The sequence below is a fragment of the Serratia sp. root2 genome, from assembly GCF_031931805.1.
Taxonomy (GTDB): Bacteria; Pseudomonadota; Gammaproteobacteria; order Enterobacterales; family Enterobacteriaceae; genus Serratia; species Serratia inhibens.
Window position 1 is genome coordinate 1 of record NZ_JAUJXB010000005.1, and the last position, 57,296, is coordinate 57,296.

The window sequence follows — 57,296 nt, forward strand, 5'->3', positions numbered from 1 at the left end:
TTTTTTTCGGCAAAACGCTGTACAAGCCAGCGATTTCGTCACTTTTTCCGGCAAACAGCCACAAAAGCTGGCGATCCGTAGAGTAAAATAAGAGTAACAATGTCAGTAAGGACTCGCAGCCATGCAATTTAACGCTCAACAACAGGCCGCCCAACGCAACCTTTCTTATCTGCTTGCAGAGAAACTCGGCCAACAAATTCTGGCAGGCGATTATCAGGCGGGCAGTATCTTGCCCGGAGAGATGGAACTGGGAGAACAATTCGGCGTTAGCCGCACCGCGGTGCGTGAAGCAGTAAAGATGCTGGCAGCCAAAGGTATGCTGCTGCCTCGCCCACGCATCGGTACCCGGGTGATGCCGCAAAGCCAGTGGAATTTCCTCGATCAGGATTTATTGACCTGGTGGATGACTCGGGAAAACTTCGATCAGGTGATGCAACACTTCCTTATACTGCGCACTTCATTGGAACCGCAGGCCTGCTCGCTAGCTGCAGCCAACGCCAGCACTCAGCAAACTGCACACTTGGCCGAATTGATGGCGGAGATGCGCGCACTGCATACCCAATTTGACCGCGAGCGCTGGATCCAGGTTGATACCCAATTCCACCAGCTTATCTATGAAGCCAGCGGCAACCCGTTTCTGACCTCGTTCGCCAATCTGTTCAGTTCGGTGTATCAAAGCTACTTCAGAGCCATTACCGGTAATGAAGTAATTAAGCTCCAGCACCATCAGGCCATAGTGGATGCGATACTGGCCGGTGACGGCACCAAGGCATTAACCGCATGCCAGGTTTTACTCAAAGAGAAAGACTGACTCATCCCCTACTTATATAAGAAAGATGAGAGGGACGAATACGACAGTTAACCAGGACCGACAATGACCAAATCCGCGCGCAGTATGGCAGGGCTACCCTGGATCGCCGCAATGGCGTTCTTTATGCAGGCACTGGACGCCACCATCCTCAACACCGCATTACCGGCGATAGCCCACAGCCTGGATCGCTCGCCGTTGGCGATGCAGTCCGCCGTAATCAGCTATACGCTGACGGTCGCCATGCTCATCCCGGTCAGTGGTTGGCTGGCGGACCGCTTCGGCACCCGCCGAGTATTTATCCTCGCGGTGTCGCTGTTTACCCTGGGCTCATTGCTGTGCGCGCTTTCCCCTACGTTAAGCGTGCTGGTAACTTCACGCGTCATTCAGGGGATCGGCGGCGCGATGATGATGCCGGTGGCGCGTCTGGCGCTGCTGCGCGCCTACCCGCGCAGCGAACTATTGCCGGTACTGAACTTCGTGACCATGCCGGGGTTGGTTGGGCCAATCATGGGGCCGCTGCTGGGCGGCTGGCTGGTGACCTACGCCACCTGGCATTGGATTTTCCTGATTAATATCCCGATTGGCCTGCTCGGCATCTTCTATGCGCGTAAATACATGCCGGATTTCACCACCCCCAAGCGCCGTTTCGATTTCATTGGCTTTATGTTGTTTGGCCTGAGTCTGGTGCTGGTTTCCACCGGGCTTGAGTTGTTCGGCGAACGAGTGCTGGCCAGCTATATCTCGCTGGGTATCCTGCTGAGCGGCGTGGTGATGCTGTTCGGTTATATCGCTCATGCCCGCAGGCATCCCCAACCGCTGATTGGTCTGGATTTGTTCAAGACTCGAACCTTCTCGGTGGGCATTGCCGGCAACGTCGCTTCACGTCTGGGCACCGGCTGTGTGCCGTTTCTGATGCCGCTGATGCTGCAGGTGGGCTTCGGTTATTCTGCGATTATCGCCGGCTGCATGATGGCGCCGACTGCCGTCGGTTCGCTGATGGCAAAATCCACCGTCACACAGGTGCTGCGCTGGTTCGGTTACCGCAAGACGTTGGTTGGCATCACTGTAATTATCGGCGTCTTGATTGCCCAATTCGCGCTGCAAAGCCCGGGGATGCCGCTGTGGTTGATGATCTTGCCGTTGTTCGTTCTCGGCATGGCTATGTCTACGCAATTCACTGCCATGAATACCATCAGTCTGGCGGATTTAAACGATGCCAATGCCAGCTCCGGCAACAGCGTACTGGCGGTCACCCAGCAGCTTTCCATCAGTTTCGGCGTGGCGATCAGCGCAGCAGTTTTGCGTTTCTACGAATCGATGTCGCTCGGCACCATGATCGATCACTTCCACTACACCTTTATCACTATGGGGATTGTCACCGTCGCGTCGGCGTTCGTCTTCATGCTATTGAGAACGAAGGATGGCCGCAATCTGATCGGCGGCCGGGAAGCGAAGAAAGAAGCGAAAGCGGCAGGCTAGCGGTGGCCCACCGAAGCACGTTCCACCAGTTCGGGGGTCAGCACCAGAATCTGGGCTTCGCGTTCCGGATTCTGCAGGCGGTTGATCAGCGCATCAATCGCCAGTTCTCCCAGCGAATCTTTCGGCTGGTGAATAGTACTTAACGGCGGCGCCAGATATTTGGCCAGTTCGATATCATCGTAGCCCATCACCGCCATGTCCTGCGGTACCGACAGTCCGGCCTGGTATAACGCCTGATAGGCGCCAACCGCTACTGCATCGTTACCGGCGAATACCGCATGCGGCGGTTCGGCCAACGCCAGCAGCTGTTTCATCGCGGTAACGCCACCTTCAAATTCAAAGTCGCAGTGCACTTCGTATCCGGGCAAGATCGCCAGCCCGGCGCGTTGCATGGCGCGGCGGTAGCCTTCCAAACGATGGCGTGCGGTGGTTTTATCCTGCGGGCCGGCGATACAGGCAATATTGCGATAACCGCGGGCGATCAGGTGATCGGTCGCCATCTCCCCGCCCAGCAGCGAGTTGTCTTGAATAATGTCGTTGGCCCCTTCGAACGGTGCCCAGTCCATCATCACGATAGGCAGTGACGGATAGCGGCTCAGCGCGTCCTGTGACGGTCGATGGTTTTCGGTGCACATCAACAGCAGGCCATCGACGCGTTTTTGCAACAGCGTCTCCATGCTGCGGTTCATGCGCGCGGCATCCTCTTCGGTATTGCACAGGATCAGGCTGTAGCCGCGCTCGTAGCAACTGCGCTCAACGCCACGCACCACTTCGGCATAGAACGGGTTGTTGCTGGACGTCACCAGCATGCCAATAGTCCGCGTCTGGTTTAGCTTCAGGCTGCGTGCCAGCGCGGAGGGCGCGTAGTTCAATTGTTCTACGGCCGCCATGACCTTGTCGCGCACGCTGTCGCTGACGAAGCGATTGTTATTGATAACGTGTGAAACCGTCGAAGTTGAAACGCCTGCCAGGCGGGCGACATCTTTCATGGTGGCCAAAGGAGTTACTCCTGCTGCTGCAAGAAGGCGTCGATCTCTTCACGCCAGGGCACGGAAGGTTGAGCACCAGGACGGGTTACCGCGATCGCCGCCGCCGCATGGGCGAAGCGCACCGCATCCGCCATGGTTTTACCTTCCAGTAGCGCCGTCACCAACGCCCCGTTGAAGGTATCACCGGCAGCGATGGTGTCTACCGCTTTAACCTTGAAGCCGGGCACCAACTTGCCGTTGCCGTTCTCACTCAGCCAAACGCCACGGCTGCCAAGGGTAATGATCACCGTGCCTATGCCTTTATCGTGCAAGGCTTGCGCCGCACGAGCCGCGTCACCATCATTAGCGATAGCTATGCCGGTGAGGCGCTGGGCTTCCGTTTCATTTGGCGTAATCATATCGACCATCACCAGCAGCTCATCCGGCAGCTCACGCGCCGGTGCCGGATTGAGGATCACCTGCGTTTGATGGCGCTTCGCCAGACGAGCGGCGGCCATCACCGTTTCCAGCGGCGACTCGAGCTGCATCAGCAAAGCATCGGCCTGGATCACTTTCTGCTGATAGCGCGCCAGATAGTCGGGCGTTACAGCGGCATTGGCACCGGCATCGATGCCGATCACGTTCTCGCCTTCAGCATTGACAAAAATCAGCGCCACACCCGTGGTGGTGTCGGCAATAGCCTCAATCGGTTGGGTATCAATGCGATCGGTCGCCAGTTGCAAGCGGATGCGTTCACCGATGTCATCTGCGCCGACGCAGGCTATAAAGGCAATCTCCGCACCGCTGCGCCCTGCCGCCACCGCCTGATTCGCGCCTTTACCGCCAAATGCCACCTTATACTGTTTCCCGATCACCGTTTCACCCGGCCGGGGAAACTGCTCAATATTGAGGATATGGTCGGCATTGATACTGCCAAGCACCACCAGCTTACCTGTTTCCATCGCATTGATTCCTGAATTGCGCGCCATCATAAACGCCCCGTTTCGATGGCGCTGGTATGACTTATTTAGTGACCAGTTTCAAATCAACCGGGATGGTTGCCGGCACTTTCTCGCCTTTCAAGACTTTATCCGCCGTTTCCACGCCAATCACGCCAATTTGATCCGGACGCTGCGCCACGGTCGCCGCCAACTTGCCGCCTTCAACCGCTTTCACACCGTCGGCGGTGCCGTCGAAGCCTACCACGACCACATCGGTTTTACCGGCGGTTTGCAGCGCGCGCAGTGCGCCCAGCGCCATTTCGTCGTTCTGCGCAAACACCGCCTGCACGTCCGGATGTGCAGTCAGCAGGTTCTGCATTACATTCAGGCCCTTGGTGCGGTCGAAATCTGCCGGCTGGCTGGCCAGCAGTTTGAATTTGTTCTGATCCAGCGACTGTTTGAACCCTTCGCCACGCTCGCGGGCGGCGGAGGTGCCGGCGATCCCTTCCAACTGGATCACTTTAGCGTCTGCGCCCACTTTTTTAGCGATAAAGTCGCCGGCCATTTTGCCGCCAACGCGGTTATCCGAGGCGATATGGCTGACCACTTCGCCCTTGCTTGCCACGCGGTCCAGCGTAATGACCGGGATTTTAGCCTGATTGGCCATCTTGATGGCGTTACCCACCGCATCGGAATCCGTCGGGTTAATCAGCAGCAGTTTAGGCGCCTGCACCATCAGATCCTGCACGTTAGCCAGCTCTTTCGCCGGGTTGTTCTGCGAGTCCAGCACCACCAGGTTATAGCCCAATTTATTGGCTTCCTGCTGTGCGCCTTCTTTCATGGAAACGAAGAACGGATTATTCAGGGTGGATACCACCAGCGCGATGGTGTCTTTCGCCAACGCATTAGCGCTCAGGGTAGCGGTCAGAGCGAAGGCCGAAGCCAGGATTGCCAGTTTTTTCATTTTCATCATCGTGATTCCTGTAGGGGAGGTTACTTGTTGCTTTTGTTATCTACCAGAACCGCCAGCAGTATCACCACTGCCTTCACGATCATTTGGTAGTAGGAAGAAACACCCAGTAAATTCAGGCCGTTGTTCAGGAAGCCGAGGATCAGCGCCCCGATCAGCGTACCGACGATGCGGCCCTTGCCGCCCGCCAGGCTGGTGCCACCCAGCACGACGGCCGCGATGGCATCCAACTCATAGCCGGTACCGGCAGTCGGCTGCGCAGAAGACAGGCGAGCCACTTCGATAACGCCAGCCAGCGCCGCCAGCAGCCCGCACAGTGAATAAACGATAATCTTCACTTTATCGACGCTGATACCGGAAAGGCGAGTCGCCGCTTCGTTACCGCCCAGGGCATAAATATAGCGGCCCAGGCGAGTGTGATGCAGCATGTACCAGGCGGCGATAAACACTATCGCCATAATCCAGATCGGGGTTGGCACCCCCAACGGGCGGCCGATACCGAACCAGCCGAAGGTATCGGCCACGTCGGTAAAGCCGGTATTCACCGGGCTGCCGTTGGTGTACACCATGGTGACGCCGCGCAGCAGCAACATCATCACCAGGGTGGCAATAAATGCCTGTACCTTGCCTTTGGCGACAATCACGCCGGTGCAGGCACCCACCGCAGCACCCAACGCCAGCGCCGCCGCAACGGCCACCACCGCGTTAATTTCAAAACCGACGATCGACGCCGCCACCGCACCGGTCAGCGCCAGCAGCGATCCCACCGACAGATCGATACCGGAAGTCAGGATCACCAGCGTCATCCCGACCGCCATAATGGCGTTCACCGACGTTTGCTGGAGAATATTGAACAGGTTGTTCAGGGTGAAGAAATTCGGGCTCATTGAAGAGACCACGGCAATCAGCACCAGCAGAGCAATCAGGGATTTTTGCTCTAACAGCCACTCTTTACTGAACCAGCGCTTTGCGACACTCTGGGAACTCATATCTGATTACTCCTGCTTTACGCCGTATTGCTTGCCGACGGCCGCTGCCATCAACACTTCCTGGGTGGCCTGTTCAATCGGGAATTCACCGCTTAGGTGCCCTTCGTGCATCACCAGGATGCGGTCACTCATGCCCAGCACCTCCGGCATTTCCGAAGACACCAGAATGATGCTCAGCCCTTCCTGCTTGAACTGGTTGATTAACTGATAGATTTCTTTTTTTGCACCGACGTCGACACCGCGCGTCGGCTCGTCGAGGATCAGTACCTTTGGCCGCGTCATCAGGCCGCGGGCAATCGCCACCTTCTGCTGATTACCGCCGGAAAGCAGGCCAATCGGCTGTTCCATCGAGGGCGTCTTGATATTGAACAGGCGAATGAAATCCCCTACCGCCTGCTGCTCATCAGCCTGTTTCAGGCTACCGCCGGCGCGGCTGAAATAACGCAGCGCAGTCAGCGACATGTTTTCCTTCACCGACATCCCCAGTACCAGGCCATCGCGTTTGCGGTCTTCGGAGATATACACGATGCCGTTCGCCAGGCCGTCCTGCGGAGAACGAGTCACCACCTCATGGCCATCGAGGCTGACCGTGCCTGCTTTGCGCGGCGCGGCACCGTAGAGAATCTTCATCAACTCGGTGCGCCCGGCCCCCATCAGCCCTGCCACACCCAGTATTTCGCCGCGGTAGAGAGTAAAGCTGACGTCATGCACGCCGGGGCCGGAAACCTGGCTGACCTGCAACCGCTTTTCACCGCGCGGCAGGTTAAGCCGCGGGTACTGCTCCTCCAGTTTGCGGCCGACCATCATTTCGATAAGCAGGTCTTCCTGCAGCTCGCTGACTGGCCGCTCTGCGATAAACTGCCCATCTCGGAACACCGTGACGTCATCGCAGATTTCGAAGATCTCCTTCAGCCGGTGCGAGATATAAACAATGCCACGCCCCTCGGCCTTCAGCTCATTGATCACTTTAAATAAAGACGCGGTTTCCGTGTCGGTCAGCGCATCGGTCGGCTCATCCATAATGATGACTTTCGACTCGAAGCTCAGCACCTTGGCGATTTCCACCATCTGCTGGTCGCCGATCGACAGTTCGCCCACCAGCCGGTGGCTGCTGTAACTCAGGTTCAGCCGCGCCAGCAGTTTGTCGGCTTCGGCGTACATTCGCTTCCAGTCGATGCAGCCAAAGCGGTTAACAAACTCACGCCCCAGGAAAATGTTTTCCGCAATCGTCAGTTGAGGGATCAGGTTCAGTTCCTGATGGATAATGCCGATGCCCGCTTCCTGCGAATCCTTTGGCCCGTTGAACGCCACCTCTTTGCCGAGAAAATACTGACTGCCGGCATCTTTGTTATAGATACCGGTCAGCACTTTCATCATGGTGGACTTCCCGGCGCCGTTTTCGCCCACCAGCGCCATCACCTTACCGGGGTAGACGCTGAGTGCGGCGCCGGAAAGCGCCTTCACGCCGGGAAAGGCTTTATCGATCCCTTTCAGTTGCAGTAAAGGTTGCATAAATGCCTCAGAAAGTTACGCCGGCGCAGAGGATAACGTTCGCGTACGGCGAACATTCACCACTGCGGATCACCGCCCGGCTGTGTTCAGTTTGCGCTTTAAAAGCCTGGTGGCTGATATAACTCACGCCAATGGTGTTTCCCTGGTGTTGGCCAAGCTGCGTCAGTTGAGCCAACAAGGCTTGATGGAGCTGCGGATTTTGATGCACCATCTCTTCCGCCAGAATGGCGCTTTCAACCTGCATCTCCTGCGTCACTACCCCGACCACCTGCAAAAACGTCGGCACTCCCTGGGTCAATGCCAGATCGATACGCTGCGTTACCGCCGGGATCGGCAGCCCCGCATCACAGATGACAATCTGATCGGTATGGCCGAGCCGGGAAACCACGGCAGAAACCTCAGCATTCAGCAGTACGCCTTTTTTCATCTTCTCACTCCAGCAGCGAAACGTTTCGCTATTGGATGAGTTTAAAAAAACGGCAGGGGAAGGCAACCGGGATAATGCAGAAATGTGATCGCTATCGAAACGTTTCGCTCGTGCAACTGAAAAGCGGAAACAAAAGGGGCCCAGCATTGCTGAGCCCCTGAGAGGGAGTTAAATCTCGACCTGGGTTCCCAGTTCTATCACCCTATTCGGCGGGATCTCAAACTGGTCCGGCGCGCGCAGCGCGTTGCGACTCAGCGCGATAAACAGCTTGCCGCGCAGGAACAGATACCAAGGCCGTTTGGTCAGGATCAACGACTCGTGCGACATAAAGAACGAGGTTTCCGTCATGCGGCACGGCAGCCCCTCCAACCCACAGCGGTGGAACACTTCTTCAACGTTCGGCGTTTCGCGCCAGCCGTAGCTGGCCACTACCCGCCAGAAGGTCGGTGAAAGCTGTTCGATGGTCACCCGACGCACATTATGTACGTAAGGCGCATCCTCGGTACGCAGCGTCAGCAGCACCACCCGCTCATGCAGCACCTTGTTGTGTTTCAGGTTATGCAGCAGCGCAAAAGGGATCACGTTAATGGCGCGCGACATAAATACTGCCGTACCCGGCACCCGTACCGGCGGCGATTTCTCCAGTGAGGCAATCATCGCCTCCAGAGAGTTACCGTGTTCATGCATGCGGCGCAACAGACGGAAACGTTCGCTTTTCCAGGTGGTCATGATGATGAACATCACCAGCGCCAGCATCAACGGCAGCCAACCGCCAGAGAACAGTTTCAGGGCGTTGGCGGAGAACATCGGCACGTCGATAATCAGCAGGATAATCAGAATGCCAACGGTGATGAAACGGTTCCAGTGCCAGTTTTTGATCGCCACCGAGGTCACCAGAATACTGGTCAGCACCATGGTGCCGGTAACGGCTATGCCGTACGCCGCCGCCAGGTTGCTGGAGTGTTCGAAGCCCACAATCACCAGCACGACCGCGATATACAACGTCCAGTTAATCACCGGAATATAGATTTGGCCGGATTCCATTTCCGAGGTATGGATAATACGCATCGGCGACAGATACCCCAGGCGCACCGCCTGGCGGGTCAGGGAGAATACGCCGGAAATCACCGCTTGCGAGGCAATGACTGTAGCCAGCGTCGCCAAGATCAGTAGCGGGATCAACGCCCAGTCCGGCGCCAACAGGAAGAACGGGTTCTTGATCGCCTCGGGATTTTTCAGCAGCAACGCACCCTGGCCGAAATAGTTCAGTACCAGCGAAGGCAACACCACGGTGAACCAGGCCAGGCGGATAGGGAATTTGCCGAAGTGCCCCATATCGGCATACAGCGCCTCAACGCCGGTAATCGACAGCACCACCGCGCCCAACGCAAAGAACGAGACCTTCTTATATTCCATAAAGAAGTTCAGCGCCCATTTCGGGTTCATCGCCTGCAGCACTTCCGGGTTAGCGATGATGCTGCGCGCGCCCAGCACCGCCAACACGATAAACCACAGCAGCATCACCGGAGCAAACAGTTTTCCGACGCTGCCGGTACCGTGTTTTTGGATAGCGAACAGCAGCGTCAGCACCAGAATGGATAAGGGGACGATATAGCCATCGAGCGAGGGCGCAGCGATCTCCAGCCCCTCTATCGCCGACATCACCGATATCGCCGGGGTGATCACCACCTCACCATAGAAGAAACTGCCGCCAATCAGGCCGAGAATCACCAACACCGCGGTGGTACGCGCGGAAGTATTGCGCCCGGCCAGCGACATCAGCGTCAGGATACCGCCTTCGCCGGCATTATCCGCACGCATGACATAGCTGAGGTATTTAAGCGAAACGATGATAATCAGCATCCAGAAAATCAGGGACAGGAAGCCAAATACCACGTCAGGACGAACATCGAAGCCATAATGGCCGGAGAAACATTCTCTCAGGGTATAAAGAGGGCTGGTGCCAATATCACCGTAAACCACCCCAATTGCCGCCAGAGTTACCGCTGATAAGGACTGTTTATGTTCTGTGCTCATAATTCGTTTCTTTATTAGAACATCCGTTAGCGATGCATCCGCATCAGCCAGAGATACGGGCTCTAAGATCCGTTACGCCCACTAAAAGGCGCACAGTATGCACGATTTATACTGCTTGCCTACTCTTATATCAGCCCCAAAAAATAAACAAAATGTGAACCAGCCACCCTTTTGATAATAGAAAGATTTTACTAATCAACAAGCTATACCATTAAAAATAATGGTGGTTTATCATCGGATTATCCACCAAGATTGGCTAACTCTCGGACAACACGACAATAATATGGCGCCATCATCACTTCTGGCAGAACGGATTTCCCGCCTCAGCAGCGCGCTGGAGAGCGGTCTTTATGAACGGCAGGAAGCAATTCGCCTGTGTTTGCTGGCGGCGCTGAGCGGTGAAAGCGTGTTTCTTCTCGGCCCGCCCGGCATCGCCAAGAGCCTGATTGCCCGCCGGTTAAAATTCGCCTTTCGCCGCGCGCGTTCGTTCGAATACCTGATGACGCGTTTTTCGACGCCGGAAGAAGTGTTCGGCCCGCTGTCTATCCAGGCATTAAAAGATGAAGGCCGTTATCAGCGTCTGACCGCCGGCTATCTGCCCGAGGCGGAGATCGTGTTCCTGGATGAAATCTGGAAAGCCGGCCCGGCGATCCTAAATACCCTGTTAACGGCGATCAACGAACGCCGCTTCCGCAACGGTAATAGCGAAGAACCGATCCCGCTGCGATTACTGGTTACCGCCTCTAACGAACTGCCTGAGGCCGACAACAGCCTGGAAGCGCTGTACGACCGCATGCTGATCCGCCTGTGGCTGGACAAAGTTCAGGATAAACAGAATTTCCGCTCGCTGCTGGTCAGCCGCCAGAATGAGAATGACAACCCGGTCCCCGAAGCCCTGAGCATCAGCGACGAAGAATTTCACCAATGGCAGCCGCAGATCGACAAGGTCAAACTGCCCGAAGACTGCTTTGAGCTGATATTCCAGTTGCGCCAGCGGTTGGATGCGCTGGAAAGCGCTCCCTACGTCTCCGACCGTCGTTGGAAAAAGGCATTGCGGCTGTTGCAGGCCTGCGCCTTCTTCAGCGGCCGCGACGCCGTCGCCCCGCTCGACCTGATGTTGTTGAAGGATTGCCTGTGGCATGACCTCACTTCGCTAAAGCTGCTGCAACAGCAAATCGACCAGTTACTGACCGAGTCGGCCTATCAGCAACAGACGCTGTTGATCCAGCTACAGCAGATCCACACCCGCTGGCTGCAACATCAACAGCAGCAGAGCGATCGTCAGGCGATAGCGCTGGTGAAAAAAGGCGCCATGTTCAGCAGAAAACCCCAGTTCATGCCGGCGGTGCCATTAGGCACCGGCACCCTGACCCTGCTGCTGCAAAAACCGCTGCAGCTGCATGATATTCAGGTCAACCATCTGAGCATTGAAAGCAGCGCGCTGGAAAACTGGCTGCAAAAGGGCGGCGACGTGCGCGCCAAACTGAACGGTATCGGCTTTGCCCAGCAGATCGATCTGGAAGTGAACGAGCAACTGCACCTGACGATACTGGACGTCAGCCGCCAGCCTTCTCTGCTGGCCTTGCCCGGCAAACAGACCGGTGGTACGCCGCAGGCGATGTTGGACGAAATGGACGCGCTGGCACAACGCCTGGCAGAACAGCGCCGTTTGTTCAGCCAACACCAACCCTGCCTGTTTACTCCTGCCGGCGGCCTGGCAAAAATTGAAGCCAGCCTGTTGCAGGTGGCGGAACAGATCAAGCAGCAGCACCAGCAGATGCGCGGCCAATAACTATGCTCAGCCTGGAAACGCTCGATCTGCTGCTGGCGATCACCGAAGGTGAGCTGATCGAGGAGATGATCGTCGGCATGTTGGCAGCACCGCAATTGACGGTTTTTTTCAAGAAGTTTCCAGCCATCCGCCGGGCGCTGGATCGCGACCTGCCGCGCTGGAAACTGCAACTGAAAGAGCGTATCCATGAAGCCATGGTTCCCCCGGCACTGGCGCAGGAGTTTTATCGCTATCAACAGTGTCAGTTGGAGAACAATACCCAGTTCTATCACCACCTGAACGATACCCTCGATCTGCTGCGTCAGTTGGTTTCCCCGTTTTATGAGCAGGCCCGTTCGCTGGTGGATGCCGCCGATCTGCCCAATCATCCGCTGGACGACAGCTTCCAGACCCTGTTTTTGCAGCGCTGGCGCATCAGCCTGACGCTGCAGGCCACCATGCTGCACCACCAGCTACTGGAACAGGAGCGGGAGCAACTGATGGCGGAGCTGCAGGAACGTCTGGCGCTGAGCGGCGCGCTGGAGCCGCTGTTATCGGAAAATGACACCGCCGCCGGGCGGTTGTGGGATATGAGCAAAGGCCATCTGCAGCGCGGCGACTACCAGCGGCTGGTGGAATACGGCAATTTCCTGCAACAGCAACCGGAGCTGAAAAAACTGGCGCAGCAATTGGGTCGCAGTTATCAAGCCAAGGCGGTGCAACAACAAGACGCGCTGCCGGAACCGTTCCGCGTAATGGTCCAGGTGCCGGCCACGCTGCCGGAAGAGGTCAGCGGTATTCACCAAAGCGACGATATTCTGCGCCTGCTGCCGCCGGAACTGGCTACGCTGGGCATCGAAGAACTGGAGTTTGAATTTTACCGTCGCCTGCTGGAAAAGCGGCTGTTGACGTATCGCCTGCAGGGCGACGTCTGGCAGGAGCAAATCTTGATCCGACAGGTCACCCACCAGCAGCAAGATCAGCAACCGCGAGGGCCGTTTATCGTCTGCGTGGATACGTCAGGCTCGATGGGCGGTTTCAATGAGCAGTGCGCCAAGGCTTTTTGCCTGGCGCTGCTGCGCATAGCGTTGGCGGATAACCGCCGTTGTTACATCATGCTGTTCGCCAACCAAATCGTGCATTACGAGCTTACCGCCGCCAGCGGCATCGAGCAGGCGGTGCGTTTTCTCGGCCAGCATTTTCGCGGCGGCACCGATCTGGCCGCTTGCCTGAACGCCACTGTCACCAAAATGGCAGACAGCGGCTGGTTTGACGCCGACGCGGTGATCATTTCTGACTTTATTGCCCAGCGATTGCCGGAGGAGGTCATAAAGAAGGTGAAACAGCAGCAACAAAGCCACCAGCAGCGCTTCCATGCCGTGGCGATGTCCGCCTATGGCAAACCCGGCATCATGCGCATCTTCGATCATATCTGGCGCTTTGACACCGGGTTAAAAAGCCGTTTAATGCGCCGCTGGCGGCGCTGAAGATTACAACAGCCCTTCGACCGCTTCACGCACTTGCGGCGACCACACGCCGCATTGCACCTGCCCGATATGCGACAGTTGCAGTAACAGCATCACCAGACGCGACTGTCCGATGCCACCCCCGATGGTCTGCGGCATATCGCCGCGCAGCAGCGACTGATGCCACTCCAGCTTGAGGCGATCTTCATCGCCAGTCAGCGACAATTGACGTTTCAGCGCGTCGGCGTCAACGCGGATCCCCATAGAAGAGAGTTCAAAGGCATCCTGCAAGACCGGGTTCCACACCACAATATCGCCATTCAGGCCAGCCAGCCCTTCTGCTGCCGGCGTAGTCCAGTCATCATAATCCGGCGCACGCACATCATGAGATTTGCCATGCGACAGTTTACCGCCGATACCGATCAGGAATACCGCACCCAATTCTTTGGCAATAGCCCGCTCACGACCTTTGGCATCCAGCTCAGGGTAACGTTGCAACAGGGTTTCGCTGTGAACAAAATGGATTTGATCCGGCAGGAACGGGGTTAAGCCGTATTCGCGGCTCACTTCGGCTTCCGTAGCCTTAATAGCCGCATAAATGCTGCGCACGGTGCTTTGCAAGTAATCCAGGCTACGTTCGCCATCGCCCATCACCCGTTCCCAATCCCATTGATCAACGTAAACCGAGTGGATCGCGCTAAGGCGATCTTCATCCGGGCGCAGCGCTTTCATATGGGTATACAGGCCTTCACCTGCGCCGAAATCATGGCTGCCCAACGTTTTGCGTTTCCACTTGGCCAGTGAGTGCACCACTTCGAAGGTGGCATCCGGTAAGGTTTTCACCTTCACCTGCACCGCTTTCTCGCTGCCGGACAGGTTGTCCTGAGTTCCGTCGCCCAGGCGGCTGAGGATAGGCGCTTGCACTTCGATCAGACCAAGTTGCTGTTCCAGTTGGCGAGAGAAGAAGGATTTGACCAGGCTGATTTGTTGTTGTTTTTGGATAAACTGTTTTTTCATTGCCGTTTCTCTTATAAATCTGTCTCTGTTGCCATCGATTAAGCAACATAACGGCAATGAAATTCAATATACGTCAATCAATATTGCCTTTTCACTTTTAATCGTTCATTTTTAGGGGGTGATAAATCAACAATCAGCAATTAATGGGGGTTTAAATGGCGGAAAATTACCAGATCGATAATCTCGATCGCGGCATTCTCAACGTCCTTATGGAGAACGCACGCACGCCCTATGCCGAACTGGCGAAGAACTTTGCCGTCAGTCCCGGTACCATTCATGTGAGGGTGGAGAAAATGAAGCAGGCCGGGATCATTACCGGCGCGCGGGTAGACGTAAACCCCAAACGGCTGGGTTACGACGTCTGCTGTTTTATCGGCATTATATTAAAGAGTGCCAAAGACTATCCTTCCGCGCTAAAAAAACTCGAAAGCCTGGAGGAAGTGGTCGAGGCCTACTACACCACTGGCCACTACAGCGTATTTATCAAAGTGATGTGCCGCTCCATAGATGCGTTGCAACAGGTACTTATCAACAAGATCCAGACGATTGACGAGATCCAGTCCACCGAAACCCTGATCTCGCTGCAGAACCCCATCATGCGTACCATCACGCCTTAGTCAGTTAATTAGTATACCCATATTATCCACAGGTAGATCCCAGCCGATTCACAGCGTACAATGCTGCGACTTTAAGAAGGCTGGGATCATGCATTCATGGCAGACATAACTCTGATCAGTGGCAGTACGCTTGGCAGCGCCGAGTATGTAGCCGAACATTTGGCTGAAAAACTGGAAGAAGCGGGTTTCACTACCGAGATGCTGCACGGCCCTGAATTGGATGAACTGACCCTCTCCGGACGCTGGCTGGTGGTGTCTTCAACCCACGGCGCCGGCGACTTGCCGGATAATCTGCAGCCGCTTCTGGAACAAATAGAAGAACAGCGGCCTGACTTATCGCAGGTAGAGTTCGGTGCCGTCGGTTTAGGCAGCTCTGAATACGATACCTTCTGTGGCGCGATCCAACGGATCAACGATCTTTTGATCGCCTGCGGAGCGAAAAGGATCGGCGATCGGCTGGAGATCGACGTGACTAAACACGAAATTCCTGAGGATCCGGCAGAGGAATGGGTAAAAAACTGGGTTAATTTACTCTAATTTGCACAAAGATCACGCGAACGATTGTGGATAACTATGCTTAAAAGCAGGGTAAAAGCAGTAGTTATCCCAATAACAACCGTAGGTCGCTTTTTGTCCTGTGCATAACATGCCATTTAGATCCCAGCTTATAAGCAACAGGATCACCGATCATTCACAGCTAACGATCCTCCTTAATCCGCTGATCTCAATCGCGAATAATCACTTATCCACAGAGGATCGCGATCCTAATAAGAGATCTAATAAAGAGATCTTTAAATAAAAAAGATCTTCTTTTAATTACCTAAGATCCTGACCACTTGGTCGATCGACTAAACTTGAGTAGAATCCCCCACCCCAGGGCAAACAACGATCGTTCGCAATACGGCGAGGTGCAGTTCCATGTTTTATCCAGAGCAATTTGACGTCATCATCATCGGTGGTGGCCATGCCGGTACCGAAGCCGCTATGGCTGCGGCACGCATGGGGCGTCAGACTTTATTATTGACACACAATATCGATACGCTGGGGCAGATGTCTTGTAACCCGGCGATTGGCGGTATTGGTAAAGGGCATCTGGTTAAGGAAATTGATGCACTTGGCGGCCTGATGGCAACGGCGATCGACCATGCCGGCATCCAGTTTAGGATACTAAACGCGAGTAAAGGCCCTGCGGTACGGGCTACCCGAGCTCAGGCAGACCGCGTGCTATATCGGCAAGCGGTGCGCACTGCGCTGGAGAACCAGCCTAATCTAATGATCTTCCAACAACCCGTTGAAGATCTCATCGTGGAAAACGATCGTGTCGTCGGCGCCGTTACCCAGATGGGCCTTAAATTCCGCGCCAAAGCGGTGGTACTGACCGTAGGCACCTTCCTGGATGGCAAGATCCACATTGGTCTGGAAAATTACAGCGGTGGCCGCGCCGGGGATCCTCCATCGATCTCGCTATCACAGCGTCTGCGTGAGTTGCCACTGCGCGTAAACCGTTTAAAAACCGGCACGCCGCCGCGCATTGACGCACGTACCATCGATTTCAGCGTACTGGCTCCGCAGCATGGCGATACACCGATTCCGGTTTTCTCGTTCATGGGAAATGCCGATCAGCATCCGGAACAAATGGCGTGCTACATCACTCATACCAACGAAAAAACCCATGACGTGATCCGTAATAACCTCGATCGTAGCCCGATGTATGCCGGGATCATCGAAGGGATCGGTCCACGCTATTGCCCGTCGATCGAAGACAAGGTGATGCGCTTTGCCGATCGTAACGCGCATCAGATCTTCCTCGAACCGGAAGGACTGACCAGCAATGAAATTTATCCAAACGGCATTTCTACCAGCTTGCCGTTTGACGTACAGATGCAGATCGTTCGTTCGATGGAAGGGATGCAGAATGCCCGTATCGTTCGCCCGGGTTACGCCATCGAATATGATTTCTTCGATCCCCGCGATCTGAAACCCACGCTGGAAAGCAAATTCATCCAGGGCCTGTTCTTCGCCGGCCAGATCAACGGTACCACCGGCTATGAAGAAGCCGCGGCCCAGGGTCTGCTGGCCGGTCTGAACGCCGGGCGTTACGCCAATGAAGACGAAGGCTGGTCGCCACGCCGCGATCAAGCTTATCTGGGTGTGCTGGTGGACGATCTCAGTACTCTAGGGACTAAAGAACCGTACCGCATGTTCACTTCACGCGCCGAATACCGCCTGATGCTGCGCGAAGACAATGCCGACCTGCGCCTGACAGAAAAAGGCCGCGAGCTGGGCCTGGTTGACGATGCACGCTGGGCGCGCTTTAGCGAGAAGCTGGAACACATCGAACAAGAGCGTCAGCGCTTGCGTGACATTTGGATGCATCCTCACGCCGAAAACGTCGAGCAGGTTAACGCGTTGCTGAAAGCACCGCTATCACGCGAGGCTAACGGCGAGGAACTGCTGCGCCGTCCTGAAATGGATTACGCGCAGCTGACCACCGTTGCCGCTTTCGCACCACCGCTGGCGGATACCCAGGCCGCCGAACAGGTTGAGATCCAGGTAAAATACGAAGGTTATATCGCCCGTCAGCAGGAAGAGATCGAAAAACAACAGCGCAACGAGAATACCGTGCTGCCACTGGATCTTGATTACCGGCAGGTTTCCGGTTTGTCGAATGAAGTTATCGCCAAACTGAACGATCATAAACCGAACTCTATCGGCCAGGCTTCACGTATCTCCGGCATCACTCCGGCGGCGATCTCGATCCTGCTGATTTGGCTGAAAAAGCAGGGACTGCTGCGCCGCAGCGCATAAATCCTGTTTTTGGGCGGCCGTTTGTTTACTCAGTGAGCAAATGGCCGCTGACATCATCTCAGGCCTGAATTATCATGGCCGCCTCATTGGCCAGCCCTGATTTGGCTTGCCGTTCCGCGCCTGTCAGAGGACACGTTGTGCAGAAAAAATTAGATTCGCTGCTCTCGGCGGCAGGTATTGCGCTTCCCGATCAGCAAAAACAGCAGCTGCTGGGTTATGTCGGCATGCTGGATAAGTGGAACAAGGCTTATAACCTCACCTCCGTGCGCGATCCGCAGCAAATGCTGGTGCGCCATATTCTCGACAGCATCGTGGTGAATCCGCATCTGCAAGGCTCGCGTTTCATCGACGTAGGCACAGGGCCCGGCCTGCCCGGCATCCCGTTGGCCATCGTCCGCCCAGATTCACATTTCACCCTGCTGGACAGCCTGGGCAAGCGAGTGCGCTTCCTGCGTCAGGTACAGCATGAACTGGGATTGACCAATATCGAGCCGGTGCAGAGCCGTGTTGAGGCGTTCCCGGCCGAACCGCCGTTTGACGGCGTCATCAGCCGCGCTTTCGCTTCTCTGCAGGATATGCTGTCCTGGTGCCACCATCTGCCGGCAAAAGGGCAGGGCAGGTTCTACGCGCTGAAAGGGGTACGCCCGGATGAAGAGCTGGCACAACTGCCTGAAGGCATAGTGCTGGAGTCGGTGGTGCGTCTGCAGGTGCCGGAACTCGAAGGTGAACGCCATTTGGTGGTACTTAAGGCAAACTGAGTTTGCTTTCGATCAAATAAGCGTGAATTAAAAGATAGTGCCTAAAGTAAAAGTAAGCAGACTAATCAAATGGCGGTTTTTTTAGTTAATTTACTTTTTATTAACACAAAAAGCGCCGTTAATTAGCGACAATAAGGTAATTGCAGTTTGAAATAGTCACGTTAGCAACGATAAGCGAACGCTTCTGCTTTGCTGCTAATGTTAATTGGCTGTTGTAATATTAGCCCGGAAGCTGTCAATAAAAGGTTTTTCTCGGGTGTATGGATTGTTTTTGAACAGTTAACTTGTAATGTTTTGATTTATAATGTCTTTTGATCACTCAATTAGCTAAAGACAGTTTGCGCTACGATGAGCTATAAATCAGGAAGAGGCATTATTGTGAGCGGCTTCGCGTTTCTTGGTGCAATGCTGGAATAATCAGACAATTAAATTAGCCCTATTATTCCGACCGTTTTCTTGTGAAAATGGCCCCAAATAGGGGAATTTAAATAATTGTTCACCTTTTCGCTACTTATCGATTGAATTCGTTGGTATGCCCCGTATAATTTGCTCGTTTTTTGCTGCTTGACTCAGGACAGCAAAGACAGTTTTATACGTCACTCAGCATACCCCCTCTGGGGTACGGAGAGAACAAACGTCATGTCTGTGTCCTTTTACAGCGGAAAAGTAGCACGCAAACTGCTGTTCCTGCAGTTAATGACTTTTGTTCTGATCAGCGCTGTTTTCTTGCTGAAAAGCCTGGAATGGAGCGCTTCGGCATTGGCTGGTGGTCTCGCCGCCTGGTTGCCGAGTGCAATGTTTATGCTGTTTGCCTTGCGCCATCAGGCGCAGACGCCGGCGCCCGGTCGGGTTGCCTGGTCGTTCGCCATAGGCGAGGGGCTAAAGGTCGTGATCACCATCGTTTTGCTGATCGTGGCGCTTGGGGTGTTCAAGGCGGAATTTATACCGCTTGGCCTGACCTATTTAGCGGTGTTAGTGGTGCAAATTTTGGCACCCGCCGTGATTAACAGTTACCGAAATTAACTAAATAAGGGTAGAGGCATCATGTCTGCAGAGGGATACAACAGTCCACAGGAGTATATCGGTCACCACCTGACGCAGCTTCAGGTCGGGACTGGTTTTTGGTCGATTAACCTCGACTCGATGTTTTTCTCCGTTGTCCTCGGGGTTCTGTTCCTGGTGGTTTTCCGCAGGGTTGCCAAAAACGCCACCAGCGGCGTGCCGGGCAAACTGCAAACCGCAGTGGAACTGGTCGTCGGGTTTGTCGACAGCAGCGTGCGCGATATGTACCACGGCAAGAGCAAGGTAATTGCTCCACTGGCGTTGACCGTATTCGTCTGGGTATTCCTGATGAACATGATGGACCTGATTCCGGTAGACTTCCTGCCGTTCATCGGGGCTCATCTTGGTCTGCCTGCGCTGCGCGTAGTACCGACTGCGGACGTGAACGTGACCTTGTCGATGGCGTTGGGCGTATTTATCCTGATTCTGTTCTACAGCATCAAAATGAAAGGCGTTGGTGGGTTCGTTAAAGAGTTAACCATGCAGCCGTTCAACCACCCTGTATTCATTCCTATCAACCTGATTCTTGAAGGTGTCAGCCTGCTGTCCAAGCCTGTTTCACTGGGCCTGCGACTGTTCGGCAACATGTATGCGGGTGAGTTGATCTTCATCCTGATTGCCGGCCTGTTGCCGTGGTGGTCACAGTGGGTCCTGAGCTTGCCTTGGGCTATTTTCCACATCCTGATCATTACGCTTCAAGCCTTTATTTTCATGGTTCTGACGATTGTCTATCTGTCGATGGCATCTGAAGAGCACTGATTTTCTTAAAACACTTGCACTTTTAAACTGAAACAAACTGGAGACTGTCATGGAAAACCTGAGTATGGATCTGCTGTACATGGCTGCCGCTGTGATGATGGGTTTAGCGGCAATCGGTGCTGCGATCGGTATCGGCATCCTGGGTGGTAAATTCTTGGAAGGCGCTGCACGTCAGCCTGACCTGATTCCTCTGCTGCGTACACAGTTCTTTATCGTTATGGGTCTGGTTGACGCCATCCCGATGATCGCTGTTGGTCTGGGTCTGTACGTGATGTTTGCTGTCGCGTAAGTAGAGAATTTCTCTACACTGAAACCACTATTAACTTTTAAAGAGGCATTGTGCTGTGAATCTTAACGCAACAATCCTCGGCCAGGCCATCGCGTTCGTTCTGTTTGTCTGGTTCTGCATGAAGTATGTATGGCCGCCGATTATGGCTGCCATCGAGAAGCGTCAGGGAGAAATTGCTGACGGTCTCGCTTCTGCAGAGCGTGCCAAAAAAGATTTGGACTTAGCGCAAGCCAATGCGACCGACCAGCTGAAAACTGCTAAAGCAGAAGCTCAGGTGATCATCGAGCAAGCAAACAAACGCAAAGCTCAGATCATGGATGAAGCGAAAGCCGAAGCCGAGCAGGAACGTAACAAAATCGTGGCGCAGGCTCAGGCTGAGATCGAAGCCGAACGTAAGCGCGCTCGTGAAGAGTTGCGTAAGCAAGTCGCGATGCTGGCAATTGCCGGCGCCGAGAAGATCATCGAACGTTCCGTGGATGAAGCTGCTAACAGCGACATCGTTGATAAACTGGTCGCTGAACTGTAAGGAGGGAGGGGCTGATGTCTGAATTTGTAACTGTAGCTCGCCCCTACGCCAAAGCAGCTTTTGACTTTGCCGTTGAGCACCAAAGCGTAGAGCGCTGGCAGGATATGCTGGCGTTTGCGGCTGTTGCCACTCGCAATGAACAAATTTCTGAACTGCTGTCTGGTGCTGTCGCGCCGGAGACGCTGTCCAAAACGTTCATCGCTGTTTGTGGCGAGCAGCTCGACGAACATGGCCAGAACTTTATCCGTGTAATGGCCGAAAATGGACGTTTACTGGTTCTTCCTGCGGTGCTGCAGCAGTTCATCGAACTGCGCGCTTTGCTGGAATCCACCGTCGAAGTCGAAGTGCTCTCTGCGAGCGTACTTAACGACGAACAGCAGGCTAAAATTGCCGCTGCGATGGAAAAACGTCTGTCACGCAAAGTTAAGCTGAATTGCAAAATTGACAAGTCTGTTCTGGCTGGCGTGATTATCCGCGCTGGCGATATGGTGATTGATGGCAGCGTTCGCGGTCGTCTTGAACGCCTGACAGACGTCTTGCAGTCTTAAGGGGACTGGAGCATGCAACTGAATTCCACCGAAATCAGCGAACTGATCAAGCAGCGCATTGCTCAGTTCAATGTGGTGAGCGAAGCTCACAATGAAGGTACTATTGTTTCCGTCAGTGACGGGATCATCCGCGTACACGGTCTGGCCGAAGTTATGCAGGGCGAAATGATCGCGCTGCCAGGCAACCGTTACGCAATCGCATTGAACCTGGAGCGCGACTCCGTAGGTGCCGTGGTTATGGGTCCGTACGCGGATCTGGCCGAAGGCATGAAGGTAAAATGTACCGGCCGTATTCTGGAAGTTCCGGTTGGCCGTGGCCTGCTGGGCCGTGTAGTTAACACCCTGGGCGCACCTATCGACGGTAAAGGCCCGGTTGATAACGACGGTTTCTCCCCGGTTGAAGCTATCGCCCCTGGTGTTATCGAGCGTCAATCCGTTGATCAGCCGGTTCAGACTGGCTACAAATCTGTTGATGCGATGATTCCAATCGGCCGTGGCCAGCGTGAGCTGGTGATCGGTGACCGTCAGACCGGTAAAACCGCGCTGGCCATCGATGCGATCATCAACCAACGCGACTCCGGTATCAAATGTGTTTACGTGGCTATCGGCCAGAAAGCGTCCACCATCGCTAACGTGGTTCGCAAACTGGAAGAGCACGGCGCATTGGCAAACACCATCGTTGTGGTTGCTACCGCGTCTGAGTCCGCTGCACTGCAATATCTGGCGCCATATGCCGGTTGCGCAATGGGTGAATACTTCCGTGACCGCGGCGAAGATGCACTGATTGTTTACGATGACCTGTCCAAACAGGCCGTTGCTTATCGTCAGATTTCCCTGCTGCTTCGTCGTCCACCAGGTCGTGAAGCTTACCCAGGCGACGTATTCTACCTCCACTCCCGTTTGCTGGAGCGTGCTGCGCGTGTAAACGCCGACTACGTTGAAGCCTTCACCAAAGGTGAAGTCAAAGGTCAAACCGGTTCACTGACCGCTCTGCCGATCATTGAAACCCAGGCGGGTGACGTTTCCGCGTTCGTTCCGACCAACGTAATCTCGATTACCGACGGTCAGATCTTCCTGGAATCCAACCTGTTTAACTCCGGTATTCGTCCGGCAGTTAACCCGGGTATCTCTGTATCCCGTGTGGGCGGTGCAGCGCAAACCAAGATCATGAAAAAACTGTCCGGTGGTATTCGTACCGCGCTGGCACAGTACCGTGAACTGGCTGCGTTCTCTCAGTTCGCTTCCGATCTGGATGATGCGACCCGTAAACAGCTGAGCCACGGTCAGAAAGTGACCGAGCTGCTGAAACAGAAACAGTATGCGCCGATGTCCGTCGCACAACAGTCTCTGGTGCTGTTTGCCGCTGAACGTGGCTACCTGAACGACGTTGAAGTCGCGAAAGTCGTGAGCTTCGAAGCCGCGCTGGTTGCTTACGCAGACCGCGAGCATGCCGAGTTGCTGAACCACATCAACCAAACTGGCAATTTCAATGACGAGATCGAGGGCAAGCTGAAAGCTATCCTCGAGACCTTCAAGAAAACCCAGTCCTGGTAACGCCTAACGGTCCTGCTGTTGAAAGACAGCAGGCCGTCTGGTAATGAGGAGAAGCAGAGATGGCCGGCGCAAAAGAGATACGTAGTAAGATCGCGAGCGTGCAAAACACGCAAAAGATCACTAAAGCGATGGAAATGGTCGCCGCCTCCAAAATGCGTAAATCGCAGGAACGCATGGCGGCCAGCCGTCCTTATGCAGAGACCATGCGCAAAGTGATTGGTCACCTTGCGTTGGGTAATCTGGAATATAAGCACCCGTACCTGGATGAGCGTGACGTTAAGCGCGTCGGGTATCTGGTGGTGTCTACTGACCGTGGTCTCTGTGGCGGTTTGAACATCAACCTGTTCAAGCGGCTGTTGTCAGAGATGAAAGGCTGGTCCGAAAAAGGCGTCGAAGTTGATTTGGCGCTGATTGGCTCTAAAGCGGCTTCTTTCTTTGGTTCCGTGGGCGGCAACGTGGTTGCCCAGGTGACCGGCATGGGGGATAAACCTTCCCTGTCGGATCTGATCGGGCCGGTGAAAGTGATGCTGCAAGCCTACGACGAAGGTCGTTTGGACAAGCTGTACATTGTCAGCAACAAATTTGTCAATACGATGTCCCAGGAACCACAGATCGTTCAACTGCTGCCGTTACCGCCTTCCGATGACGGTGAGCTGAAGAAAACATCCTGGGATTACCTGTATGAACCCGATCCAAAAGTGCTGCTTGATACCTTGCTGCGCCGCTATGTGGAATCGCAAGTTTATCAGGGCGTCGTGGAAAACCTGGCCAGCGAGCAGGCCGCACGAATGGTAGCGATGAAAGCCGCAACCGATAACGGCGGTAGCCTGATCAAAGAGCTGCAGTTGGTATACAACAAGGCTCGTCAGGCCAGCATCACTCAGGAACTCACCGAGATCGTTTCGGGAGCCTCCGCGGTTTAAGCTAGGTTTACGAATTACGTAGAGGATTCAAGATGGCTACTGGAAAGATTATCCAGGTAATCGGCGCCGTAGTGGACGTCGAGTTCCCTCAGGATGCCGTACCGAAAGTGTACAACGCTCTTGAGGTAGAAAACGGTACCGATAAGTTGGTGCTGGAAGTTCAGCAACAGCTGGGCGGTGGCGTGGTTCGCTGTATCGCGATGGGGACCTCTGATGGTCTGCGTCGTGGCTTGAAAGTGATCGACCTGGATCACCCGATTGAAGTACCGGTAGGTAAAGCTACTCTGGGCCGTATCATGAACGTATTGGGTGAACCAATCGACATGAAAGGCGAGATCGGCGAAGAAGAACGTTGGGCAATTCACCGTCCGGCGCCAAGCTACGAAGATTTGGCCAATTCCCAGGATCTGCTGGAAACCGGTATCAAGGTTATGGACCTGATCTGTCCGTTCGCTAAGGGCGGTAAAGTCGGTCTGTTCGGCGGTGCGGGCGTGGGTAAAACTGTAAACATGATGGAGCTGATCCGTAACATCGCGATCGAACACTCCGGTTATTCCGTGTTTGCAGGCGTGGGTGAGCGTACTCGTGAGGGTAACGACTTCTACCACGAAATGAACGACTCCAACGTACTGGACAAAGTATCCCTGGTTTACGGCCAGATGAACGAGCCGCCGGGTAACCGTCTGCGCGTTGCTCTGACCGGTCTGACCATGGCAGAGAAATTCCGTGACGAAGGCCGTGACGTTCTGCTGTTCGTTGATAACATCTACCGTTATACCCTGGCCGGTACCGAAGTGTCCGCACTTCTGGGCCGTATGCCATCTGCGGTAGGTTATCAGCCAACGCTGGCGGAAGAGATGGGCGTTCTGCAAGAACGTATCACCTCTACCAAGACCGGTTCTATCACTTCCGTACAGGCCGTTTACGTTCCTGCGGATGACTTGACTGACCCGTCACCAGCCACCACCTTTGCCCACTTGGACGCAACCGTGGTACTGAGCCGTAATATCGCTTCTCTGGGTATCTACCCGGCCGTTGATCCGCTGGATTCCACCAGCCGTCAGTTGGATCCGCTGGTAGTTGGCCAGGAGCACTACGATGTAGCGCGTGGCGTGCAGTCCATTCTGCAACGTTACCAGGAACTGAAAGATATCATCGCAATTCTGGGTATGGACGAGTTGTCAGAAGAGGACAAACTGGTCGTATCCCGTGCGCGTAAAATCCAACGCTTCCTGTCTCAGCCGTTCTTCGTGGCAGAAGTCTTTACCGGTTCTCCGGGCAAGTTCGTATCGCTGAAAGACACCATTCGTGGTTTCAAAGGCATTATGGACGGCGACTATGACCACCTGCCTGAACAAGCGTTCTACATGGTTGGCACCATTGAAGAAGCAGTGGAAAAAGCCAAGAAACTGTAACGTCTTGAGAGGAGGGTGATATGGCTATGACTTACCATCTGGATGTAGTCAGCGCGGAAAAACATATGTTTTCCGGCCTGGTGCAAAAGATCCAGGTGACAGGTAGCGAAGGCGAACTGGGGATTTTCCCTGGCCATGCGCCGCTGCTGACTGCCATCAAGCCTGGCATGGTGCGTATTGTTAAACAGCACGGTGAAGAAGAATTCATCTACCTGTCCGGTGGTATCCTCGAGGTACAACCGAGCGTGGTAACCGTACTGGCTGACACTGCTATCCGTGGAACGGACCTCGACGAAGCGAGAGCGCTGGAAGCTAAGCGTAAAGCTGAAGAGCATATCAGCAGCTCTCATGGCGATGTCGACTATGCTCAGGCATCTGCAGAACTGGCGAAAGCGATCGCGAAACTGCGCGTTATCGAGCTTACCAGAAGATCGATGTAATATTTTGGCGCGTGCATAACGCAGCTAAAATTAAGAAAGCGGCCTATAGGGTCGCTTTTTTTTTGCTTTAAAATAAGCGTTTCAGCCAGGTGAGCATTGTGATGTATAACTCTTGGCACAGGCTAAAAATGTCTCCGATTGCCGACAGTTATACCCAGGATTGCAGGGTGTCAGTCTGAACTGCGGCACGCCTAGTGCCACATGGCTTGCGCCGGGTTCGTGCAGAGAAATATGTAGTAATATCGTCACTAAAGGGTTTTACTTTCGTCTATCAAAATGGAGTTATCAGGTTGCTTATGTCGAACAGCGCAATGAGTGTGGTGATCCTCGCCGCGGGCAAGGGAACACGCATGTATTCCGATCTTCCCAAAGTGTTACATCCGTTGGCCGGTAAACCGATGGTGCAGCACGTCATTGATGCCGCGATGAAACTGGGCGCGAAAAACGTCCATCTGGTGTACGGCCACGGCGGTGACCTGCTGAAAAGCACCCTGACCGACGATGCCTTGAACTGGGTGTTGCAGGCCGAGCAACTGGGTACCGGCCATGCCATGCAGCAGGCCGCGCCGCACTTTTCCGATGATGAAGATGTCCTGATGCTATACGGCGACGTGCCGTTGATCTCCGTCGATACGCTCACGCGCTTGCTGGCGGCGAAGCCGCAGGGTGGCATTGGCCTGCTGACGGTGAAGCTGGCTGACCCAAGCGGTTATGGCCGCATCGTACGTGAGAACGACGATGTGGTGGGTATCGTTGAGCACAAGGATGCCAGCGAAACCCAGCGCCAGATTACTGAAATCAATACCGGCATTTTGGTCGCTAATGGTCGCGATCTGAAGCGCTGGCTGGGGATGCTGAACAACGACAATGCGCAGGGTGAATTCTACATCACAGATATCATTGCGCTGGCCCATGCCGACGGTAAGAAAATTGAAGCGGTGCATCCGTCACGCCTGAGCGAAGTGGAAGGCGTGAATAACCGCCTGCAGTTGTCACGGCTTGAGCGTATCTATCAGGCAGAACAATCTGAAAAATTACTGCTGGCCGGCGTAATGCTGCTGGATCCGGCGCGTTTTGACCTGCGTGGGGAACTTGTGCACGGCCGCGATATCTCTATTGATGCTAATGTCATTATCGAAGGGTCGGTAAAACTGGGAGACCGGGTGAAGATCGGTGCCGGCTGCGTGCTGAAAAACTGCGTAATTGGCGATGACTGCGAAATTAGCCCGTACAGCGTGCTGGAAGACGCGGTACTGGAAGCGGCCTGTACGGTGGGGCCTTTTGCCCGTTTACGCCCGGGCGCTGAGTTGGCGGAAGGCGCTCACGTCGGCAATTTCGTCGAGATAAAAAAAGCGCGTCTGGGCAAAGGTTCCAAAGCGGGCCATTTGAGCTACCTGGGCGATGCCGAAATTGGCGATGATGTGAATATCGGCGCCGGTACCATTACCTGTAACTATGATGGTGCCAATAAGCATAAAACCATTATTGGCGACGGCGTGTTTGTCGGTTCCGATACCCAGTTGGTGGCACCGGTTTCCGTTGGCAAAGGCTCCACCATTGCTGCGGGCACCACGGTCACCCGTGATATCGCTGAAAATGAACTGGTGCTGAGCCGGGTGAAGCAGGTGCATATCCAGGGTTGGCAGCGTCCGGTTAAAAAGAAATAAGTGTAAGTAAATAGTGTGTTTTGCGTTGGGCTCGGACAATGAGCCCAATACAAAACATAATAATCCCCATTCTCTACAGGCTCGGGGGCGCACGGTAAAAACCGGCAAAATCAGGTCAAGACATCGAAAGCGCCCCGAAAGGCGTTTAATTAGGAATACAACTGATGTGTGGAATTGTAGGCGCAGTAGCGCAACGTGATATTGCAGAAATTCTGTTGGAAGGGTTACGCCGTCTTGAGTACCGCGGTTACGACTCGGCCGGTCTGGCGGTGGTTGATGCCGAAGGCAACGTAAGCCGTTTACGCCGCGTAGGCAAAGTCCATAAACTGACCGAAGCCGCAGAACAACACGAACTGCACGGTGGCACCGGTATTGCTCACACTCGCTGGGCAACGCACGGTGAACCTACCGAAGCGAATGCGCACCCGCATGTTTCTGATTACATCACCGTGGTGCATAACGGCATCATCGAAAACCACGAACCGCTGCGTGAATTGCTGATCGAGCGCGGTTATCACTTCAGCTCTGAAACCGACACCGAGGTGATTGCACACCTGGTGCATTGGGAACAGCGCCAGGGCGGAACGCTGCTGGAAGTGGTTCAGCGCGTGATCCCACAGCTGCGCGGCGCCTACGGCACCGTGGTCATGGACAGCCGCGATCCTAGCGTGCTGGTGGCTGCGCGCTCCGGCAGCCCGTTGGTTATCGGCCGTGGCGTGGGTGAAAACTTTATCGCTTCCGATCAGCTGGCTCTGCTGCCGGTAACTCGTCGCTTTATCTTCCTGGAAGAAGGCGACGTGGTGGAAGTGACCCGCCGCACCGTCAGCATTTTCGACAAGCAGGGGAACGCCATCGAGCGTCCTGAGATCGAATCCAAGGTGCAGTACGACGCCGGTGATAAAGGCGCTTACCGTCACTACATGCAAAAAGAGATCTACGAACAGCCGCTGGCGCTGAAAAACACCCTGGAAGGGCGTTTCAGCCAGGGTAAAATCAACCTGAGCGAACTGGGTCCGCGCGCCGATGAATTGCTGGCGAAAGTGCAGCACGTGCAAATCATCGCCTGCGGCACCTCCTACCACTCCGGTATGGTGGCGCGTTATTGGTTCGAAGCGTTGGCCGGCGTGCCGTGCGACGTCGAAATCGCCTCGGAATTCCGCTACCGCAAATCTGCCGTGCGCCCGGGCAGCCTGATCATCACGCTGTCGCAGTCCGGTGAAACCGCCGATACACTGGCGGCGTTGCGCCTGTCGAAAGAGTTGGGGTACCTCGGTTCCCTGGCGGTGTGTAACGTGGCCGGTTCTTCGCTGGTGCGTGAGTCCGATTTGGCGCTGATGACCAAAGCCGGCACTGAAATCGGCGTAGCTTCTACCAAAGCCTTCACCACCCAGCTTGCGGTATTGCTGATGCTGGTGGCGCGTTTGGGGCGTCTGAAAGGCATGGCGGAAAGCGTTGAGCATGAAATCGTGCATGCTCTGCAGGCGTTGCCGGCGCGTATCGAACAGATGCTGTCGCTGGACAAAAACATTGAAGCGCTGGCGGAAGGTTTCTCCGACAAGCATCACGCGCTGTTCCTTGGCCGTGGCGATCAGTACCCGATCGCCATGGAAGGCGCACTGAAGCTGAAAGAGATCTCTTACATTCATGCGGAAGCCTATGCGGCGGGTGAGCTGAAACATGGCCCACTGGCGTTGATCGATGCCGATATGCCGGTCATCGTGGTGGCGCCAAACAATGAACTGCTGGAAAAACTGAAGTCCAACATCGAAGAAGTGCGCGCGCGCGGCGGCCAGCTGTACGTGTTCGCCGATCAGGATGCCGGCTTCGTCAGCAGCGAAGGGATGACCATCATTCCATTGCCGCACGTGGAAGAAATCGTGGCGCCAATCTTCTACACCGTACCGTTGCAGCTGCTGTCCTATCATGTAGCGCTGATCAAAGGCACAGACGTTGACCAGCCGCGTAACCTGGCGAAGTCCGTCACAGTAGAGTAATCAACTGCTGTTATGTTTGAAAAGCCGGCCTGAGCGCCGGCTTTTTTCATAACCAAATCTACGATGACAATACTGTGACACAGAGGATAAAAGTTGTCGTTTTCAAGTGGATAGCTGCGTCGACAACGGTTTTTTATTGATTAATTATTGTGTGTTTTCGTATGTAACATTATGATTTTTATACTGTATTAACTGCGTGCTTTGCGCTGTAATATAACTGTCATATTTCGTACATTTTACTGTCACCAAACTGTCCTATTTTCCCTCCTGCAGCAATACTTACTCTGATGAAAACGACTTGAAGTCGATTTTTGAATATCCCATTAGGAGGGATTATGAAACTGATGCGTACCACCGTCGCCAGTATTGTGGCAGCGACTTTCTCCCTGACCGCCGTGTCCGCGTTCGCTGCTGCCAGCCTGACCGGTGCAGGTGCGACATTCCCCGCTCCGGTGTATGCCAAGTGGGCAGATTCTTATCAGAAAGAAACCGGCAACAAAGTTAACTATCAGGGGATCGGTTCCTCTGGCGGCGTGAAGCAAATCATCGCCAACACCGTTGACTTTGGTGCCTCTGATGCCCCGTTGTCTGACGACAAACTGGCGGCTGACGGTCTGTTCCAGTTCCCTACCGTGATCGGTGGCGTAGTGCTGGCCGTTAACATCCCGGGCATCAAATCCGGCGAATTGACCCTGGACGGTAAAACGCTGGGTGATATCTATCTGGGCAACGTGAAGAAATGGAATGACCCGGCAATCACCAAGCTGAACCCGGGCGTCAAGCTGCCGGATCAGAATATCGCCGTGGTACGCCGCGCTGACGGTTCAGGCACCTCTTTCGTGTTCACCAGCTACCTGGCTAAAGCCAACGCGCAGTGGAAAGAGAAAATCGGTGCAGGCTCTACCGTTAACTGGCCAACCGGTCTGGGCGGCAAAGGCAACGACGGCATCGCCGCGTTCGTACAGCGTCTGCCTGGCTCTATCGGCTACGTTGAATACGCTTACGCCAAGCAAAACAACCTGGCTTACACCAAGCTGATTTCTGCCGACGGCAAGCCGGTCAGCCCAACCGAAGAGAGCTTCAGCGCCGCCGCTAAAGGCGTGGACTGGAGCAAAACTTTCGCTCAGGACCTGACTAACCAGAAAGGCGATGATGCGTGGCCAATCACCTCCACCACTTTCATCCTGGTGCACAAAGAGCAGAAAAACCCGGCTCAGGGTGCAGAAGTGCTGAAGTTCTTTGACTGGGCGTACAAAACCGGCGCCAAGCAGGCCAACGATCTGGATTACGCCTCTTTGCCTGACGAAGTGGTTGAGCAGGTGCGTGCAGCATGGAAAACCAACGTAAAAGACAGTTCCGGTAAAGCACTGTACTAAAGAACGCAGGGGCGCGGGTTCACCGCGCTCCAGCCTATTTTGCAGGGCTCACCCATTGAGCTCGCCAGGGTTAAAACAGAGAGTAATCTATGGCTGAGTATAAGCCGACCATTAAAGCACCGAGTAAAAATGGTGATGTCATCTTCAGCGCGCTGGTCAAACTGGCGGCGCTGATTACCCTATTGTTGCTGGGCGGCATTATTGTTTCGCTGATTTTCGCCTCCTGGCCGAGCATGCAGAAATTCGGCTTCGCCTTCTTGTGGACCAAAGAATGGGATGCGCCTGCCGAGCAGTTCGGTGCGCTGGTTCCGATTTACGGTACCGTCGTCACGTCGTTGATTGCCCTGATTATTGCCGTACCCGTAAGTTTCGGTATCGCGCTGTTCCTGACCGAGTTGGCGCCAAACTGGCTGAGACGCCCACTGGGCATCGCTATTGAGCTGCTGGCGGCAATCCCGAGTATCGTTTACGGCATGTGGGGCCTGTTCGTGTTTGCCCCGCTGTTTGCCGAATATTTCCAGACCCCGGTCGGTGACGTGCTGTCCGGTATTCCGATTGTCGGTGAGCTGTTCTCTGGCCCGGCGTTCGGTATCGGTATTCTGGCTGCCGGGGTGATCCTGGCGATTATGATTATTCCTTACATCGCTGCGGTAATGCGCGACGTGTTCGAACAAACCCCGGTGATGATGAAAGAGTCGGCCTACGGCATCGGTTGCACCACCTGGGAGGTGATGTGGCGTATCGTGCTGCCGTTTACCAAAAATGGTGTGATTGGCGGCGTAATGCTGGGATTGGGCCGCGCGCTGGGGGAAACCATGGCGGTGACCTTCATCATCGGTAACACCTACCAGCTCGACAGTGCTTCACTGTATATGCCGGGTAACAGCATTACCTCCGCGCTGGCCAACGAATTCGCCGAAGCGGAATCGGGCGTGCATACCGCCGCGCTGATGGAGCTGGGCCTGATTCTGTTTGTTATCACCTTTATCGTCCTGGCGCTGTCGAAGTTGATGATCATGCGTCTGGCCAAGAAAGAGGGGCGCTAACGTGGCGACTATGGAAATGCAAAACGACCTGGCGCTGTTGGAAAGCCGCCGCAAAATGCAGGCCTGGCGCCGCCAGAAAAACCGACTGGCGCTGTTCCTGTCGATGGCGACCATGGTATTCGGCCTGTTCTGGCTGGTGTGGATCCTGTTCTCAACCGTGACCAAAGGCATCGATGGCATGTCGTTGGCGCTGTTCACCGAAATGACGCCACCGCCGAATACCGCAGGCGGCGGTTTGGCCAACGCCATCGCCGGTAGCGGCTTGTTGATCCTGTGGGCCACGGTATTCGGTACGCCGCTGGGCATCATGGCCGGCATTTACCTGGCGGAATACGGCCGTAAATCCTGGTTGGCGGAAGTCATCCGCTTTATTAACGATATTCTGCTGTCGGCCCCATCGATAGTCGTGGGCCTGTTCGTCTACACCATTGTGGTGGCGAAAATGGAGCACTTCTCCGGCTGGGCCGGGATCATCGCGCTGGCGCTGCTGCAGGTGCCGATCGTAATCCGTACCACCGAGAACATGTTGAAGCTGGTGCCGGATACGCTGCGTGAGGCGGCTTACGCGCTGGGTACGCCGAAATGGCGCATGATTTCTGCCATTACGCTGAAAGCCTCGGTCTCCGGCATTATCACCGGCGTGTTGCTGGCCATTGCACGTATCGCCGGGGAAACCGCACCACTGCTGTTTACGTCGTTGTCGAATCAGTTCTGGAGCACCGACCTGATGCAGCCGATCGCCAACCTGCCGGTCACCATTTTCAAATTCGCCATGAGCCCGTTCGCCGAATGGCAACAGTTGGCCTGGGCCGGGGTGCTGTTGATTACCCTGTGTGTACTGTTACTGAATATCCTGGCGCGTGTGGTTTTCGCCAAGCAGAAGCATTCATAAAATTTTGAGCGCTGCCGTGGCGGCGCTGATGAAAAGAGAGAAGTCTTGATGAGTATGGTTACTGACGCTTCCAGCAGCAAAATTCAGGTACGCGATCTGAACTTCTACTATGGCAAATTCCATGCGCTGAAAAACATCACGCTGGACATTGCCAAGAACAAGGTCACCGCGTTTATCGGCCCGTCCGGCTGCGGCAAATCCACTCTGCTGCGTACTTTCAACAAGATGTACCAGCTGTACCCCGAGCAGCGTGCTGAAGGCGGCATCCTGCTGGATGGGCAGAACATTCTGACCGACAACTCGGATATCGCCCTGCTGCGCGCCAAAGTCGGCATGGTGTTCCAGAAACCGACGCCGTTCCCGATGTCGATTTACGACAATATCGCCTTCGGCGTGCGCCTGTTCGAAAAGCTGTCGCGTGCGGACATGGATGAGCGCGTACAGTGGGCGTTGACCAAAGCGGCGTTGTGGAACGAGACCAAGGACAAGCTGCACCAGAGCGGTTACAGCCTGTCCGGCGGCCAGCAACAGCGCCTGTGCATCGCTCGCGGCATTGCCATCCGCCCGGACGTCTTATTGCTGGATGAACCTTGCTCGGCGCTGGATCCCATCTCCACCGGCAAAATAGAAGAGCTGATCAGCGAACTGAAGTCTGACTACACCGTGGTGATTGTGACCCACAACATGCAGCAGGCCGCGCGTTGCTCTGACTCCACGGCATTTATGTATCTGGGCGAACTGATCGAGTTCAGTGATACTGATAACCTGTTCACTGCGCCACAGAAAAAACAGACCGAAGACTACATCACCGGCCGCTACGGTTGATTACGGGAACCCAAATGGACAACCTGAATTTAAATAAACACATTTCCGGCCAGTTCAACGCAGAACTTGAGCACATCCGTACCCAGGTGTTGACCATGGGCGGGCTGGTGGAACAGCAACTGACCGACGCCATAACCGCGATGCATAATCAGGACGGCGAATTGGCCAAACGCGTTATTGAAGGTGACGCCAAGGTCAATATGATGGAAGTGGCGATCGACGAAGCCTGCGTGCGCATCATCGCCAAGCGTCAGCCGACCGCCAGCGACCTGCGCCTGGTGATGGCGATCATCAAGACCATCTCCGAGCTGGAGCGTATCGGCGACGTGGCGGATAAAATTTGTCGTACCGCGCTCGAGAAATTTTCGCACCAGCATCAGCCGTTGCTGGTCAGCCTGGAGTCGCTTGGCCGCCATACCGTGCAGATGCTGCATGACGTGCTGGACGCTTTTGCGCGCATGGATCTGGATGAAGCTATCCGGATATACCGCGAAGACAAGAAGGTCGATCAGGAGTATGAGGGCATTGTCCGTCAGTTGATGACGTACATGATGGAAGATACCCGTACGATTCCAAGCGTGCTGACGGCGCTGTTCTGCGCCCGTTCGATCGAGCGTATCGGTGACCGATGCCAGAACATCTGCGAATTTATTTTCTACTTCGTGAAAGGTCAGGATTTCCGCCACATTGGCGGCGATGCGCTGGAAAAACTGCTGTCTTCCGACGGCAAAGAAGAGAAAAAAGAGTAATTTTCCCCGCAAGTTACTCCCCGGAAGGCGCAGAAAACTGCGCCTTTATGCCATTTAAAACCCTTAAAGATAAAAAGGTTATAAATATAGCTTTTTATATTATTTCCTGACCTAAGCGGCTCTTGCTAGCTTATCAGCCAGCAGGACATCACCCACTTAGGAGCTTTTCATGAAACATCGCGCTTTGGCCTTAACTTTGTTAGCCAGCCTGACCAGCCTCGCCACCGGCGCCGCACATGCGGACAAACTCGACGACATCAAAAAAGCCGGCGTAGTGCGTATCGCGGTGTTCGACAGTAACCCGCCGTTCGGCTATATCGATCCGCAAAGCAAAAAGTTGGTCGGCTATGACGTTGATGTCGCAGACGCGATCGGCAAGGCGTTGGGGGTGAAGGTTGAGCTGCGTGCCACCAATCCGGCTAACCGCATTCCTTTGCTGGTATCCAAGAAGGTCGATTTGATCGCCGCCAACTTTACCATTACTGATGAGCGCGCCAAGGAAGTGAACTTCAGCGTGCCTTATTTCGCCACCGGCCAGAAATTTATCGCCCGTAAAGGCGTACTGAAAACGCCGGAAGACATTAAAAAGTTGCGCATCGGTGCGGATAAAGGCACGGTGCAGGAAATCACCCTGCGTGAACATTACCCAACCGCAAAAGTGATCTCTTACGACGATACTCCGCTGGCCTTTGTGGCGTTGCGTAACGGTAACGTACAGGCGATCACTCAGGATGACGCCAAGCTGGTTGGTCTGCTCGGCAACCTGCCGGCGGCGCAGAAAGCCGATTTTGAGATCTCACCGTTCAGCATCACCAAAGAGTACCAGGGCGTCGGTATTCCAAAAGGGGAAGATCGCCTGACGGCCAGCATTAACGACACGCTGATCAAGCTGGAAAAAGACGGCGAAGCGGTTAAGATCTACGATCGCTGGTTCGGTCCGGAAACCAAAACCGCCCAGCCGCGCGGCGACTTCAAGATCGCGCCTTTGGATCAACAGCCAAAAGCCTGACGATCTGAAGTGCCGAGATCTGAACGGAGGGGCGCAGCTTGCTGCGCCCCTGATGCATTTGGCAAAACAAGGATTGAACATGAATGTGGACTGGCTGCTGGCGCCTCAGTATCTGGGCTGGTTATGGGATGGCTTCCTGCTGACGCTGTGGCTTTCCGCTTGCGCGAGCCTGGCGGCCACGCTGTTGGGCTTGGTATTGACGGCGATGCGCGACAGTAGCCTACGTCCGCTGCGCTGGCTGGCGGTGGGCTACAGTTCGTTGTTTCGCAATACGCCGCTGCTGGTACAGCTGTTCTTCTGGTATTTTGCCGCTGGGCAGATCTTGCCTTCCGCCGCCATGCAATGGCTGAACACTTCGCATCAAATCGGGCCAATCGCCTGGCCGTCGTTCGAATTCCTCGCCGGCTTCTTCGGCCTGACACTGTATTCCACCGCCTTTATCGCCGAAGAGATCCGCTCCGGTATTCGCGGTGTCGCCGGTGGACAAAAATACGCCGCTAATGCGCTGGGGCTGACCGGTTGGCAGGCCATGCGCTACGTGGTGTTGCCGCAGGCGCTGAAAATTGCCTTTCCGCCGCTGCTGGGCCAATACATGAACGTGATAAAAAACTCTTCGCTGACCATGGCGATCGGCGTTGCCGAGCTGTCTTACGCTTCGCGTCAGGTGGAAACCGAAACGCTGCGCACCTTCCAGGCGTTCGGCGTCGCGACGGTGTTGTACATCGCCATCATTGCGTTGTTGGAAGGCTGGGGTATGTGGCGGCAGCAGCGTAAACCCCTGGGAGGGCACTAACATGGATTTCAGCGTTATATACGACAACCTGGGGTATTTGTTGTGGGGCACCTGGCCGGATGGGCCGTTGGGCGGCGCGGCGTTGACGCTGGCGATCAGCCTGATGGCCGGCGTAGCTTCGGCTGTCCTCGGTACGCTGCTGGGCGTGGCGTTGGCGATGTCGCGCGGTGTAGCCGCCGGGTTATTGGCTGCAGTGCTGGGTTTTTTCCGCGCCATTCCGGTGATCATGCTGATTTTTTGGACTTATTTCTTGCTGCCGATCTTGTTTGGCGTGGATATTCCGGAGATCACCACCGTGGTCTGCGCATTGGCACTGATCGCCTCGGCCTATCTGGCCCATGCGGTGAAGGCAGGCATTGTCGCCATTGGTCCCGGTCAGTGGCAGGCCGGTTTGTCGCTGGGGCTGACCCGCTGGCAAACGCTGCGCATGATCGTGCTGCCGCAGGCGTTACGCATGATGGTGCCGTCATTTATCAACCAGTGGATCTCCCTGATCAAGGACACCTCGCTGGCTTATATCGTCGGCGTCAGCGAACTGACCTTCCTGGCGACCCAGGTCAATAACCGCAGCATGGTGTATCCGATGGAAGTGTTCCTGTTCGTCGCCCTGGTGTACTTCGTGTTCTGCCTGGCACTCGATCTGCTGGCCAATGCGGTCAACCGCCGCCTTAGCCCACAGGCCAGGGCAATGAAAGGCTCCTGGCGCTGGTGGCGCAACAAACCGCCGCTGCCGGCAAGCTGATAGGGGCCGATTAACGGGTCAACTGCCAGCCGCGCTCCCGCCATAACGCCGGGAGTTGGGCCAGGTCGTTAAACGGCGTTACCAGCGGACTTTCGATAGGCTGATTATGCGGATCGGCACAGAAGTAAAACACCGGAATACCGGCGGCGATCCCGGCTTGGGCACCGGCGGCGGAGTCATCCACCAGAATGCAGCGTTCAATGGGGACCTGCATTTTTTCGGCGGCGTGGAACAGGAGCGCGGGGTCCGGTTTCCAACGCTGGATGTCATAACCGCTGAACAATCGGTCATCAAAATAGTTCAGCATGCCGGTCAGGCCGAGCGAGTGCTGCATTTTGCTGACCGGGCCGTTGGAGACGGTGCATATCGGCGCGGCTACCTGCGCCAGCAGCTCGCGTGCACCGGTAATCTCCTGCAGCTCGCTGTCGAACAGGCGAGCCACTTCATGGCGATATAAGGGTTCCAATTCCTCTTTCGGTAGTGCTAAGCCGTGTTCCGCATTAACCTGCTCGATGATCTCGTACAGTTTTATTCCTTTGTATTTCCTGAACATCTCTTCCAGCGACAACTCTAGACCATAGTGAGCGAACATATGCACATAAGCCTTGCTGCACAGCACCTCGCTGTCTACCAGCGTGCCGTCGCAATCAAACAAAATGCAGTCAATTTGATTCATCAGGGTAAGCGTCCTTCAGTTAAGCGGCGATAAAGCCACTTTAACCGCATCAGGAAAGATTGCGACTCCTTAATCCACTTTGCCGATGAATATCAATAAATACAGTCCGTTGACTGCTATGGCCGTAAAGACGGCGAAAAAAACCTGTGACCGGCGTCAAAAGCCAGACTTTTTGTTATAGGATAGCCAGCGACTGTCCATTCCCTTCTTCGGAATTCTGATAATGAGCAAACCAGTATCTGGCCTTGACGTTGAACAAGGCTTGCTTGGGCGCGTGTTTAAACTCAAGCAGCATGGAACCACGGCGCGTACGGAAACGATTGCCGGTATTACTACCTTTTTGACCATGGTGTATATCGTGTTCGTTAACCCCCAGATCCTGGGCGCGGCGGGCATGGATACGCAGGCGGTGTTCGTAACAACCTGCCTGATTGCCGCTTTTGGCAGCATTTTTATGGGCCTGCTGGCTAACCTGCCGGTGGCGCTGGCACCGGCGATGGGCCTGAATGCGTTCTTCGCATTTGTGGTGGTTGGCGCTATGGGCATTTCATGGCAGATCGGCATGGGCGCTATTTTCTGGGGCGCAGTCGGTTTGTTGCTGCTGACCATTTTCCGTGTTCGTTACTGGATGATTGCCAACATTCCGATGAGCCTGCGGGTGGGGATCACCAGCGGTATCGGCCTGTTTATCGGCATGATGGGGCTGAAAAATGCCGGTATCGTGGTGGCCAACCCGGACACTCTGGTCACCATCGGTAGCCTGACCTCGCACAATGTGCTGTTGGGCGCGCTGGGCTTCTTTATTATCGCCGTGTTGTCATCACGCAATTTCCATGCGGCGGTGCTGGTTTCCATCGTGGTAACTACTCTGATCGGCTGGGCGCTGGGCGATGTCAAATACGGTGGCCTGTTCTCCATGCCACCGAACATTACCTCGGTGGTGGGCCAGGTCGATCTGGCCGGGGCGCTGAATATTGGCCTGGCCGGGGTGATCTTCTCCTTCATGCTGGTGAACTTGTTCGACTCCTCCGGTACCTTGATTGGCGTGACCGACAAGGCTGGACTGACCGACGACAAGGGCAAATTTCCGCGAATGAAACAGGCGCTGTATGTGGACAGCATCAGTTCGGTCGCCGGTTCGTTTGTCGGCACCTCTTCCGTCACCGCGTACATTGAAAGCTCTGCCGGCGTCTCCGTTGGCGGCCGCACCGGCCTGACTGCGGTGGTGACCGGTATTCTGTTCCTGCTGGTGATCTTCCTGTCACCGCTGGCGGGTATGGTGCCGGCTTATGCCGCCGCTGGTGCGCTGATTTACGTTGGCGTGCTGATGACATCCAGCCTGGCGCGCGTGAAATGGGACGATCTGACCGAGGCAGTGCCGGCGTTTGTCACTGCGGTGATGATGCCGTTCAGTTTCTCGATCACCGAAGGCATTGCGCTGGGCTTTATTTCTTACTGCGTGATGAAGCTCGGTACTGGCCGTTGGCGTGAAATCAGCCCCTGCGTGGTGGTCGTTGCGCTGTTGTTTGTGCTGAAGATTGTCTTTGTGGACGGTCATTAATACGACAAGGGCCGACGCTTGCCGGCCCTGTTATCTATGCCCCTGGCGTCGCGTCCGGCGCCTGATTCAATACCCACTGTAATGGCCGTTTGAAACGCGCCTGCCAGCCGCCTTCCGCGTTCTCCCCCTGGGGAAAATGCAGCGCCTCCACCTGATTGTTCTCGCTGAAAAGATTGGCGAAGTGCAGCGCCAGCGCCTGATCGCTGAAGTTTTGCCGATCGTAGTACGCCACCACGACCTTTTTGTGCGCCGCCAGCGATTGTTGCGCCGGTTTGATCCCGCCATTGGGGGCGATCAGCATTGCACCGGCATAAAACTGCGGATACCTGCTCAGCAGATTGGCGGCGTGCAACGCCCCTTGTCCGCGGGCCGTGAGGTAGATCTTTTGCGGATTAAGCTTTAATTCTTCCTGTGGCCGCAGGGCCTGTTGAATGGCGCTCTGGGTGCTTTCCTCGCTGTAGTTCGACCAGCGGAAGCTGTTTTCCGACAGCATCTGGGTGCCGTTGATCTCGATATAGGCGACGCCCATTTCACTGAACAGCAAGCGTTCTTCCGGGCTGATATTGGCGCCTTTGCCATAGCCGTGCAGGAACACCACCGTTGGCCATCCTCCTGGCGGAGGATCGCCCTTCGGTATGGCGTAGCTGGCTTTGCCTTCGAATAAATGGGCGTGCTGGAGGTAGCGGGCCTTGGTGGCGGCGAGGATCGACTGATAGGTGGCGCGGTGCTGGATGCTGTTAAAGGCGTCGTCTTCCAGCAACGTGTAGTAATACCACAACCCACGATTGGCGCTCAGTTGCAGATAGCGTTCAGCCAGCTCTGTCTGGCCCTTTTCAGCCGAAGAGGCCGCTAATTGATAGGGTGCCCATACGTTGCGTTCGTCTTCGCGCATCAGCGTTAAATAAAGCGACATGGCCCCGATTTTCTTGTCTTCGTGACTTTGGGCGGTACGCGGCAACTGGGTGTTCAGCGGGCTATGCGCAGGCAGCTCGATCGGCTCTTCCCCGGCGGGATAACGCATTTCTGCGGCGAGCAAAGGTCTGGTGAACAAAGCCAGTAATAAGGCTAAAATAAAAAAATACATAATTGCATAACTTTATTTTTTAATGGATTAGAGGGCGTTCTCTTACTGGAATAGCGCCTTCAACCTTTTCGTGACCGAAGGCGTCAAAAATAAAATTTACTTCAGGCGGCGGATATAGTCGCTGAATGCGGACAGCTGGCCGGTCAGGAAATCCAGCGTACCTTGTTCGATCAATTGCCCGGCCTGTGCATCCACTTTGTTCTGGATGACGCCGCCCATAAACTCCGGCTTGTTCATCACCATGGCGTCAAGGAATACCAGAATTTGACGCAGATGATATTGGCAACGCGCGCCGCCAATTGGTCCCATCGAGCTGGTCTGAATCGCTACCGGTTTACCGGCCAACGGCTGGTTCGGTAAGCGGGACAGCCAGTCAATGGCATTTTTCAACCCGCCCGGAACCGAGTAGTTATACTCCGGGGTTACGATGATCACGCCGTCAGCCTGACGGATTTGCGCGGCGATAGCTTCAACCGAAGCGGGGAAGCCTTCATCTTGTTGCACATCGGCATCATACAGCGGGATATCACGGATAGAGGGAAGCGCTTCGATGGTCACTCCCTGGGGGGCGAGGTCCGGCAGCGCCCGGGCCACCATGGCATTGTAAGAACCTTTGCGCAGGCTGCCGAGCAGGGTGACTATTTTTAAGGCTTGGTCTGACATGGTGATTCTCCCTTTCGAATGAACAGATTCAGCTTAGAACACCTGCCGATAGTAGGGCAAACATGGCGGTGAGAATAGCCAATTCCTGCATATTTGCCTGCCTTTACAATTTTATTCAGAAATTAATAGGTTAAAGAAAGTTTTATCTTGTCTTTTTCGCCATAAACCGCCGATGTCAGCGGTGATGAGCCAGGCTGGTCAGCTTTACAAAGCGGGTGGAGATAGCGGGAGCGCGTGATGAAATCTCGCCGTACTTTTGCAGACCTTTGTGCTCCTCGTACTGCCAGCACACTAGCTGGTCAAGATTGGGTTCATGCGCGCAGGCCCAGCTCAAATACTCGTCGGCATCGCTCATCACCTGAACCTGGGGCGTGGCACTGGAGCGAAGATGGCCGGAAAAGGGGTGCAGCAGCAGCGTTGATTGCCCGCTATTTCCCAGACCGGAAAGTTTCAACACGCTCTGCCGGATGCTCCACAGCTGGGTTTCCGCTTCCAGCCTATCGTATTGTGCACTGATCCAGGCAGTCTCTGCCGGTGACTGATATTGGTGTTGCAGTTTTTTTTGCTGGCCGCCGCGCGCGCGCATGACCTCTATATCCAACCCTACCTTGCCTTCATTGCTAAGCAAGACGCCTACCGTATCGCTGGCATAGGCAAGACTGAAGTCAGGCAGGTGGTTGTCGGCAAAACAGGGGCGCCCGGTGGGTGTGGTGGCTATCAGTGGAAGTGTCGGCAGCCCATAAAGATAAAACATCATCTCGGCGAGCAGGATGCGTCCCCGAAGGAAACGCTGGCGGCGTTTAACGGAAAAATCAGCGGTCGCGGTCAACACCTCGACGGATAATCTGTGGGTATCCAGGGCGGCGCTAGCGGGGATCCATCGGGCAAAATGACATGCCATTGTTCACTCCATGACAGAGAGGGCTCTGATAACGCAGGAGTGTTAGATTAAGCATAAGTCACGGATTTATCATTAAAAAACAGTATGAGGTTTATCCTATTTATCTGTTTTTTGAATGTCATTGTCCGGCGGCGCGTCACTCCACCATTGTATCAGCGAGGCATTAGGCGTCAGATCAAAATGCGGTTTACCGAGCAAATGATTGAGGATGCGGGCAGAGCGCCAGGCCATCAGGCTCAGGCCGCCTTCAGCGCTGCCGTGGCTGTGGATGCCGGCATTCACCGCATAAATCCGATTCTGCTCCGGCCCTTGCCACTCAAGGTTAAAATCCGGTAACAGCGGCAGGTGTTGCTGGCTGTCGAAGGGGATGCGCGGCAACAGCGGTTTCAGACAGGAAGGCAGCGAAGGGCGGTAGCCGGTAGCCAAAATGACCACGTCGGCATTAAATCCCTCCTGGCGGTTCTCCAGACCGTGCCGGGTGCGCAACTGGAAATCCTTCCCCGTTGGCTCGATCGCCAGCAGCGTACGGTGTGGCAACAGGCGCACGTTGCGCGTTTGGTGCATCACGTCAAAACGCATGTACAGTTCGCGATACAGAGTGCGCAGCGTATGGTTACTGATGCCGTCGGCGGGCAGCTTCTGCGCCTTGATTTCCCGTTCGCGGATATCCCGCGGCAGCGTATAGAAGTAATCGACGTATTCCGGAGTGAAATACTCGTTGGTGAAGGCGGATTCATCCAGAGGCTGGAAGTTGGGCCGGCGGGAAAGCCAATCCAACTGAGCGGGCTCACCCCAATGCCCGCGCAGCGCATTGAGGAAGATGTCAGCGCCGCTTTGGCCACCGCCCACCACCATCACTCGTTTGCCGGTAAGATCTGGGTTACGGAGGGCGATCTCTGCGGCATGCAGGCAATTCTCCCCCAGCGCCGGGTAAAATTCATCGGGGATCCAGGGATCGTGGCCGGTACCCAGGCAGATGTTCTTCGCCCACAGGGTCTGATTGATGGTGCGTACCTCGAACAGCCCCTGATCATCGTCGAAGTCAACGCTCTCTACGGACTGTGAAAACTGCAGCCCGTCTAATCTGTCGCAGGCCCAGCTCAGATAATCGGAGAATTCTTCGCGGCTGATAATTTGCTGCTCGGTGATCAAGAAACGGTAAATCTTTTTCTGTTCTACCAGGTAGTTGATAAACGAGAACTGGCTGCGCGGGCTGACGGCGGTAACCAGGTCCTGCAGGACGTAAGTCTGCATATAGGCGGAAGGCAGCAGCATGCCGGGATGCCAGCGAAAGCTCGCGTTGCGATCGAGAAAGGCGTAGTTAACGGCACCGCTTTCGAAGGCCATGGCCGCCAGGCTGAGATTGAAAGGACCCAGCCCCACGCCAAGTAAGTCCAGAGGTTCGTTCATTTTTTCTTATCTCTCCCGACAAAAATAGCTGAGATAAGCTTAGGTGATTTTTGGCAAGCCAGGGGAGATAGCGATTCTTGTTCAGTGGTATGGCGGTAAAAACTAATGTGCTTATTAGCGTTTTATTCCAGAACGAAAGTGTCTCCCGTCGCCGGTGATATCATCTCCGGCAGCCACAGCCGTCCCCATGAACCGGTACAATGGCACCCCATGAGCTTATCGGGTTTTTGCTGATTCAGAAAATGCCTGACCTGCCATAACAGGCGCGGTGATGCGCAGCGCAGGTGGAAACCGCCGATCAACGCATGGATCTTATTGACCCCGGTGATCTTTTGGCAGTGGCGCACGATGTTAATGATCCCGCGATGTCCACAGCCGGTAATAATCACCAACCCACGATCGGACTTATAAATCAGTACACCCTCGTCGCTAACGTAATCCACCGCCTCAGTGTTGCCACTGATCACTCCATAGGCTTTTGGCTCGGCAACCGCAATTTCCCCGGACCAGATAAAACGTTCGCTGATATGCAGTGGTTCACGGCTGTATTCCATACGATGCCGTGAGTAATCGATATCCAGCGATAATTTTTTGATTTTCCGGTTTTTACCCAGCAGTTTCACCGCCGAATAGCGTTCATTGGCGATCTGCGGATGGCAGATAATACGGCTGTTATCGGGTAACCAGGGGACGCCACCGCAGTGGTCATAATGGCCATGTGACAGCAGCGTCGCGGTTAGCCCAGACAGATCGACGCCCATCAGTTCTGCGTTATGCAGGAAACTGCTATCAGGGCCGGTATCGAACAAAACCGAGTCCGTTTCATCCTGAATCAACAGGCTGAGCCCGGCTTTCACTCGCAGCGATTTGTCCACGCCGGTGGCGCGGCGGTTTTCCAGTAACACCCTGAGAGTTAATGCCATGCCTGTTCTTTCCTTAGAGGGATTGGTTTACTTGCCGATGCAGAAGCTGGAAAAAATGCGTCCCAGCAGGTCATCTGAGGTAAATTCGCCGGTGATTTCACTCAGCGCTTGCTGCGCCAGGCGCAGTTCCTCGGCCAGCAACTCCCCCGCGTAAGCGCTCACTAACTGCTCTTTGCCCTCGACCAGGTGCTGGGCCGCTTGTTCAAGCGCCTGCAGGTGGCGACGGCGGGCCAGGAAGCCGCCTTCCATATTGCTGGTGAAACCCATGCTCTGTTTCAAATGATCACGCAGCAGGTCGATGCCTTCGCCGGTACGTGCCGAAAGGCGAATAAGTGAGTGACCATTCACTTCAGTCATACCCAGCGTTTCACCGGTGATATCGGCTTTGTTGCGCACCACGGTGATCGGCAGGCTGTGTGGCAGGCGTGCCATAAATTCTGGCCAAATCTCTGCCGGTTCGGTTGCGGCGGTGGTGGTGCCGTCAACCATAAACAGCACGCGGTCTGCCTGTTCAATCTCGTTCCACGCACGTTCGATACCGATGCGCTCCACTTCGTCGCTGGCTTCACGCAGACCGGCGGTGTCGATGATGTGCAGCGGCATACCGTCGATGTGAATATGCTCGCGCAGCACGTCGCGGGTGGTGCCGGCAATGTCGGTGACGATCGCCGCATCGCGGCCGGCTAACGCATTGAGCAGGCTTGATTTACCGGCATTTGGCCGCCCGGCGATCACCACCTTCATCCCTTCACGCAGCAGGCTGCCCTGACGTGCCTCGGCACGTACGTTATCCAGATCGGCCATCACGCCGTTGAGCTGCGCTTCGATTTTACCGTCCGACAGGAAGTCGATTTCTTCATCGGGGAAGTCGATCGCCGCTTCCACGTAGATTCGCAGGTGAGTAAGTGCTTCCACAAGATGGTGGATGCGGGTGGAAAACGCCCCCTGCAATGAGTTCATTGCGGAACGCGCTGCCTGTTCGGAACTGGCGTCGATCAGATCGGCAATCGCCTCGGCCTGCGCTAAATCCAGCTTGTCGTTAAGGAAGGCGCGTTCGGAAAATTCGCCGGGCCGCGCAATGCGCACACCGGGCAGTGCCAGCACCCGCTTCAGCAGCAGATCGAGGATTACCGGCCCACCGTGGCCCTGCAGTTCCAGCACGTCTTCACCGGTAAACGAGTTTGGGCCGGGGAACCACAGAGCGATGCCCTGATCCAGGGTGGCGCCTTCGGCGTCGCGAAAAGGCAGATAATCGGCGTATCGTGGCTTCGGCAATTTACCAAGCAGGGCCTGGGCGGCGTCCTTCGCGCCACGACCGGAAATGCGCAAAATGCCGACGCCGCCGCGTCCCGGCGGGGTGGCTTGGGCTACGATGGTATCGGTAGTGCTGCTCATAACGGTTCTCTCTGACGATTCAATATGCAAAAAGGCGGTCTAAATGACCGCCTCTTATCTTTCGCTGCAAGGGTTCAGTGTGCCGAACCCCTACAATACGCTTAGGTCTTTTTCTTGTCGCGGCTGTGTAAGCCACGTTTTTCCAGGCCGCGGTAAATCAGCTGCTGCTGGAGGATGGTAACCAGGTTACTGACGATGTAGTACAGCACCAGACCAGACGGGAACCACAGGAAGAACACTGTGAAGATTACCGGCATAAAGGTCATGATTTTCTGCTGCATCGGGTCAGTCACGGTGGTTGGCGACATCTTCTGGATGAAGAACATCGTCACGCCCATCAGGATTGGCAGGATGTAGTACGGGTCTTGCGCCGACAGGTCATGGATCCACAGGGCGAACGGCGCATGGCGCAGCTCAACCGAGCCCATCAACATGTAGTACAGCGCCAGGAAGATTGGCATCTGGATAACCAGCGGCAGACAACCTCCCAACGGGTTCACTTTCTCGGACTTGTACAGCGCCATCATTTCCTGACTCATGCGCTGTTTGTCATCACCGATACGCTCACGCATCGCCTGCAGTTTTGGCTGCAGCATGCGCATTTTCGCCATCGAGGTGTACTGCGCTTTGGTCAGCGGGTACATGATGCCGCGCACGATGAAGGTGATGATGATAATCGAGAAGCCCCAGTTACCGATGAAGCCGTGGATGAACTTCAGCAGTTTGAACAGCGGCTGGGAGATGAACCACAACCAACCGTAATCCACGGTCAGGTCCAGATGCGGCGCCAGTTGGGCCATCTGATCCTGCAGTTCCGGGCCAACCCACAAGGTGGCATTCAGCTGCTGCTGCGCACCAGGTTGTACCACAACCGGGGTAGATTTGAAGCCGATGGTGGACAGGTTGTCGCCAGGTTTGGCGGTATAGAAGGTATTGCTGCCCTGAGTTGCCGGCACCCACGCTGTGGCGAAGTACTGTTGCAGCATCGCAACCCAACCGCCCTGAGTGGTGACATTCAGGTTCTCGTCCTTGTCGAACGCGTATTTCTGGTACTTGTCTTCGCTGGAAGAGTACGCCGCACCACGGAAGGTGTGCAGAGCGAAGTTATTGCTGCCGGTGTCGCGGTGCTTAGGCAGTTCTGTCGTCTGCTTCAGTTGGCCGAACAGGGTCAGTTCCAGCGGAGCGGTGCTTTTGTTGTCGACGTTGTAGTCAACGCCAACCGCGTAATGATTACGCTTGAGCACGAAAGTCTTGGTGTAAACCGCACCGTCTTTGCCGGTGAAGGTCAGCGGAATGCGCAACTCATCCTGGCCTTCCGGCAGGGTGTAGCTGTCCTGCGCCGCCTGGAACAGAGGACGATCGCCGTTTGCCGGGTTATCCGGGCCGTTTCTGCCGGTCAGGCCGCTTTGCGCCTGATAAACAAATGACGGGGTGTTTTCCAGCAGTTGGAATGGAGTCGATGAACCCAGGGTATCCGGGTAGGCCAACAGTTTAGCCTGCTCGATATCACCACCACGTGTGTTGATGGTCAGCGACAGCACGTCAGTGTTAACGGTAATCAGTTTACCCTGGCCACTGGCGGGCACAGCCTGGCTTGCGGCATCACCGGTAGCAGTGTTCGAAGTCTGTTGCGTGGTCTGGGCGACTGGTTGCGGAGCGTTGTCCGTTTGCCAGGCTTGCCAGATCATGAAAGACACGAACAGCAGAGCGATGAGGAGAAGATTGCGTTGCGAATCCATCGTTAGTGTTCTCTGTTATCGTCGGTTTTCGGCGGCACGGGATCATCGCCACCTGGGTTCAAGGGGTGGCATTTTAATACGCGTTTCAATGCTAACCAACTGCCTTTTATCATGCCAAACCTGCTTAATGCCTCAATTGCGTAATGAGAACATGTCGGCTGGAAGCGACAACGAGGCCCAAGCAGCGGACTGATGACGAGCTGGTAAGCCCGCACCAGCCCGATCAGGATGCGGGAGCCTGGCGACAGTGGCGACGCCATAATTTTTCCAAAGCTTCCGTCAACGCGCGGTTATCCAAATCCGCTATCCCTTTTTTGGCCACCACGACAAAATCCATCGCCGGTAACTCGTGCTGGCGTAAACGGAAGCTCTCGCGGGTAAGGCGTTTGATCCGGTTGCGTTCATGCGCGCGTTTGACGTGTTTTTTGGCGACGGTAAGACCGATGCGGGGATGCCCCAGCTGGTTCAGGCGGCCGAGGATGGTGATTTGCGGCGTGCCGGCCCGTTGTGGCTGCTGGAAGACGAAAGTGAAATGAGTGGGAGTTAACAAACGTAACTCCCTGGGAAAAGCGAGCTTAACCACTCAGCGGGTTAGCTTTTATTACTTAGAAACAGACAGACGAGTACGGCCTTTCGCACGACGGCGGGCCAGAACTTGACGACCATTTTTGGTGGCCATACGAGCACGGAAACCGTGGCTACGGTTGCGCTTCAATACGGACGGTTGGAAAGTGCGTTTCATGGCGATTTCTACCTAAACTTAAAATAAGGACATAAGTCAAATGCGTTTGGCTACTCGGCGTGAAAGCTACCGACGCCTCAATCGCAATATATAAAGAGGCGGGATTGTAATAATTGTACAGTCCTGAGTCAATTCACATCGCGCGAGCCTACCTGGTTGTCTGCCAATACGGAGTAAAATCCGGTCTTGGCTCGTGGTCACAGCTGAATCCTGTCTGGCTAATGACTCACCATAAGGAACCAGGTATCACACGTAGGGCGAATATTATACGGACTCGGGGGGAAACCGCAAGGATCCTGAAGCGATCCTTGCGCTTAAAGCCCAGGATCCTTCGTGGATAACAGGGTATAACCGGTTGACAATGTAAAAAACGCCGCTCCTCGGGCGGGATCTCGCCTGTAATTTAACGCGGGTGGCGAAAAGATCGCCGCAGGCCGGGGCCTGTGGATAAAATGGATCTAATCTGTGATGAAGGGGAGGATCTCTTGCTCGGATTGCGCTATGATCCGTCATTCCGATCGCGATCTCTCAAGCGGGGATCGTGGGGGACATAAACCGTGAAAGGCGGTTCGCATGCCCCACTGGTGTTCAGCCGATGCCGGGCATGTGTCAAAAATCATGAGTTATAAAAAATTAGCCTGATTCTTTTCTTTTATTGATCTTGTTCGAGTGGAGTCCGCCGTGTCACTTTCGCTTTGGCAGCAGTGTCTTGCCCGATTGCAGGATGAGTTACCTGCCACAGAATTTAGTATGTGGATACGCCCATTGCAGGCGGAACTGAGTGACAACACCCTGGCGCTTTATGCGCCCAATCGCTTTGTGCTGGATTGGGTTCGCGATAAATACTTAAACAATATCAATGGTCTGTTGAATGACTTCTGCGGTACGGATGTCCCTTTGCTGCGTTTTGAAGTCGGCAGCAAACCGCTCACCCAAATCATCAGCCAGACCGTCACCGAAAGCCGCAGCGCACCAAGCGCGCCGGTGGTGCGCACCGTGGCGCCTTCCCGGCCAAGCTGGGATAACGCGGCGCCCCAGCCCGAACTTTCTTACCGCTCCAACGTTAACCCAAAGCACACCTTTGATAACTTTGTTGAGGGTAAATCCAACCAACTGGCGCGCGCGGCGGCTCGTCAGGTGGCGGATAACCCGGGTGGCGCCTATAACCCGCTGTTTTTGTATGGCGGCACCGGCCTGGGTAAAACTCACCTGTTGCATGCGGTCGGTAATGGCATCATGGCGCGCAAGGCCAATGCCAAAGTGGTCTATATGCACTCTGAACGCTTTGTGCAGGACATGGTAAAAGCCTTGCAGAACAACGCCATTGAAGAATTTAAGCGTTACTACCGTTCGGTCGACGCGCTGCTGATCGATGACATCCAATTTTTTGCCAACAAAGAGCGTTCGCAGGAAGAGTTCTTCCATACCTTTAACGCCTTGTTGGAAGGCAATCAGCAGATTATCCTGACCTCGGATCGTTATCCCAAAGAGATTAACGGGGTTGAGGATCGCCTCAAATCTCGCTTCGGTTGGGGTCTGACGGTAGCGATCGAACCGCCGGAGCTGGAAACCCGCGTGGCGATCCTGATGAAAAAGGCCGACGAGAACGATATCCGTCTGCCGGGCGAAGTGGCGTTTTTCATCGCCAAGCGCCTGCGTTCCAACGTGCGTGAGCTTGAAGGGGCGCTGAACCGCGTAATTGCCAACGCAAACTTTACCGGCCGTGCCATTACCATTGATTTCGTGCGTGAAGCGCTGCGCGATCTGTTGGCGCTGCAGGAAAAGCTGGTCACCATCGACAATATTCAAAAGACGGTGGCGGAGTACTATAAAATTAAAGTCGCGGATTTGTTGTCCAAGCGGCGCTCGCGTTCGGTTGCCCGTCCACGCCAGATGGCGATGGCGCTGGCAAAAGAACTCACCAACCACAGCCTGCCAGAAATCGGCGATGCGTTTGGTGGCCGCGACCATACCACGGTGTTGCACGCCTGCCGGAAGATTGAGCAGTTGCGTGAGGAAAGTCACGACATCAAAGAAGATTTCTCCAATTTAATCAGAACATTATCTTCCTAGCGCTATGAAATTTATCGTTGAACGTGAGCATCTGCTAAAACCGCTGCAACAGGTGAGCAGCCCGTTGGGCGGCCGCCCAACGCTGCCAATTCTGGGTAACCTGCTGCTGCAGGTGACGGAAGGCTCCCTGCTGTTGACCGGTACCGATCTGGAAATGGAGATGGTGGCGCGCGTTGCCCTGTCCCAGCCCCATGAAGCGGGCGCGACTACCGTCCCCGCGCGTAAATTCTTTGATATCTGCCGTGGTCTGCCCGAAGGGGCCGAGATCACCGTAACGCTTGAAAGCGAACGTATGTTGGTGCGTTCCGGCCGCAGCCGCTTCTCGCTCTCTACGCTGCCGGCGGCGGATTTCCCGAACCTGGACGACTGGCAGAGCGAAGTTGAATTTACTCTGCCGCAGGCGACGTTGAAGCGTCTGATTGAGGCCACGCAGTTCTCGATGGCTCATCAGGACGTGCGCTACTACTTAAACGGCATGCTGTTCGAAACCGAAGGTGAAGAACTGCGTACCGTGGCGACCGACGGTCACCGCCTGGCGGTATGTTCAATGCCTATCGGGCAGCAATTGCCTTCGCATTCGGTGATCGTGCCGCGCAAAGGGGTGATGGAGCTGGTGCGTCTGCTGGACGGTGGCGATACGTTGTTGCAGTTGCAGATCGGCAGCAACAACATCCGCGCTCACGTCGGTGATTTTATCTTCACTTCCAAGCTGGTTGACGGCCGTTTCCCTGATTATCGCCGCGTATTGCCGAAGAATCCGGACAAAACGCTGGAAGCCGGCTGCGATCTGCTCAAGCAGGCGTTTGCCCGAGCGGCCATTTTGTCGAACGAAAAGTTCCGCGGCGTGCGTCTGTATGTGAGCCAGAACCAGCTCAAGATCACCGCCAACAACCCTGAGCAGGAAGAAGCTGAAGAGATCCTCGATGTCAGCTACGACGGCACCGAGATGGAAATTGGTTTCAACGTCAGCTACGTGCTGGATGTGTTGAATGCGCTCAAGTGTGAAGATGTGCGTCTGCTGTTGACCGATTCGGTTTCCAGCGTGCAGATCGAAGACGGTGCGAGTCAGGCTGCGGCGTACGTCGTCATGCCGATGCGGTTGTAGAAATTATCGGGCTATCATACTTGCCCCTTTGCGATTGGGCAGTGCTCGCAATCCTCACGTACTCTGTGTACGCTCCGGTTGCTGCGCGCTGGCCGCACGCAAATGGCCTGCGACGATTACGCCCTGGGTTGTTCGATGATTAAGATAACTGCAGCATGGCTCTGACGCGTTTACTGATTAAAGATTTCCGCAATATTGAAGCGGCGGATTTGGCTCTGGCGCCGGGATTCAATTTCCTGGTTGGGGCCAACGGCAGTGGGAAAACCAGCGTACTTGAGGCGGTGTATACCCTTGGCCACGGGCGCGCGTTTCGCAGCCTGCAGGCCGGCAGGGTGATCCGCCACGACCAGCCGGAGTTCATTTTGCACGGCCGCATTGACGGCGCAGAACGTGAAATATCCGTAGGATTAAGCAAGAGCCGTCAGGGGGACAGCAAGGTACGTATCGATGGCAGCGACGGCCACAAAGTGGCTGAACTGGCGCAACTATTGCCGATGCAGCTGATCACCCCCGAAGGTTTTACCCTGCTAAACGGCGGGCCGAAATTCCGGCGCGCCTTCCTGGACTGGGGTTGTTTTCATAACGAACCCGGTTTTTTCACCGCCTGGAGCAACCTGAAAAGGTTACTGAAGCAGCGCAATGCCGCGCTGCGCCAGGTCAGTCGCTATGCGCAGCTCCGCGCCTGGGATCAGGAATTGATCCCGCTGGCCGAGCGTATCAGCGAGTGGCGGGCAGCCTACAGCGACGCGATTGCCGCGGATATCACCGCGACATGCGCGCAGTTCTTGCCCGAATTTGCCCTGAGTTTCTCTTTCCAGCGCGGCTGGGACAAAGAGAGCGACTACGGAGAGCTGCTGGAGCGCCAGTTTGAGCGCGACAGGGCGTTAACCTATACCGCAGTGGGGCCGCATAAGGCGGACTTCCGCATACGTGCCGACGGCACGCCGGTAGAGGATTTGTTATCGCGCGGTCAGCTGAAACTGCTGATGTGCGCGTTGCGCTTAGCGCAGGGTGAGTTTCTCACCCGGCAGAGCGGGCGGCGTTGCCTGTATCTGATTGATGATTTTGCCTCCGAGCTGGACACCGGCCGTCGCCGGTTACTGGCCGATCGCCTGAAAGCCACCCAGGCCCAGGTCTTTGTCAGCGCCGTGAGCGCTGAGCAAGTGACCGATATGGCCGGTGAAAAGGGCAAGATGTTCCGCGTGGAACAAGGTAAAATAGAGGTTCAACCACAGGACTAAAATGAGCGAGAAACGTTGATGTCGAATTCTTATGACTCCTCAAGTATCAAGGTATTAAAAGGGCTGGATGCGGTGCGTAAGCGCCCGGGCATGTATATCGGCGACACCGATGATGGCACCGGTCTGCACCACATGGTATTCGAGGTTGTGGACAACGCTATCGACGAAGCACTCGCTGGCCACTGTAGTGACATTCAGGTGGTCATCCATGCCGATAACTCTGTTTCGGTACAGGATGATGGTCGCGGTATCCCGACCGGTATTCACGAAGAGGAAGGGGTTTCCGCAGCGCAGGTGATCATGACCGTGCTGCATGCCGGCGGCAAATTTGACGACAACTCCTACAAGGTATCCGGCGGCCTGCACGGCGTGGGTGTCTCCGTTGTTAACGCCCTGTCGGAGAAACTGGAACTGGTGATCCGCCGTGAAGGCAAGGTGCATGAACAGACCTATGCCATGGGTGAACCGCAGGCACCGCTGAAAGTGGTCGGTGAAACCGATCAGACCGGCACCACGGTGCGTTTCTGGCCAAGCTATGAAACCTTCACCAACAATACCGAATTTGAGTACGATATTCTGGCCAAGCGCCTGCGTGAGCTGTCTTTCCTTAACTCCGGCGTGTCTATCCGCCTGAAAGACAAACGCACGGACAAAGAAGACCACTTCCACTACGAAGGCGGTATCAAGGCGTTTGTTGAGTATCTGAACAAAAATAAAACCCCAATCCACCCCAACGTGTTCTATTTCTCCACCGTGAAAGACGATATCGGTGTGGAAGTGGCGTTGCAGTGGAACGACGGTTTCCAGGAAAACATCTACTGCTTCACCAACAACATCCCGCAGCGTGATGGCGGTACCCATCTGGTCGGTTTCCGTACCGCGATGACCCGTACCCTGAACAGCTACATGGATAAAGAAGGCTACAGCAAAAAGGCTAAAATCAGCGCCACCGGCGATGATGCGCGTGAAGGCCTGATTGCCGTGGTTTCGGTGAAGGTGCCGGATCCCAAGTTCTCTTCTCAGACCAAAGACAAGCTGGTTTCCTCCGAGGTGAAAACCGCGGTTGAAACGCTGATGAACGAAAAGCTGGTCGATTATCTGATGGAAAACCCGGGCGATGCGAAAATCGTCGTCGGTAAAATCATCGATGCGGCGCGTGCCCGTGAAGCGGCGCGTAAAGCGCGTGAAATGACCCGTCGTAAAGGCGCGTTGGATCTGGCCGGCCTGCCGGGCAAACTGGCGGACTGCCAGGAACGTGACCCTGCGCTGTCCGAACTGTACCTGGTGGAAGGGGACTCTGCGGGCGGCTCTGCCAAGCAGGGGCGTAACCGTAAAAACCAGGCGATTTTGCCGCTGAAAGGTAAAATCCTCAACGTCGAGAAGGCGCGCTTCGACAAGATGCTGTCTTCGCAAGAAGTGGCGACGCTGATCACCGCGCTGGGCTGCGGCATTGGCCGCGACGAGTACAACCCGGACAAGCTGCGCTACCACAGCATCATCATCATGACCGATGCCGACGTCGACGGTTCGCACATCCGTACGCTGCTGTTGACCTTCTTCTACCGCCAGATGCCGGAAATCATTGAGCGTGGCCATGTGTTCATTGCCCAGCCGCCGCTGTACAAGGTGAAAAAAGGTAAGCAGGAACAGTACATCAAAGATGACGAGGCGATGGATCAGTACCAGATCGCCATCGCGATGGACGGCGCAACCCTGCATACCAATGCCAGCGCGCCGGCGCTTGCCGGTGAACCATTGGAAAAACTGGTGGCCGAGCACTACAGCGTGCAGAAGCTGATCGGTCGTATGGAACGCCGTTACCCGCGCGCGCTCCTGAACAACCTGATCTACCAGCCAACCCTGAATGAAAGCGATCTGACCGATCAGAGCAAAGTCCAGACATGGATTGAATCGCTGGTAAAACTGCTGAACGATAATGAGCAGCACGGCAGCAGCTATGACTCGGTGATCTTCGAAAATCGCGAACGCCAGATGTTTGAGCCGGTGCTGCGCATCCGTACCCACGGTGTGGATACCGACTATCCTCTGGATTTCGAGTTCTTCCACGGCGGCGAATACCGCAAAATCTGCCTGCTGGGCGAAAAACTGCGCGGTCTGATCGAAGAAGATGCCTTCATCGAACGCGGCGAGCGCCGTCAACCGGTAGACAGCTTCGAGCAAGCGCTGGAGTGGCTGGTGAAAGAGTCACGCCGTGGCCTGTCGGTACAGCGTTATAAAGGTCTGGGCGAAATGAACCCTGAGCAGCTGTGGGAAACCACCATGGATCCGGAAAGCCGCCGCATGCTGCGCGTGACCGTGAAGGACGCCATCGCTGCCGATCAGCTGTTCACCACCCTGATGGGGGATGCGGTCGAACCGCGTCGTGCCTTTATCGAAGAAAATGCCCTGAAAGCGGCAAATATCGATATCTAACGCATTAATGGCTGTGAAAATCCGCGCCGGGTGACTTGCGCGGATTTTTTTACGCCTTTTTTGGCGCTGACAACGCGGGCTGAAACGCGTTAGCATGGGAAAAAACCACTGGGAGAAGCTGGAATGGCTATTGAACTGATTGCGATCGATATGGACGGCACGTTGCTTAATCCGCAGCACCAGATAACGCCTGCGGTGAAGCAGGCCATCACCGAGGCGCGCCGCAAAGGGGTTCACGTGGTGCTGGCTACCGGGCGGCCTTACGTCGGCGTTCAGGATTATCTGCGTCAGTTGGATATCCAGGGCTCCGGTGATTTCTGCATTACCTACAACGGCGCGCTGGTGCTGCAGGCGGTCGACGGCGCCTGCATCCTGCAGGAAACCCTGGGCTTCGAGGATTATCTCCACTTCGAGCAGATGGCGCGGGAGTTTGGCGTCCACTTCCAGGCGTTCGATTTCGATACCCTGTATACCCCGAACAAAGATATCGGCAAATACACCGTGCACGAGTCGGAAATGACCGGCATTCCGTTGAAATACCGCAGCGTAGAGGAGATGGATCGCCAGACTCGCTTCCCGAAGTTGATGATGATCGACGAGCCGGAACTTTTGGATCATGCCATTGCGCGCATTCCTCCTGAGACTCGGGAGCGCTACACCATCCTGAAAAGCGCGCCTTACTTCCTGGAGATTTTGCATAAACGGGTTGATAAGGGCACCGGGGTGAAAATGCTGGCAGAACACCTCGGCATTGCGCAGGAAAACGTGATGGCATTGGGCGATCAGGCCAATGATACCGCGATGATCGAGTACGCCGGCGTTGGCGTAGCGATGGGCAATGCCATCCCGGAACTGAAAGCGGCGGCGCAGTTCGTGACTACCAACAACACTGAAGACGGCGTGGCGCGCGCCATCGAGAAGTTCGTGCTGAACGCCTGAGGCGTTGTTGCACCCCAGGGGCGCGCCTGCGCCCCTGAAGCGCGCTAGAGCCGTGCTAAAATGCCTTTCACAATCTGGACGTCCTGAATCGCCAGCCCGGTAAGATCGGCAATAGTGATTTGTTGCGGGCTGCTGCGCAGCCTTCCCCCCTGCGCCAGAGCTGCGCCAAATTCAACGATCGGTTTTGATGTCAGCAAACCTTGCCGATAAGCGGTGGCGATCTCGCCATACTCGGCACACTGCGACAAAGCATCAACCAGCAACAGATCCGCTCTGGCCACCAAATCGGTCGCCAACTCCTGCTTGCCGTTGGCGTCTGCGCCAATCGCCGTAATATGGGTGCCAGGCTGAATATCCGCCGCCTGCAAAATGGGCTCGCGGCTGGGGGTGGTGGTGACAATCAGCCGACAATGCGCCGCCAGCTCCGCCGCATCCTGCGTGGTATGCACCCGGAAACCCTCGGCTTCGGCATCGTGGCGAAAGGCTTGCAGAGCCGGGTCGCTACGCCCCCACACCCAGACTTCACGGCACGGAGTGAGTGGTTTTAGCTGCTGCAGCTGCAACCGGGCCTGCATGCCGCAGCCGACGATGCCGATCGCCGGGATGTCCGCAGGGGCGCACAGCTCGGCGGCGATACGCCCTGCCAGCGCGGTACGTAACGCGGTCAGCCAGCCTTCGTCCAGCAGCAGCGCCTGCGGTTCGCCGGTCAACGCAGAGAAGGCCATCAGCAACCCCTGATTGCTGGCCAACCCTTGCGCCGGGTTGCGGTAAAAACCGGCGGACACCTTGACGACAAACTGCTCATCGCCTTCCAGCCACGCCGATTTAATACAGCAGTCGCCTGCGGCCTGCTCAAACAGGAAATGCTGTACCGGCGGCTGTTGCACCTGTTGCCTTGAGTAAGCAATAAATCCAGATTTAAGCAGTGATGTGATGCTATCTGCGTCGAAACTGTCAATTATCTGTTGCTGGTTAATGATTTTCATCGGCAATGGCCTTGAGATATTTCTCCAGCACGATGTTTTTTCCGCACAGTACTACCGCCACTTTTTTTCCCTGAAATTCCGGTGCCAGTTTGATGGCCGCCGCCAGGGCCACCCCGGCAGCGCCTTCAATAATCCAGCGATCGCTGGCGGCAATCTGGCGCATCGCCCGTTTGATTTCCTTTTCACTGACCAGAATTTTGCGGTCGATCAGCCGCTGGCACAGTGGGAAGGTAATGGCGTTAGGT

Annotated in this window: 54 protein-coding genes (1 of these 54 running past the window's edge); 33 read left to right on the plus strand and 21 right to left on the minus strand. The window is 55.2% G+C overall.

Annotated features, from left to right (window positions below; translation table 11 throughout):
• Window positions 1-121: 121 nt before the first annotated feature.
• Both QZQ97_RS19470 and mdtD read left to right on the plus strand, forming a co-directional pair.
• Window positions 122-811 (plus strand): FadR/GntR family transcriptional regulator, encoded by a 690-nt coding sequence (locus QZQ97_RS19470; protein WP_311994799.1) that lies wholly within the window; start codon window positions 122-124, stop codon window positions 809-811.
• Window positions 812-874: 63 nt separating this feature from the next.
• Entirely contained in the window at window positions 875-2,290 is a 1,416-nt protein-coding gene (gene mdtD / locus QZQ97_RS19475; RefSeq protein WP_119804756.1) for a multidrug transporter subunit MdtD, read from the plus strand.
• Here mdtD and rbsR read toward each other — a convergent pair.
• From rbsR to kup, 7 genes are all read right to left on the minus strand, one after another.
• Window positions 2,287-3,288 carry a ribose operon transcriptional repressor RbsR gene (gene rbsR / locus QZQ97_RS19480; RefSeq protein ID WP_311994800.1) on the minus strand — a complete coding sequence of 334 codons (1,002 nt, stop codon included), beginning with the start codon at window positions 3,286-3,288 and terminating at the stop codon, window positions 2,287-2,289. The genes mdtD and rbsR overlap by 4 nt on opposite strands.
• A 5-nt stretch (window positions 3,289-3,293) precedes the next feature.
• Entirely contained in the window at window positions 3,294-4,220 is a 927-nt protein-coding gene (gene rbsK / locus QZQ97_RS19485; protein WP_311994801.1) for a ribokinase, read from the minus strand.
• A 61-nt stretch (window positions 4,221-4,281) separates the two neighbouring features.
• Window positions 4,282-5,169, minus strand: coding sequence for a ribose ABC transporter substrate-binding protein RbsB (rbsB, locus tag QZQ97_RS19490; RefSeq protein WP_006321844.1), 888 nt, complete (start codon window positions 5,167-5,169; stop codon window positions 4,282-4,284).
• Window positions 5,170-5,192: 23 nt separating this feature from the next.
• The gene (gene rbsC, locus QZQ97_RS19495) at window positions 5,193-6,158 is read right to left on the minus strand and encodes a ribose ABC transporter permease (protein WP_004950441.1); all 966 of its coding nucleotides are present in this window, start codon (window positions 6,156-6,158) and stop codon (window positions 5,193-5,195) included.
• 6 nt (window positions 6,159-6,164) lie between these two features.
• Window positions 6,165-7,670, minus strand: a complete 1,506-nt coding sequence (gene rbsA / locus QZQ97_RS19500; protein ID WP_311994802.1) for a ribose ABC transporter ATP-binding protein RbsA — start codon at window positions 7,668-7,670, stop codon at window positions 6,165-6,167.
• Window positions 7,671-7,677: 7 nt separating this feature from the next.
• A complete protein-coding gene (rbsD, locus tag QZQ97_RS19505; protein WP_311994803.1) occupies window positions 7,678-8,097 on the minus strand; it encodes a D-ribose pyranase in 420 nt (139 codons plus the stop codon).
• A 168-nt stretch (window positions 8,098-8,265) separates the two neighbouring features.
• Window positions 8,266-10,134, minus strand: a complete 1,869-nt coding sequence (kup, locus tag QZQ97_RS19510) for a low affinity potassium transporter Kup (protein ID WP_311994804.1) — start codon at window positions 10,132-10,134, stop codon at window positions 8,266-8,268.
• A 283-nt stretch (window positions 10,135-10,417) separates the two neighbouring features.
• Here kup and ravA point away from each other — a divergent pair, with 283 nt between their 5' ends.
• On the plus strand, window positions 10,418-11,926 hold the full coding sequence (ravA, locus tag QZQ97_RS19515; protein ID WP_311994805.1) for an ATPase RavA: 1,509 nt from the start codon (window positions 10,418-10,420) through the stop codon (window positions 11,924-11,926).
• Window positions 11,927-11,928: 2 nt separating this feature from the next.
• The gene (gene viaA / locus QZQ97_RS19520) at window positions 11,929-13,392 is read left to right on the plus strand and encodes an ATPase RavA stimulator ViaA (RefSeq protein WP_006321831.1); all 1,464 of its coding nucleotides are present in this window, start codon (window positions 11,929-11,931) and stop codon (window positions 13,390-13,392) included.
• Between the two features lie 3 nt (window positions 13,393-13,395).
• On the opposite strand, the gene asnA is transcribed toward viaA, so the two are convergent.
• Window positions 13,396-14,388, minus strand: a complete 993-nt coding sequence (gene asnA, locus QZQ97_RS19525) for an aspartate--ammonia ligase (protein ID WP_311994806.1) — start codon at window positions 14,386-14,388, stop codon at window positions 13,396-13,398.
• A gap of 155 nt (window positions 14,389-14,543) precedes the next feature.
• Here asnA and asnC point away from each other — a divergent pair, with 155 nt between their 5' ends.
• From asnC to QZQ97_RS19640, 23 genes are all read left to right on the plus strand, one after another.
• On the plus strand, window positions 14,544-15,005 hold the full coding sequence (gene asnC, locus QZQ97_RS19530; RefSeq protein ID WP_311994807.1) for a transcriptional regulator AsnC: 462 nt from the start codon (window positions 14,544-14,546) through the stop codon (window positions 15,003-15,005).
• Window positions 15,006-15,101: 96 nt separating this feature from the next.
• On the plus strand, window positions 15,102-15,542 hold the full coding sequence (gene mioC / locus QZQ97_RS19535) for an FMN-binding protein MioC (RefSeq protein WP_311994808.1): 441 nt from the start codon (window positions 15,102-15,104) through the stop codon (window positions 15,540-15,542).
• 381 nt (window positions 15,543-15,923) lie between these two features.
• Window positions 15,924-17,813, plus strand: coding sequence for a tRNA uridine-5-carboxymethylaminomethyl(34) synthesis enzyme MnmG (mnmG, locus tag QZQ97_RS19540; RefSeq protein WP_311994809.1), 1,890 nt, complete (start codon window positions 15,924-15,926; stop codon window positions 17,811-17,813).
• A gap of 137 nt (window positions 17,814-17,950) precedes the next feature.
• The gene (rsmG, locus tag QZQ97_RS19545) at window positions 17,951-18,571 is read left to right on the plus strand and encodes a 16S rRNA (guanine(527)-N(7))-methyltransferase RsmG (protein WP_006321814.1); all 621 of its coding nucleotides are present in this window, start codon (window positions 17,951-17,953) and stop codon (window positions 18,569-18,571) included.
• A gap of 639 nt (window positions 18,572-19,210) precedes the next feature.
• Entirely contained in the window at window positions 19,211-19,594 is a 384-nt protein-coding gene (gene atpI / locus QZQ97_RS19550; protein WP_311994810.1) for a F0F1 ATP synthase subunit I, read from the plus strand.
• A gap of 21 nt (window positions 19,595-19,615) precedes the next feature.
• On the plus strand, window positions 19,616-20,392 hold the full coding sequence (gene atpB / locus QZQ97_RS19555) for a F0F1 ATP synthase subunit A (protein WP_119804752.1): 777 nt from the start codon (window positions 19,616-19,618) through the stop codon (window positions 20,390-20,392).
• A 49-nt stretch (window positions 20,393-20,441) separates the two neighbouring features.
• Window positions 20,442-20,681, plus strand: a complete 240-nt coding sequence (gene atpE, locus QZQ97_RS19560) for a F0F1 ATP synthase subunit C (RefSeq protein WP_004093904.1) — start codon at window positions 20,442-20,444, stop codon at window positions 20,679-20,681.
• Window positions 20,682-20,736: 55 nt separating this feature from the next.
• Window positions 20,737-21,207: a F0F1 ATP synthase subunit B gene (gene atpF / locus QZQ97_RS19565; RefSeq protein WP_004950476.1), complete on the plus strand. Its 471-nt coding sequence runs from the start codon at window positions 20,737-20,739 to the stop codon at window positions 21,205-21,207.
• 14 nt (window positions 21,208-21,221) lie between these two features.
• Entirely contained in the window at window positions 21,222-21,755 is a 534-nt protein-coding gene (atpH, locus tag QZQ97_RS19570; RefSeq protein WP_004950480.1) for a F0F1 ATP synthase subunit delta, read from the plus strand.
• A 12-nt stretch (window positions 21,756-21,767) separates the two neighbouring features.
• On the plus strand, window positions 21,768-23,309 hold the full coding sequence (atpA, locus tag QZQ97_RS19575) for a F0F1 ATP synthase subunit alpha (protein ID WP_006321797.1): 1,542 nt from the start codon (window positions 21,768-21,770) through the stop codon (window positions 23,307-23,309).
• A gap of 59 nt (window positions 23,310-23,368) precedes the next feature.
• On the plus strand, window positions 23,369-24,232 hold the full coding sequence (atpG, locus tag QZQ97_RS19580) for a F0F1 ATP synthase subunit gamma (RefSeq protein ID WP_013815069.1): 864 nt from the start codon (window positions 23,369-23,371) through the stop codon (window positions 24,230-24,232).
• A 32-nt stretch (window positions 24,233-24,264) separates the two neighbouring features.
• The gene (gene atpD / locus QZQ97_RS19585) at window positions 24,265-25,647 is read left to right on the plus strand and encodes a F0F1 ATP synthase subunit beta (protein ID WP_311994811.1); all 1,383 of its coding nucleotides are present in this window, start codon (window positions 24,265-24,267) and stop codon (window positions 25,645-25,647) included.
• Between the two features lie 20 nt (window positions 25,648-25,667).
• Window positions 25,668-26,087 carry a F0F1 ATP synthase subunit epsilon gene (locus QZQ97_RS19590; RefSeq protein WP_004950490.1) on the plus strand — a complete coding sequence of 140 codons (420 nt, stop codon included), beginning with the start codon at window positions 25,668-25,670 and terminating at the stop codon, window positions 26,085-26,087.
• 296 nt (window positions 26,088-26,383) lie between these two features.
• Window positions 26,384-27,754 carry a bifunctional UDP-N-acetylglucosamine diphosphorylase/glucosamine-1-phosphate N-acetyltransferase GlmU gene (glmU, locus tag QZQ97_RS19595; protein ID WP_311994812.1) on the plus strand — a complete coding sequence of 457 codons (1,371 nt, stop codon included), beginning with the start codon at window positions 26,384-26,386 and terminating at the stop codon, window positions 27,752-27,754.
• 164 nt (window positions 27,755-27,918) lie between these two features.
• On the plus strand, window positions 27,919-29,748 hold the full coding sequence (glmS, locus tag QZQ97_RS19600) for a glutamine--fructose-6-phosphate transaminase (isomerizing) (RefSeq protein WP_311994813.1): 1,830 nt from the start codon (window positions 27,919-27,921) through the stop codon (window positions 29,746-29,748).
• Between the two features lie 335 nt (window positions 29,749-30,083).
• Entirely contained in the window at window positions 30,084-31,124 is a 1,041-nt protein-coding gene (gene pstS / locus QZQ97_RS19605) for a phosphate ABC transporter substrate-binding protein PstS (protein WP_311994814.1), read from the plus strand.
• An 89-nt stretch (window positions 31,125-31,213) separates the two neighbouring features.
• Window positions 31,214-32,170: a phosphate ABC transporter permease PstC gene (gene pstC, locus QZQ97_RS19610; RefSeq protein ID WP_004950505.1), complete on the plus strand. Its 957-nt coding sequence runs from the start codon at window positions 31,214-31,216 to the stop codon at window positions 32,168-32,170.
• Between the two features lies 1 nt (window position 32,171).
• Window positions 32,172-33,062, plus strand: a complete 891-nt coding sequence (gene pstA, locus QZQ97_RS19615; RefSeq protein ID WP_311994815.1) for a phosphate ABC transporter permease PstA — start codon at window positions 32,172-32,174, stop codon at window positions 33,060-33,062.
• Window positions 33,063-33,116: 54 nt separating this feature from the next.
• Window positions 33,117-33,887 carry a phosphate ABC transporter ATP-binding protein PstB gene (gene pstB, locus QZQ97_RS19620; RefSeq protein WP_369982368.1) on the plus strand — a complete coding sequence of 257 codons (771 nt, stop codon included), beginning with the start codon at window positions 33,117-33,119 and terminating at the stop codon, window positions 33,885-33,887.
• 14 nt (window positions 33,888-33,901) lie between these two features.
• Complete coding sequence (phoU, locus tag QZQ97_RS19625) at window positions 33,902-34,636, plus strand: phosphate signaling complex protein PhoU (RefSeq protein WP_006321786.1); 735 nt, start codon at window positions 33,902-33,904, stop codon at window positions 34,634-34,636.
• Window positions 34,637-34,805: 169 nt separating this feature from the next.
• Window positions 34,806-35,645, plus strand: coding sequence for an ABC transporter substrate-binding protein (locus tag QZQ97_RS19630; protein ID WP_004950512.1), 840 nt, complete (start codon window positions 34,806-34,808; stop codon window positions 35,643-35,645).
• 79 nt (window positions 35,646-35,724) lie between these two features.
• Complete coding sequence (locus tag QZQ97_RS19635) at window positions 35,725-36,438, plus strand: amino acid ABC transporter permease (RefSeq protein WP_311994816.1); 714 nt, start codon at window positions 35,725-35,727, stop codon at window positions 36,436-36,438.
• Window position 36,439: 1 nt separating this feature from the next.
• The gene (locus tag QZQ97_RS19640) at window positions 36,440-37,180 is read left to right on the plus strand and encodes an amino acid ABC transporter permease (protein WP_311994817.1); all 741 of its coding nucleotides are present in this window, start codon (window positions 36,440-36,442) and stop codon (window positions 37,178-37,180) included.
• A gap of 10 nt (window positions 37,181-37,190) precedes the next feature.
• Here the strand turns inward: QZQ97_RS19640 and yieH are convergent, their stop codons facing one another.
• Window positions 37,191-37,856 carry a 6-phosphogluconate phosphatase gene (gene yieH, locus QZQ97_RS19645; protein ID WP_311994818.1) on the minus strand — a complete coding sequence of 222 codons (666 nt, stop codon included), beginning with the start codon at window positions 37,854-37,856 and terminating at the stop codon, window positions 37,191-37,193.
• Between the two features lie 223 nt (window positions 37,857-38,079).
• On the opposite strand from yieH, the gene QZQ97_RS19650 reads away from it, so the two are divergent.
• A complete protein-coding gene (locus QZQ97_RS19650) occupies window positions 38,080-39,417 on the plus strand; it encodes an NCS2 family permease (protein ID WP_311994819.1) in 1,338 nt (445 codons plus the stop codon).
• A 34-nt stretch (window positions 39,418-39,451) separates the two neighbouring features.
• On the opposite strand, the gene QZQ97_RS19655 is transcribed toward QZQ97_RS19650, so the two are convergent.
• From QZQ97_RS19655 to rpmH, 10 genes are all read right to left on the minus strand, one after another.
• A complete protein-coding gene (locus QZQ97_RS19655; RefSeq protein WP_311994820.1) occupies window positions 39,452-40,501 on the minus strand; it encodes an alpha/beta hydrolase in 1,050 nt (349 codons plus the stop codon).
• 96 nt (window positions 40,502-40,597) lie between these two features.
• On the minus strand, window positions 40,598-41,164 hold the full coding sequence (locus tag QZQ97_RS19660) for an NADPH-dependent FMN reductase (RefSeq protein WP_311994821.1): 567 nt from the start codon (window positions 41,162-41,164) through the stop codon (window positions 40,598-40,600).
• Between the two features lie 175 nt (window positions 41,165-41,339).
• Window positions 41,340-42,065 (minus strand): 4'-phosphopantetheinyl transferase family protein, encoded by a 726-nt coding sequence (locus tag QZQ97_RS19665; protein ID WP_311994822.1) that lies wholly within the window; start codon window positions 42,063-42,065, stop codon window positions 41,340-41,342.
• A gap of 96 nt (window positions 42,066-42,161) precedes the next feature.
• A complete protein-coding gene (locus QZQ97_RS19670; protein ID WP_311994823.1) occupies window positions 42,162-43,475 on the minus strand; it encodes a lysine N(6)-hydroxylase/L-ornithine N(5)-oxygenase family protein in 1,314 nt (437 codons plus the stop codon).
• Between the two features lie 122 nt (window positions 43,476-43,597).
• A complete protein-coding gene (locus QZQ97_RS19675; RefSeq protein WP_311994824.1) occupies window positions 43,598-44,398 on the minus strand; it encodes an MBL fold metallo-hydrolase in 801 nt (266 codons plus the stop codon).
• Window positions 44,399-44,425: 27 nt separating this feature from the next.
• The gene (gene mnmE / locus QZQ97_RS19680) at window positions 44,426-45,793 is read right to left on the minus strand and encodes a tRNA uridine-5-carboxymethylaminomethyl(34) synthesis GTPase MnmE (protein WP_311994825.1); all 1,368 of its coding nucleotides are present in this window, start codon (window positions 45,791-45,793) and stop codon (window positions 44,426-44,428) included.
• 101 nt (window positions 45,794-45,894) lie between these two features.
• Window positions 45,895-47,532 (minus strand): membrane protein insertase YidC, encoded by a 1,638-nt coding sequence (gene yidC, locus QZQ97_RS19685; RefSeq protein ID WP_311994826.1) that lies wholly within the window; start codon window positions 47,530-47,532, stop codon window positions 45,895-45,897.
• A 2-nt stretch (window positions 47,533-47,534) separates the two neighbouring features.
• The gene (gene yidD, locus QZQ97_RS19690) at window positions 47,535-47,792 is read right to left on the minus strand and encodes a membrane protein insertion efficiency factor YidD (RefSeq protein WP_004933881.1); all 258 of its coding nucleotides are present in this window, start codon (window positions 47,790-47,792) and stop codon (window positions 47,535-47,537) included.
• A complete protein-coding gene (gene rnpA / locus QZQ97_RS19695) occupies window positions 47,756-48,115 on the minus strand; it encodes a ribonuclease P protein component (protein ID WP_004950547.1) in 360 nt (119 codons plus the stop codon). The genes yidD and rnpA overlap by 37 nt, the downstream gene beginning before the upstream one ends.
• 18 nt (window positions 48,116-48,133) lie before the next feature.
• On the minus strand, window positions 48,134-48,274 hold the full coding sequence (rpmH, locus tag QZQ97_RS19700; protein ID WP_005976668.1) for a 50S ribosomal protein L34: 141 nt from the start codon (window positions 48,272-48,274) through the stop codon (window positions 48,134-48,136).
• A 681-nt stretch (window positions 48,275-48,955) separates the two neighbouring features.
• On the opposite strand from rpmH, the gene dnaA reads away from it, so the two are divergent.
• The 5 genes from dnaA to yidA all read left to right on the plus strand — a co-directional run bounded on the left by dnaA (window position 48,956) and on the right by yidA (window position 56,065).
• Entirely contained in the window at window positions 48,956-50,347 is a 1,392-nt protein-coding gene (dnaA, locus tag QZQ97_RS19705; protein WP_006321767.1) for a chromosomal replication initiator protein DnaA, read from the plus strand.
• A gap of 4 nt (window positions 50,348-50,351) precedes the next feature.
• Window positions 50,352-51,452 (plus strand): DNA polymerase III subunit beta, encoded by a 1,101-nt coding sequence (dnaN, locus tag QZQ97_RS19710; protein WP_006321766.1) that lies wholly within the window; start codon window positions 50,352-50,354, stop codon window positions 51,450-51,452.
• Between the two features lie 155 nt (window positions 51,453-51,607).
• Window positions 51,608-52,693 carry a DNA replication/repair protein RecF gene (gene recF / locus QZQ97_RS19715; RefSeq protein WP_261432855.1) on the plus strand — a complete coding sequence of 362 codons (1,086 nt, stop codon included), beginning with the start codon at window positions 51,608-51,610 and terminating at the stop codon, window positions 52,691-52,693.
• An 18-nt stretch (window positions 52,694-52,711) separates the two neighbouring features.
• Window positions 52,712-55,126, plus strand: a complete 2,415-nt coding sequence (gyrB, locus tag QZQ97_RS19720; protein WP_311994827.1) for a DNA topoisomerase (ATP-hydrolyzing) subunit B — start codon at window positions 52,712-52,714, stop codon at window positions 55,124-55,126.
• A gap of 123 nt (window positions 55,127-55,249) precedes the next feature.
• Window positions 55,250-56,065, plus strand: a complete 816-nt coding sequence (gene yidA / locus QZQ97_RS19725) for a sugar-phosphatase (RefSeq protein WP_311994828.1) — start codon at window positions 55,250-55,252, stop codon at window positions 56,063-56,065.
• Between the two features lie 44 nt (window positions 56,066-56,109).
• Here the strand turns inward: yidA and QZQ97_RS19730 are convergent, their stop codons facing one another.
• Entirely contained in the window at window positions 56,110-57,051 is a 942-nt protein-coding gene (locus QZQ97_RS19730; RefSeq protein WP_311994829.1) for an ornithine cyclodeaminase family protein, read from the minus strand.
• A protein-coding gene (locus tag QZQ97_RS19735; RefSeq protein WP_311994830.1) for a threonine/serine dehydratase crosses the window boundary here: on the minus strand, window positions 57,038-57,296 show its final stretch. 710 nt of this gene lie beyond the right edge of the window; the window shows 259 of its 969 coding nt (coding positions 711-969); the start codon falls outside the window, past its right edge; the stop codon is at window positions 57,038-57,040. Before QZQ97_RS19735 ends, QZQ97_RS19730 begins: the two co-directional genes overlap by 14 nt.

What these genes read in the sequence shown, in the direction of transcription:
- ravA (WP_311994805.1), top strand. Translation starts at nt 10,418, where the DNA reads ATGGCGCCATCATCACTTCTGGCAGAACGGATTTCCCGCCTCAGCAGC.
- QZQ97_RS19590 (WP_004950490.1), top strand. Translation starts at nt 25,668, where the DNA reads ATGGCTATGACTTACCATCTGGATGTAGTCAGCGCGGAAAAACATATG.
- QZQ97_RS19650 (WP_311994819.1), top strand. Translation starts at nt 38,080, where the DNA reads ATGAGCAAACCAGTATCTGGCCTTGACGTTGAACAAGGCTTGCTTGGG.
- dnaN (WP_006321766.1), top strand. Translation starts at nt 50,352, where the DNA reads ATGAAATTTATCGTTGAACGTGAGCATCTGCTAAAACCGCTGCAACAG.
- QZQ97_RS19630 (WP_004950512.1), top strand. Translation starts at nt 34,806, where the DNA reads ATGAAACATCGCGCTTTGGCCTTAACTTTGTTAGCCAGCCTGACCAGC.
- pstS (WP_311994814.1), top strand. Translation starts at nt 30,084, where the DNA reads ATGAAACTGATGCGTACCACCGTCGCCAGTATTGTGGCAGCGACTTTC.
- QZQ97_RS19655 (WP_311994820.1), bottom strand. Translation starts at nt 40,501, where the DNA reads ATGTATTTTTTTATTTTAGCCTTATTACTGGCTTTGTTCACCAGACCT.
- QZQ97_RS19640 (WP_311994817.1), top strand. Translation starts at nt 36,440, where the DNA reads ATGGATTTCAGCGTTATATACGACAACCTGGGGTATTTGTTGTGGGGC.
- rbsC (WP_004950441.1), bottom strand. Translation starts at nt 6,158, where the DNA reads ATGAGTTCCCAGAGTGTCGCAAAGCGCTGGTTCAGTAAAGAGTGGCTG.
- atpA (WP_006321797.1), top strand. Translation starts at nt 21,768, where the DNA reads ATGCAACTGAATTCCACCGAAATCAGCGAACTGATCAAGCAGCGCATT.
- phoU (WP_006321786.1), top strand. Translation starts at nt 33,902, where the DNA reads ATGGACAACCTGAATTTAAATAAACACATTTCCGGCCAGTTCAACGCA.
- mdtD (WP_119804756.1), top strand. Translation starts at nt 875, where the DNA reads ATGACCAAATCCGCGCGCAGTATGGCAGGGCTACCCTGGATCGCCGCA.
- QZQ97_RS19675 (WP_311994824.1), bottom strand. Translation starts at nt 44,398, where the DNA reads ATGGCATTAACTCTCAGGGTGTTACTGGAAAACCGCCGCGCCACCGGC.
- atpD (WP_311994811.1), top strand. Translation starts at nt 24,265, where the DNA reads ATGGCTACTGGAAAGATTATCCAGGTAATCGGCGCCGTAGTGGACGTC.
- QZQ97_RS19470 (WP_311994799.1), top strand. Translation starts at nt 122, where the DNA reads ATGCAATTTAACGCTCAACAACAGGCCGCCCAACGCAACCTTTCTTAT.
- rbsK (WP_311994801.1), bottom strand. Translation starts at nt 4,220, where the DNA reads ATGGAAACAGGTAAGCTGGTGGTGCTTGGCAGTATCAATGCCGACCAT.
- mnmG (WP_311994809.1), top strand. Translation starts at nt 15,924, where the DNA reads ATGTTTTATCCAGAGCAATTTGACGTCATCATCATCGGTGGTGGCCAT.
- kup (WP_311994804.1), bottom strand. Translation starts at nt 10,134, where the DNA reads ATGAGCACAGAACATAAACAGTCCTTATCAGCGGTAACTCTGGCGGCA.
- atpH (WP_004950480.1), top strand. Translation starts at nt 21,222, where the DNA reads ATGTCTGAATTTGTAACTGTAGCTCGCCCCTACGCCAAAGCAGCTTTT.
- viaA (WP_006321831.1), top strand. Translation starts at nt 11,929, where the DNA reads ATGCTCAGCCTGGAAACGCTCGATCTGCTGCTGGCGATCACCGAAGGT.
- QZQ97_RS19730 (WP_311994829.1), bottom strand. Translation starts at nt 57,051, where the DNA reads ATGAAAATCATTAACCAGCAACAGATAATTGACAGTTTCGACGCAGAT.
- glmS (WP_311994813.1), top strand. Translation starts at nt 27,919, where the DNA reads ATGTGTGGAATTGTAGGCGCAGTAGCGCAACGTGATATTGCAGAAATT.
- rbsA (WP_311994802.1), bottom strand. Translation starts at nt 7,670, where the DNA reads ATGCAACCTTTACTGCAACTGAAAGGGATCGATAAAGCCTTTCCCGGC.
- yidC (WP_311994826.1), bottom strand. Translation starts at nt 47,532, where the DNA reads ATGGATTCGCAACGCAATCTTCTCCTCATCGCTCTGCTGTTCGTGTCT.
- QZQ97_RS19670 (WP_311994823.1), bottom strand. Translation starts at nt 43,475, where the DNA reads ATGAACGAACCTCTGGACTTACTTGGCGTGGGGCTGGGTCCTTTCAAT.
- asnA (WP_311994806.1), bottom strand. Translation starts at nt 14,388, where the DNA reads ATGAAAAAACAGTTTATCCAAAAACAACAACAAATCAGCCTGGTCAAA.
- yidD (WP_004933881.1), bottom strand. Translation starts at nt 47,792, where the DNA reads ATGGCGTCGCCACTGTCGCCAGGCTCCCGCATCCTGATCGGGCTGGTG.
- atpG (WP_013815069.1), top strand. Translation starts at nt 23,369, where the DNA reads ATGGCCGGCGCAAAAGAGATACGTAGTAAGATCGCGAGCGTGCAAAAC.
- yieH (WP_311994818.1), bottom strand. Translation starts at nt 37,856, where the DNA reads ATGAATCAAATTGACTGCATTTTGTTTGATTGCGACGGCACGCTGGTA.
- glmU (WP_311994812.1), top strand. Translation starts at nt 26,384, where the DNA reads ATGTCGAACAGCGCAATGAGTGTGGTGATCCTCGCCGCGGGCAAGGGA.
- gyrB (WP_311994827.1), top strand. Translation starts at nt 52,712, where the DNA reads ATGTCGAATTCTTATGACTCCTCAAGTATCAAGGTATTAAAAGGGCTG.
- pstC (WP_004950505.1), top strand. Translation starts at nt 31,214, where the DNA reads ATGGCTGAGTATAAGCCGACCATTAAAGCACCGAGTAAAAATGGTGAT.
- rbsD (WP_311994803.1), bottom strand. Translation starts at nt 8,097, where the DNA reads ATGAAAAAAGGCGTACTGCTGAATGCTGAGGTTTCTGCCGTGGTTTCC.
- atpB (WP_119804752.1), top strand. Translation starts at nt 19,616, where the DNA reads ATGTCTGCAGAGGGATACAACAGTCCACAGGAGTATATCGGTCACCAC.
- yidA (WP_311994828.1), top strand. Translation starts at nt 55,250, where the DNA reads ATGGCTATTGAACTGATTGCGATCGATATGGACGGCACGTTGCTTAAT.
- QZQ97_RS19635 (WP_311994816.1), top strand. Translation starts at nt 35,725, where the DNA reads ATGAATGTGGACTGGCTGCTGGCGCCTCAGTATCTGGGCTGGTTATGG.
- rpmH (WP_005976668.1), bottom strand. Translation starts at nt 48,274, where the DNA reads ATGAAACGCACTTTCCAACCGTCCGTATTGAAGCGCAACCGTAGCCAC.
- asnC (WP_311994807.1), top strand. Translation starts at nt 14,544, where the DNA reads ATGGCGGAAAATTACCAGATCGATAATCTCGATCGCGGCATTCTCAAC.
- mnmE (WP_311994825.1), bottom strand. Translation starts at nt 45,793, where the DNA reads ATGAGCAGCACTACCGATACCATCGTAGCCCAAGCCACCCCGCCGGGA.
- rbsB (WP_006321844.1), bottom strand. Translation starts at nt 5,169, where the DNA reads ATGAAAATGAAAAAACTGGCAATCCTGGCTTCGGCCTTCGCTCTGACC.
- atpE (WP_004093904.1), top strand. Translation starts at nt 20,442, where the DNA reads ATGGAAAACCTGAGTATGGATCTGCTGTACATGGCTGCCGCTGTGATG.
- mioC (WP_311994808.1), top strand. Translation starts at nt 15,102, where the DNA reads ATGGCAGACATAACTCTGATCAGTGGCAGTACGCTTGGCAGCGCCGAG.
- QZQ97_RS19665 (WP_311994822.1), bottom strand. Translation starts at nt 42,065, where the DNA reads ATGGCATGTCATTTTGCCCGATGGATCCCCGCTAGCGCCGCCCTGGAT.
- QZQ97_RS19660 (WP_311994821.1), bottom strand. Translation starts at nt 41,164, where the DNA reads ATGTCAGACCAAGCCTTAAAAATAGTCACCCTGCTCGGCAGCCTGCGC.
- recF (WP_261432855.1), top strand. Translation starts at nt 51,608, where the DNA reads ATGGCTCTGACGCGTTTACTGATTAAAGATTTCCGCAATATTGAAGCG.
- pstB (WP_369982368.1), top strand. Translation starts at nt 33,117, where the DNA reads ATGGTTACTGACGCTTCCAGCAGCAAAATTCAGGTACGCGATCTGAAC.
- atpI (WP_311994810.1), top strand. Translation starts at nt 19,211, where the DNA reads ATGTCTGTGTCCTTTTACAGCGGAAAAGTAGCACGCAAACTGCTGTTC.